Source organism: Pseudomonas sp. R3-41 (assembly GCF_054161485.1).
On record NZ_CP096421.1, the window covers coordinates 3676444 to 3733893 of the forward strand.

At 58.7% G+C, this 57450-nt stretch carries 53 protein-coding genes and 1 pseudogene (1 of these 54 only partly in view); 21 read left to right on the plus strand and 33 right to left on the minus strand.

Annotated elements, in window-relative coordinates:
• Positions 1-142: 142 nt before the first annotated feature.
• From M1D99_RS16225 to M1D99_RS16240, 4 genes are all read right to left on the minus strand, one after another.
• Entirely contained in the window at positions 143-1063 is a 921-nt protein-coding gene (locus M1D99_RS16225) for a LysR family transcriptional regulator (RefSeq protein ID WP_434570224.1), read from the minus strand.
• A gap of 136 nt (positions 1064-1199) precedes the next feature.
• Positions 1200-1739 carry a hypothetical protein gene (locus tag M1D99_RS16230; RefSeq protein ID WP_458130434.1) on the minus strand — a complete coding sequence of 180 codons (540 nt, stop codon included), beginning with the start codon at positions 1737-1739 and terminating at the stop codon, positions 1200-1202.
• A 30-nt stretch (positions 1740-1769) separates the two neighbouring features.
• Positions 1770-2561, minus strand: coding sequence for a putative hydro-lyase (locus tag M1D99_RS16235; RefSeq protein WP_434570227.1), 792 nt, complete (start codon positions 2559-2561; stop codon positions 1770-1772).
• A gap of 91 nt (positions 2562-2652) precedes the next feature.
• Positions 2653-3600, minus strand: a complete 948-nt coding sequence (locus tag M1D99_RS16240; RefSeq protein WP_434570229.1) for a LysR family transcriptional regulator — start codon at positions 3598-3600, stop codon at positions 2653-2655.
• Positions 3601-3840: 240 nt separating this feature from the next.
• Between M1D99_RS16240 and M1D99_RS16245 the strand changes: the two genes are divergently transcribed.
• Together M1D99_RS16245 and M1D99_RS16250 are read left to right on the plus strand one after the other, a co-directional pair.
• A complete protein-coding gene (locus M1D99_RS16245; protein ID WP_458130435.1) occupies positions 3841-5082 on the plus strand; it encodes an OprD family porin in 1242 nt (413 codons plus the stop codon).
• A 248-nt stretch (positions 5083-5330) separates the two neighbouring features.
• On the plus strand, positions 5331-5903 hold the full coding sequence (locus M1D99_RS16250) for a phosphoglycerate mutase family protein (RefSeq protein ID WP_458130436.1): 573 nt from the start codon (positions 5331-5333) through the stop codon (positions 5901-5903).
• On the opposite strand, the gene M1D99_RS16255 is transcribed toward M1D99_RS16250, so the two are convergent.
• From M1D99_RS16255 to M1D99_RS16265, 3 genes are all read right to left on the minus strand, one after another.
• A complete protein-coding gene (locus M1D99_RS16255; protein WP_458130437.1) occupies positions 5892-6572 on the minus strand; it encodes a class I SAM-dependent methyltransferase in 681 nt (226 codons plus the stop codon). The two genes, M1D99_RS16250 and M1D99_RS16255, sit on opposite strands and share 12 nt — an antisense overlap.
• Positions 6573-6628: 56 nt before the next feature.
• Positions 6629-7258, minus strand: a complete 630-nt coding sequence (locus M1D99_RS16260) for a LysE family translocator (protein WP_434570236.1) — start codon at positions 7256-7258, stop codon at positions 6629-6631.
• 135 nt (positions 7259-7393) lie between these two features.
• Positions 7394-7936 (minus strand): TetR/AcrR family transcriptional regulator, encoded by a 543-nt coding sequence (locus M1D99_RS16265; RefSeq protein ID WP_458130438.1) that lies wholly within the window; start codon positions 7934-7936, stop codon positions 7394-7396.
• A 185-nt stretch (positions 7937-8121) separates the two neighbouring features.
• Between M1D99_RS16265 and M1D99_RS16270 the strand changes: the two genes are divergently transcribed.
• Positions 8122-9120, plus strand: coding sequence for an NAD(P)-dependent oxidoreductase (locus M1D99_RS16270; RefSeq protein ID WP_458130439.1), 999 nt, complete (start codon positions 8122-8124; stop codon positions 9118-9120).
• Positions 9121-9169: 49 nt separating this feature from the next.
• On the opposite strand, the gene M1D99_RS16275 is transcribed toward M1D99_RS16270, so the two are convergent.
• Positions 9170-9928, minus strand: coding sequence for an SDR family oxidoreductase (locus M1D99_RS16275; protein WP_434570241.1), 759 nt, complete (start codon positions 9926-9928; stop codon positions 9170-9172).
• 121 nt (positions 9929-10049) lie between these two features.
• On the opposite strand from M1D99_RS16275, the gene M1D99_RS16280 reads away from it, so the two are divergent.
• From M1D99_RS16280 to M1D99_RS16305, 6 genes are all read left to right on the plus strand, one after another.
• Positions 10050-10628: a TetR/AcrR family transcriptional regulator gene (locus M1D99_RS16280; RefSeq protein WP_186705757.1), complete on the plus strand. Its 579-nt coding sequence runs from the start codon at positions 10050-10052 to the stop codon at positions 10626-10628.
• An 80-nt stretch (positions 10629-10708) separates the two neighbouring features.
• Positions 10709-11614, plus strand: a complete 906-nt coding sequence (gene gcvA, locus M1D99_RS16285) for a transcriptional regulator GcvA (protein WP_434570243.1) — start codon at positions 10709-10711, stop codon at positions 11612-11614.
• A 68-nt stretch (positions 11615-11682) separates the two neighbouring features.
• On the plus strand, positions 11683-12510 hold the full coding sequence (locus tag M1D99_RS16290) for an EamA family transporter (protein ID WP_434570245.1): 828 nt from the start codon (positions 11683-11685) through the stop codon (positions 12508-12510).
• A gap of 33 nt (positions 12511-12543) precedes the next feature.
• Positions 12544-13305 carry an SDR family oxidoreductase gene (locus M1D99_RS16295; protein ID WP_458130440.1) on the plus strand — a complete coding sequence of 254 codons (762 nt, stop codon included), beginning with the start codon at positions 12544-12546 and terminating at the stop codon, positions 13303-13305.
• 122 nt (positions 13306-13427) lie between these two features.
• The gene (locus tag M1D99_RS16300) at positions 13428-13916 is read left to right on the plus strand and encodes an AAA family ATPase (RefSeq protein ID WP_186705606.1); all 489 of its coding nucleotides are present in this window, start codon (positions 13428-13430) and stop codon (positions 13914-13916) included.
• The gene (locus M1D99_RS16305) at positions 13909-14334 is read left to right on the plus strand and encodes a MarR family winged helix-turn-helix transcriptional regulator (RefSeq protein ID WP_186705607.1); all 426 of its coding nucleotides are present in this window, start codon (positions 13909-13911) and stop codon (positions 14332-14334) included. Before M1D99_RS16300 ends, M1D99_RS16305 begins: the two co-directional genes overlap by 8 nt.
• On the opposite strand, the gene M1D99_RS16310 is transcribed toward M1D99_RS16305, so the two are convergent.
• On the minus strand, positions 14331-15446 hold the full coding sequence (locus M1D99_RS16310) for an NAD(P)/FAD-dependent oxidoreductase (protein ID WP_434576496.1): 1116 nt from the start codon (positions 15444-15446) through the stop codon (positions 14331-14333). The two genes, M1D99_RS16305 and M1D99_RS16310, sit on opposite strands and share 4 nt — an antisense overlap.
• A 256-nt stretch (positions 15447-15702) precedes the next feature.
• On the opposite strand from M1D99_RS16310, the gene M1D99_RS16315 reads away from it, so the two are divergent.
• From M1D99_RS16315 to M1D99_RS16330, 4 genes are all read left to right on the plus strand, one after another.
• Positions 15703-15948, plus strand: a complete 246-nt coding sequence (locus M1D99_RS16315; protein ID WP_434570251.1) for a hypothetical protein — start codon at positions 15703-15705, stop codon at positions 15946-15948.
• 95 nt (positions 15949-16043) lie between these two features.
• Complete coding sequence (locus M1D99_RS16320) at positions 16044-16628, plus strand: hypothetical protein (RefSeq protein ID WP_434570253.1); 585 nt, start codon at positions 16044-16046, stop codon at positions 16626-16628.
• Positions 16629-16944: 316 nt separating this feature from the next.
• Positions 16945-20364 (plus strand): patatin-like phospholipase family protein, encoded by a 3420-nt coding sequence (locus tag M1D99_RS16325; protein WP_458130441.1) that lies wholly within the window; start codon positions 16945-16947, stop codon positions 20362-20364.
• Between the two features lie 341 nt (positions 20365-20705).
• Positions 20706-21299 carry a hypothetical protein gene (locus M1D99_RS16330; protein ID WP_434570257.1) on the plus strand — a complete coding sequence of 198 codons (594 nt, stop codon included), beginning with the start codon at positions 20706-20708 and terminating at the stop codon, positions 21297-21299.
• Between the two features lie 264 nt (positions 21300-21563).
• Here M1D99_RS16330 and M1D99_RS16335 read toward each other — a convergent pair whose 3' ends face one another.
• From M1D99_RS16335 to pstS, 10 genes and pseudogenes are all read right to left on the minus strand, one after another.
• Positions 21564-22520: a cyclase family protein gene (locus tag M1D99_RS16335; protein ID WP_186728332.1), complete on the minus strand. Its 957-nt coding sequence runs from the start codon at positions 22518-22520 to the stop codon at positions 21564-21566.
• Positions 22521-22676: 156 nt separating this feature from the next.
• A pseudogene (locus M1D99_RS16340) lies at positions 22677-24120 on the minus strand (hypothetical protein).
• 71 nt (positions 24121-24191) lie between these two features.
• Positions 24192-25340: an iron-containing alcohol dehydrogenase gene (locus M1D99_RS16345; protein WP_434570374.1), complete on the minus strand. Its 1149-nt coding sequence runs from the start codon at positions 25338-25340 to the stop codon at positions 24192-24194.
• A 182-nt stretch (positions 25341-25522) separates the two neighbouring features.
• A complete protein-coding gene (locus tag M1D99_RS16350) occupies positions 25523-26896 on the minus strand; it encodes a sigma-54 interaction domain-containing protein (protein WP_434570376.1) in 1374 nt (457 codons plus the stop codon).
• 557 nt (positions 26897-27453) lie between these two features.
• The gene (locus M1D99_RS16355; RefSeq protein WP_434570378.1) at positions 27454-28080 is read right to left on the minus strand and encodes a hypothetical protein; all 627 of its coding nucleotides are present in this window, start codon (positions 28078-28080) and stop codon (positions 27454-27456) included.
• Positions 28080-28778 carry a hypothetical protein gene (locus M1D99_RS16360; RefSeq protein ID WP_434570380.1) on the minus strand — a complete coding sequence of 233 codons (699 nt, stop codon included), beginning with the start codon at positions 28776-28778 and terminating at the stop codon, positions 28080-28082. The genes M1D99_RS16355 and M1D99_RS16360 overlap by 1 nt, the downstream gene beginning before the upstream one ends.
• Before the next feature lie 93 nt (positions 28779-28871).
• The gene (pstB, locus tag M1D99_RS16365; protein ID WP_025214260.1) at positions 28872-29633 is read right to left on the minus strand and encodes a phosphate ABC transporter ATP-binding protein PstB; all 762 of its coding nucleotides are present in this window, start codon (positions 29631-29633) and stop codon (positions 28872-28874) included.
• A 75-nt stretch (positions 29634-29708) separates the two neighbouring features.
• Positions 29709-30620, minus strand: coding sequence for a phosphate ABC transporter permease PstA (pstA, locus tag M1D99_RS16370; RefSeq protein WP_186705613.1), 912 nt, complete (start codon positions 30618-30620; stop codon positions 29709-29711).
• Positions 30620-31585: a phosphate ABC transporter permease subunit PstC gene (pstC, locus tag M1D99_RS16375; protein ID WP_186705614.1), complete on the minus strand. Its 966-nt coding sequence runs from the start codon at positions 31583-31585 to the stop codon at positions 30620-30622. Before pstC ends, pstA begins: the two co-directional genes overlap by 1 nt.
• Before the next feature lie 72 nt (positions 31586-31657).
• A complete protein-coding gene (gene pstS / locus M1D99_RS16380) occupies positions 31658-32689 on the minus strand; it encodes a phosphate ABC transporter substrate-binding protein PstS (protein WP_434570382.1) in 1032 nt (343 codons plus the stop codon).
• A gap of 204 nt (positions 32690-32893) precedes the next feature.
• Between pstS and M1D99_RS16385 the strand changes: the two genes are divergently transcribed.
• Positions 32894-33769 carry a LysR family transcriptional regulator gene (locus tag M1D99_RS16385; RefSeq protein ID WP_434570384.1) on the plus strand — a complete coding sequence of 292 codons (876 nt, stop codon included), beginning with the start codon at positions 32894-32896 and terminating at the stop codon, positions 33767-33769.
• Between the two features lie 2 nt (positions 33770-33771).
• On the opposite strand, the gene M1D99_RS16390 is transcribed toward M1D99_RS16385, so the two are convergent.
• The 4 genes from M1D99_RS16390 to gabT form a co-directional block, all read right to left on the minus strand.
• Entirely contained in the window at positions 33772-34197 is a 426-nt protein-coding gene (locus M1D99_RS16390; protein ID WP_434570386.1) for a VOC family protein, read from the minus strand.
• Between the two features lie 188 nt (positions 34198-34385).
• Positions 34386-34874 carry an Lrp/AsnC family transcriptional regulator gene (locus tag M1D99_RS16395; protein WP_008146530.1) on the minus strand — a complete coding sequence of 163 codons (489 nt, stop codon included), beginning with the start codon at positions 34872-34874 and terminating at the stop codon, positions 34386-34388.
• Between the two features lie 46 nt (positions 34875-34920).
• Positions 34921-35577, minus strand: coding sequence for an HAD family hydrolase (locus tag M1D99_RS16400; RefSeq protein ID WP_434570388.1), 657 nt, complete (start codon positions 35575-35577; stop codon positions 34921-34923).
• An 89-nt stretch (positions 35578-35666) separates the two neighbouring features.
• Positions 35667-36959 (minus strand): 4-aminobutyrate--2-oxoglutarate transaminase, encoded by a 1293-nt coding sequence (gabT, locus tag M1D99_RS16405; RefSeq protein ID WP_434570390.1) that lies wholly within the window; start codon positions 36957-36959, stop codon positions 35667-35669.
• A gap of 286 nt (positions 36960-37245) precedes the next feature.
• Between gabT and M1D99_RS16410 the strand changes: the two genes are divergently transcribed.
• The 6 genes from M1D99_RS16410 (at position 37246) to M1D99_RS16435 (ending at position 42468) form a co-directional block, all read left to right on the plus strand.
• Positions 37246-38172: a 2-hydroxyacid dehydrogenase gene (locus tag M1D99_RS16410; RefSeq protein ID WP_434570392.1), complete on the plus strand. Its 927-nt coding sequence runs from the start codon at positions 37246-37248 to the stop codon at positions 38170-38172.
• A gap of 224 nt (positions 38173-38396) precedes the next feature.
• On the plus strand, positions 38397-39254 hold the full coding sequence (locus tag M1D99_RS16415; protein WP_434570394.1) for a GNAT family N-acetyltransferase: 858 nt from the start codon (positions 38397-38399) through the stop codon (positions 39252-39254).
• A gap of 49 nt (positions 39255-39303) precedes the next feature.
• A complete protein-coding gene (locus M1D99_RS16420; protein WP_434570396.1) occupies positions 39304-40011 on the plus strand; it encodes a cupin domain-containing protein in 708 nt (235 codons plus the stop codon).
• Between the two features lie 86 nt (positions 40012-40097).
• Positions 40098-40319: a twin-arginine translocase TatA/TatE family subunit gene (tatA, locus tag M1D99_RS16425; protein ID WP_411384662.1), complete on the plus strand. Its 222-nt coding sequence runs from the start codon at positions 40098-40100 to the stop codon at positions 40317-40319.
• 147 nt (positions 40320-40466) lie between these two features.
• Positions 40467-41456 (plus strand): ornithine cyclodeaminase family protein, encoded by a 990-nt coding sequence (locus M1D99_RS16430; RefSeq protein WP_434570398.1) that lies wholly within the window; start codon positions 40467-40469, stop codon positions 41454-41456.
• A gap of 40 nt (positions 41457-41496) precedes the next feature.
• The gene (locus M1D99_RS16435; protein ID WP_434570400.1) at positions 41497-42468 is read left to right on the plus strand and encodes a threonine/serine dehydratase; all 972 of its coding nucleotides are present in this window, start codon (positions 41497-41499) and stop codon (positions 42466-42468) included.
• A gap of 92 nt (positions 42469-42560) precedes the next feature.
• Here M1D99_RS16435 and M1D99_RS16440 read toward each other — a convergent pair whose 3' ends face one another.
• The 10 genes from M1D99_RS16440 to M1D99_RS16485 form a co-directional block, all read right to left on the minus strand.
• Entirely contained in the window at positions 42561-43640 is a 1080-nt protein-coding gene (locus tag M1D99_RS16440) for a tartrate dehydrogenase (protein WP_411384665.1), read from the minus strand.
• A 34-nt stretch (positions 43641-43674) separates the two neighbouring features.
• Positions 43675-45132 carry an NAD-dependent succinate-semialdehyde dehydrogenase gene (locus tag M1D99_RS16445; RefSeq protein WP_434570402.1) on the minus strand — a complete coding sequence of 486 codons (1458 nt, stop codon included), beginning with the start codon at positions 45130-45132 and terminating at the stop codon, positions 43675-43677.
• A gap of 131 nt (positions 45133-45263) precedes the next feature.
• On the minus strand, positions 45264-46421 hold the full coding sequence (gene argE / locus M1D99_RS16450) for an acetylornithine deacetylase (RefSeq protein ID WP_434570404.1): 1158 nt from the start codon (positions 46419-46421) through the stop codon (positions 45264-45266).
• On the minus strand, positions 46418-48259 hold the full coding sequence (locus M1D99_RS16455; protein WP_434570406.1) for an ABC transporter ATP-binding protein: 1842 nt from the start codon (positions 48257-48259) through the stop codon (positions 46418-46420). The genes argE and M1D99_RS16455 overlap by 4 nt, the downstream gene beginning before the upstream one ends.
• Before the next feature lies 1 nt (position 48260).
• On the minus strand, positions 48261-49136 hold the full coding sequence (locus tag M1D99_RS16460; protein WP_207965653.1) for an ABC transporter permease: 876 nt from the start codon (positions 49134-49136) through the stop codon (positions 48261-48263).
• The gene (locus tag M1D99_RS16465; RefSeq protein ID WP_186728398.1) at positions 49133-50089 is read right to left on the minus strand and encodes an ABC transporter permease; all 957 of its coding nucleotides are present in this window, start codon (positions 50087-50089) and stop codon (positions 49133-49135) included. The genes M1D99_RS16460 and M1D99_RS16465 overlap by 4 nt, the downstream gene beginning before the upstream one ends.
• A 40-nt stretch (positions 50090-50129) precedes the next feature.
• Positions 50130-51776, minus strand: a complete 1647-nt coding sequence (locus tag M1D99_RS16470; RefSeq protein WP_434570408.1) for an ABC transporter substrate-binding protein — start codon at positions 51774-51776, stop codon at positions 50130-50132.
• 83 nt (positions 51777-51859) lie between these two features.
• The gene (locus M1D99_RS16475) at positions 51860-53134 is read right to left on the minus strand and encodes an NAD(P)/FAD-dependent oxidoreductase (protein ID WP_411384670.1); all 1275 of its coding nucleotides are present in this window, start codon (positions 53132-53134) and stop codon (positions 51860-51862) included.
• Positions 53135-53170: 36 nt separating this feature from the next.
• Positions 53171-53839 (minus strand): haloacid dehalogenase type II, encoded by a 669-nt coding sequence (locus tag M1D99_RS16480; protein WP_250963811.1) that lies wholly within the window; start codon positions 53837-53839, stop codon positions 53171-53173.
• A 370-nt stretch (positions 53840-54209) separates the two neighbouring features.
• Positions 54210-55535, minus strand: coding sequence for an NAD(P)/FAD-dependent oxidoreductase (locus tag M1D99_RS16485; protein WP_434570410.1), 1326 nt, complete (start codon positions 55533-55535; stop codon positions 54210-54212).
• A 1110-nt stretch (positions 55536-56645) separates the two neighbouring features.
• On the opposite strand from M1D99_RS16485, the gene M1D99_RS16490 reads away from it, so the two are divergent.
• Positions 56646-57450, plus strand: partial view of an aldehyde dehydrogenase family protein gene (locus M1D99_RS16490; RefSeq protein WP_458130442.1) — the 5' portion only. The gene runs 674 nt beyond the window's last position; the window shows 805 of its 1479 coding nt (coding positions 1-805); the start codon lies at positions 56646-56648; its stop codon lies off the right edge, out of view.

Sequence of the window (57450 nt, forward strand, 5' to 3'; positions counted from 1 at the left end):
TTTTAATCGGTGCCTTGGGCGTTCTGTTTTTCAGGAATGCTTGCATCAGTTGGAGGGCTCACCGATTGAAGTGGACGGGGATCAATCGGTGCCCACGGTATGTCAGCGGTGTGAAAATCTGATGACGGAATGAATGCTCGGCTTAATTCATGTCGAGCCGATAGCCGGCCGGCAGTTGCGCGACGAACTCGCCAACCACTTCCCGGGTCAGGCTGACGATGTCTTCCACTCGCTCCATGCCGGCACCGGTTCGCCAACTGGCGACGATGTCCATGACCGAGGGCAGCGGCACGCCATCCACCAACGTCAAGGTGCCTTGGGCCAGTTCACCGACCACCAGCGCCGCGGGCATGGCGCCAATGCCGAAGCCGTCGCGAACCAGGCGGGTGATGGCCGATGCCGAGTTCACGCAGTTGATGCGTGGCGAGACGATGTTGGCCGAGTGCAGCAGGTTGAGGATGTCCTGGTGGGGCCGTGAGTTGCGCGAGAAGGTTACGATGCGTTCCTGGGACAAATCTTCCAGCGACCCATAGGCGCGGTCATAGGCGGAGCCGGTGCGTACCACCCAGTGCATCGGATAACGGGTCAGCAATGCGTTGCGCACGCTGTCCAGGCGCAGGATGTCGGTCTGGAAAATGATGTCCTGGTAGCCCTTTTCCAGTTGTGAGCAAAGGTTGCTCGCGGTGTCGGCCGACAGTTCGATTTCCAGGGCCGGGTAGCATTCCATCAGGCGAGTGACCAAGGGGCTGAGCCAGGTGTGGATCACCGTATCCATCGCACCGATGCGGATCCGGCCACGCACCTGGCGCGGATCCTTGATCGCGGCTTTCATGCTTTGCATGGTGTCCATGATGCGCTCGGCGTATTCCAGCACGCGCTGGCCTTCGGAGGTCAGCGACACCCCTTTGGAATCGCGCACGAACAGCCGCACACCCATTTCGTCCTCCAGGGCGGCGATCCGGCTTGAGATGGACGCCTGGGTGGTGAACAGCTTCTCCGCGGTGAGGCGAAAGCTCTTCAGGCGGGCCACCCAGACGAAGGTTTCGAGAAACTTGATGTTCACTTGGGGCGGTTCCTTGGCGCAGTCATGGAAAGCATGGAAACTGTGGCGAGAGGATTATCACCCACCCTCTGTGGGAGCAAGGCTTGCTCCCACAGAGAAATCCCCTCCCACAGTCGCTAGGCAGGTTTCATATTCTTCACTGCTCGGCATTAGCCATATACAAGACCACTTCTTGCAACTCATGCAGATCCGGCACGTTATCGACAGCCGCTTCCGGCAGGCACCACGGATAGTCCAGCCTCGATGCCCAGGCCATGATCTTCGGCAGATCGGTCGCCGGCAGGGTCTTCATGTGTTCAATGGTGATGGTCAATCCCTCGGCCAGTCGCGACTGCGGATCGAACTGCCAGTCATACAGGCCGCAACCGACCCGCGCCTCGCCGCTGCTCTTGTCCGACATCGCCACCAGCCATTTGCACTGGAACGCTTCGGTGTCTACTGGCGGCGGGGCGGCCAGGCAGAACGTGTAGACGTTTTCGAAGGTCTGGCCGAAGCGACTGACCAGCACATCGCCAATGGCGGTACGGCCTTCAACGTGGCCAGGAAACGTGATGGCGCCGGTGCGCACGACCATGTCCAGAATAGCAGTCGGCGTAAAGGCCTGGTCCAGCAGGTGCGGGCGGTTGCCGTCCTTGGCATTGATGTACTGTTGAATCGATTGCCGAGCCGTGTTCATCGTGTATCCCTTCAGATTGTCATTCGTGGCTTACAAATCACTGTTCCACAAGTCCGTCACCAGCATGCAGCCCGGGGCGTGGGTGATGCACAACGGTGGGCGCGAGGCCTGGACCACCGATTGAGGCGTCACGCCGCAGGCCCAGAAGACCGGGATTTCGTCGGCTTCCACAGGCACGGCGTCGCCGTAATCCGGCGTGTCCAGGGATTGAATGCCGATCAGTGACGGATCGCCGATATGCACTGGAGCACCGTGGACGTTGGGCATGCGTCCGGTGATCTGGATCGCCTGGATGGCCGCGGCGGCCTTCATCGGCCGCATGGTCACCACCATCTTGCCAGACAGTCGGGCGGTGGGGCGCGTGTCGATGTTGGTCTGGAACATCGACACATTGCGCCCCAGTTCAATGTGCCGCAAACGGATGCCGGCCTCCAGCAACGGTTGCTCGAAGGAGAATGAGCAACCGAGGGCGAAGGCCACCAGGTCGTCCTGCCACAAGTGTTCGATGTCCAGGGGCGATTCGTTCAACTCGCCGTTGCGGTAGACCCGGTATTGAGGCACTTCATGACGGATATCGATGGCGGCACCCAGGTTGCGAAAGAACGGGTCCCCTGGCTCGGTCACGTCCAGCACCGGGCAGGCCTGGCGGTTGAGGGTGCAGTAGCGCAGGAATTCATTGGCCCAGTCGCCGGGCAGAATCACGATATTGGCTTGCACGCGACCTTGGCCCAGGCCGCTGGTATGGCCTTGGTATTGGCCGGCGGCGATGCTTTGGCGCAGGGCAACGGGTGAGCATTGTTGTAATTGTTCGAAGGACGTCATCACGGGTTCTCCAAGTGGTCGTTCGCTACTTTGGGAACAGCGTGGCGATGACGTCCAACAAGGAATATTGGTACCCCGCGACAACTAAAAGTTATTCGAGAAGCGCTTGGCTGTTCAGCCCGGGGGCCGCCACCATGCGCAATGGCCCGACATCGACGGCGTACTGGCTGACCACCTGGCGGCTCATCTGGACGATATTTTCAATCAACTCCAGGCCGACGCCAGCGCGCCAGGACGCCACGACGTCCAGTTGGGGCAGGGCGGTGCCGGGGTCGAGTTGGATCAATTCGCCACTGGCCAGGGGCTTGGCCACCAGCGCGGCCGGCAAGGCGCCGATGCCGAAGCCGTCGCGAATCAGCCGGGTCATGGCCGAGACCGAATTGACGCAACTGACTCGCGGCGCACTCACCCCGTGGGCGTACAGCAGGTTGAGCACGTCCTGGTGCGGACGCGAATGCTTGACGAAGGTGATGATGCGCTCGCCGGCCATCTCCACCAGCGACGCATAGGGCCGGGCATAGATCGATTGGCTCGCGGCGATCCAGTGCATGGGGTAGTGGCCCAGTTCCAGGTTGCGCACGCTTTCGTGGCGGACCAGATCGGTCTGGAACACGATGTCCAGGTAGCCTTTCTGCAGTTGCTCACAGAGGTTGCGCGCGGCATCGGCGGTGATCTCGATTTCCACGGCGGGGAACGCCTGCATCAGCATCGACATCAGCGGGCTGAGCCAGGTGTGGATCACCGTATCCATCACCCCGATGCGCACCAGGCCTTGCTGCGGGCTGCTGGTGTCCAGTGACTGCTTCAACGCACGCTGGACGTCGAGCATCTGCTCGGCGTAATCGAGCACCTTGAGGCCTTCGGGCGTCAGCGAGACCCCACGGGAATCCCGCACGAACAGGCGCAGGCCCAACTCCTCTTCCAACGAGGCGATCCGGCTCGAGATCGCCGCCTGGGTGCTGAACATCTTCTCGGCGGTGAGGCTGAAGCTTTGCAGCCGGGCAACCCAGACGAAGGTTTCGAGGAATTTGAGGTTCATGGAGGCTCTCTGGGTGCGTGTGGTTCTTATGATTGCAATTGTTACTCCAGATCGGGCCATCGGGCGCATCAAATTTTCTTATGGCCGATCCGGCTTTTTCCCGTTTGACGCTGCGCCGATTCGACACAAAGAATCCGCTCCACGACGCAAGCCCACTGCGCCGGCATCCCCATGACAACAATAACGAGGCGTGCGCAGAGCCCCTGGAGGGTTCGCTCGCGCCCATAAAAGGAGCGCGCCATGCAACACGCCACATTCCCTCGATGGACCTGGACCTCGGCGGGCACCTTGCTCGGCCTGAGCCTGATCGGCGTGCCGAACGCCCAGGCCGATTTCATCGCCGACAGCAAAGGCAGCCTGGAGGCTCGCAACTTCTACTTCAACCGCGACTTCCGCCAGCACGGCGCACGGGACAAGGCCGAGGAATGGGCCCAGGGTTTCCTGCTGCGAATGGAATCGGGATACACCGCCGGAACCGTCGGTTTCGGCCTCGATGCCTTGGGCATGGCCGGCTTCAAACTGGACTCCGGCGGCGGCACGGCAGGCACCAATCTGTTGCCGGCGGATCTGTCGGGCGGTTCCCAGGACCGTTATGGCGAACTGGGCCTGACCGCCAAGGTGCGCCTGTCCAAGAGCACCTTGAAGCTGGGCACGTTGCAGATCAAGGACCCGGCGGTGAGTTCCAACGACACGCGCCTGTTGCCGGGCACGTTCAAGGGCGGCTTGCTGAGCGTGCAGGAAATCGATCGCTTGAAGCTGACCGCCGGGCAACTCACCCAGATCAACTTTGTCGACTCCACCGACTACCAGGACATGACCGCCAACCGGATGGGCGGCAGCAGCGACAGGTTTCAGTTCGCCGGGGCGGACTATCAGTTCCTGCCGAACCTCACGGCGCAATACCGCTATAGCCAGTTGGAAGACATTTACCAGCAAAATTATCTCGGGTTCGTCCACACCCTGGACCTGGGCGCAGGGCAGTCATTCAAGAGTGACGTGCGTTATTCGCGCAGTACCGAAGACGGCAGTTTCCGCGAACTCGACAACCAGGCTTTCGGCGCCTTGTTCACCTACAGCCTGGCGGGTCATGCGTTGGGCCTGGGTTATCAGCGCATGAGCGGTGACGATCCGTTCCCCTACATCGGTCGCAGTGATCCGTACCTGGTCAACTTCGTGCAGATCGGCGATTTCGCCAACATCGACGAGCGTTCCTGGCAAGCGCGTTATGACTACAACTTTGCCGCCATTGGCGTACCCGGGTTGACCTTCATGACCCGCTACATCACTGGCGACAACGTCCAGCGCAGCGCCCCGGGCGAAGGCAAGGAGTGGGAGCGCAACACCGATATTGCCTATGTGGTGCAAGACGGCAGGTTGAAAGGGCTGGGCTTGAAATGGCGCAACGCGACGGTGCGCTCGAATTTTGGCAATAACCTGGATGAGAATCGGTTGATCGTTAGCTACACCGTGGCGCTTTGGTAAGACCTCAACCTGTGGCGAGGGAGCTTGCTCCCGCTCGGCGGCGCAGCCGTCGTAACAACCCGCCAACCGTATTTTCCTGATGCATTGGGTTGAATGGGTTTGGGGCTGCTGCGCAGCCCAGCGGGAGCAAGCTCCCTTGCCACAGATGTAGCCCCTGAATAAGCTGCATGGCACTCGCTGAATGGCGTCTTTGCCTGTAGACAGGTGCGCTTCGAAAGGGATTTGCCGGGAAACAAGGAGCTGTTGCCGTGATTTACCTGATACGCCATGCCACGCCGTTGATCGATTACAAACCCTGCAATGCCCGTTCGGCCAAGCTTCGGCTGGATGAATACAACCAGACATCATCCATCGATGAGGCTGAAATTGCAGCCTTCCTGAGCCAGCCAAACGTACCTCAAATGCTCCTCGCGAGCGAAGCCAACATCATGTCCTCGCCCGTCAACAGGGCCTACGCGACGGCCTGCCGGTTGTTCGACGTGGCGCGTATCCAACAGGATGCTCGTTTACGTGAGTTTGACCTGCGGTTAAGCAGCATTCCCGTCCTGAAGATGGGCTTGAGGCATTGGTTCGCGTTGCACAGGATCCTTTGGTTGTTGGGAATTTCACTGGGGGCCGCCAGCCGAAAAGCCGAACACCAGCGGGCGCTCGGTGTGGCCGCTGAGCTTTACAGAGTCGGCGGCGAAGCTGGGAAGACCACAATCATCGTCTCCCACGGCATGTTTCTCAGAGCCGTCAGGAAAGCCCTGCAAAAGCGCGGCATGCAGGCGCACAGGGTTTATCGCTCGGGCTGTTTTACCGTCGAGTCGCTAACGCCATGAGGGGGATTGCTCGGCCACCAGCAATAACGACTGCGGCACCGGGCTTTGCGGGTGCTGTGGCTCCTGCAGGCTTACCAGTCGGAAACCCGCCATCTCCAAGGCGTTGAGCCAACTGGACAAAGTGCGCAAGTACCATGGCATGGGCTGCCATTGGCCTTTGAACCCATCGAAGGTTTCTTCGCGCCAGCCGTCCTGATAATTGCCCGCCGCCACGGTCCAGGGATGCAGCGTCTGGAGCACCAGCGCGCCGCCTGGGCTGAGCAAGGCGTTCATCGCGGCGAGCAACGGGATGATGTCCTGGTGCAACAGGGCGAAGTTGGCGCAGATCAGGTCGTAGCCGCTGCCGACGTCCACCGTCGTCTCCACCAGTGCTTCATAACTTGCCAGATGCACCGGCGAGGAACCTGACGCACGGGCCGCTTCGACCAGCGTCGCGTCGCCATCCACACCCGCCGCTTCGATGCCCCGTTCAGCCAGCGCCCGCAACAACCAACCTTCACCGCAGCCCAGATCCAGCACGCGTTCGGGCCGGCGGCTCTGCACTGCCAGCAGCATGGCCTGGTCGGTGACTGTCCGACGGCTGTCGATGGCACCGCTGCGGATGGCTTCGATCCAGGCCTGGGCATTGTGGTGCCAACTTTGGAGGAGTTTGGTTTCGGGTGACGACATTAATCCGGCTTCGCAGTGGATGAGGTAAGCATAGGACAGCCCTGAGGCGTCGCGGGTCAAAGTGGTCGATCAAGAAACAACAGGCGTGCCGCCAGCGCTGCCATGACACCGGCAAAACCATACGTGCCCAGGCGTCTTGAAAACCCACCGTTGCCCAGTTTCGCCTTGAGCTGTGCGGCGCAAACACCCAGCAGGGTATGGAAGACGAGGGCAATCAGTGCCAGCAACGCTCCCAGGAAGATCAATTGCAGGCTCACGCCGCCAGCCTTGACGTCAACGAACTGAGGCAGGAACACCATGAAGAACAGCAGCGCCTTGGGATTCAAAAGGCTGTTGAGGGCGCCTCGGCAGAAGATTTTCCACAGCGAAGCTGCCTGCAGTTGGCTGTCCTGAGTCGCGGTCGGCGTTCTCACTGCTTGCCAGGCCAGCCAGAGCAGATAACCGGCCCCGGCCAGACGCAGCACGTCGAACGCCGGCGCCCAGCTCATCACCAGCGCGCCAATGCCAGCGCTGACCATCATCGTCATCAGCAGGTCCGAAAAGGAAATGCCGAGGGCCGCAGCGACGCCGGCACGCCAACCGTGGGCCAACGCATGGCTGGTGACAAAGGCCATGTTGGGCCCCGGAACGATCAGCAGAAGCACGACAGCAACCACGAACAGGTAGAGATTGGCGGTGTCCGGCATGGGGATCACTCCGAGGGATGAGCCTCGACAGTAAGCGAAGGACGAGGAGGGCGTCAGTTACAGTCCGGGCCTATCTGATAACAACAGTCGTCCGCACATGTAAGCATCCCGGGGCCGTTACCGCAGCGCCTAAAGCTACGCCACCGTCGGCTTTACGACGCTGCGAATCAGGGAAGCGAATGTGCCAATGACCTTGTCCTCGTCGTGCCGCCCCCGCACCAACGCGCCGGACAGGGCTTCTCCCGCGCCGATGAGGCCAATGCAGCATCGCTCAAGTTCGTCAGTCGACCACATTGTGTGAGGCTCGAGCACGGCCATGAACATCTGCACACAGTTGTCCAGAAGCTCTTGGAACACCGCCGCCTTTTCTTCGCTGCCTGCCAGGGCTGAGCCCACTGCATGGAATTCGTCGGTGTTATCGGCCGCGCAATGAATGTAGGCGCTGGCCAGGACGAGGGCCGTTTCCTCCAGGCTCCGCGCAGTTTTGGACATGGCGTCACGAAAAGCGGTGACCCGCTCGGTATCGATCCACTTGTAGAGTTCGATCAACAGACCCGAGCGAGTGCCGAAATGATCGTAGACAACCGGTTTGGACACGCCAGCGCGAGCAGCCAAATGCCCCAAGGTCAACCGATCGGCATCTTCTTCACGCACGATCAATAGCGCGGTATCCAGCAATTGCCGCCGCCGTTCGGCTTTCGCAAGCCGGCGGGGTGGGGCGCCGAGAGGGCAATGCTCAGTGTTTTTCTGCACGTTTTCGTTCCTGGCCGATAAAAACCTACCAATGGTAGGTTTAAGTGCGTGATGGTGTGTTAGCTTACCTACTGAAAGTAGGTTTTAACCAGAGACAAGGAGAAAACACCATGTCACTTGATCCTATCTTGCTAATGGGCGGTTCCGGCGCTATTGGCCATCACACCGCCCGGGCGCTACGAGCCGCCCATCCCGAGGTGCCCCTGCTGATCGGTGGCCGCGACCTTGCCAAGGCTCAGCAGGCCGCAGAGCAAATGGGCGGGGCGCAGGGCGTGGTGATTGACGCCGACGCCGACGACCTGGGGCTCGGCGATCGTCCAATCAGCGCCGTGGTGGTCTTTTACATGGACCACGCCCTTGCCGGATTACGTTTTGCGCAAAAGCGCGGCGTGCCGCACCTCAGCATCTCCTCCGGCGTTTTCGAGATCGCGCCGGAAATCGCAACGTACATGCACACGCCTGATGCTTCGCCGATTGTCCTCGGTTACGAATGGATGGCCGGCGCGACGACCGTGTCGACGCTGAGCATTGCCCGAGCCTTCGGCCGAGTCCAGGACATCCGTGTCAACGCCCTGGTCGATGAGCAGGATACTGGCGGTCCGACCGTCGCCACCGACTTTGAACATTTGAACAAGATGCTGCCCGCCGCGCTGACACGGCGCGACGGTGTGTTCGTCTGGCGCGAAGGAGAGGACTCCAAGGCAGGATTCCACGCGGTGGATGGTACGAAGATCGAGGCCACCGGCTTCTCGTCCATTGATGTCGTTGGCCTGGCGGCTGCGACGGGCGCGCCGAATGTCCAGTTCAACCTGGCCACCGCAGTAAGCTCAACCCGCCGCCAGGGCAGGCCGATGTCCACCGAGATCATCATCGAACTCGTTGGCGAAGACAGCCAGGGCGAGCCGCTGCAGACACGTCATGCGCTCATCCATCCGGCAGGCGCGGCCCCCTTGACTGGCCTCAGCGTCGCGATGACTCTTGAACGTTTGATCGGGTTGGACGGCCAGCCACCGACTCCGCCGGGGCTGTACTTTCCTTATCAATTGCTGGATGCCACTGCGTATCTGGAGCGTCTGAAGCAGGAGGGTGGCGAGTTGCGCAAGCTATAGGGGCCTCGCTGCAGGCTCTTTCCGGACTGCAGCGATGGCATGGTCAATATCACTCTGTCGGTGGTTTGTAGCCCGCAAGCATGTTCAATATCTCATCGTGCGAGCCGCTCGCCTCAGCAAACCGCAAGGGTTTTGCGCGCTCGACGATAAGCTCTTGTGGGGTTGGAGATATCTCGAACAGCTCGAAGATTTCATTCAAGAACTCATCCAAAGGCATGGCGTGTTCGTCATTTTCCTGCCCAAGCAACGTGGTGCGCACACCTGGCGGTGCAAGCTCGATCACCTCGACGGGCGAGGCTTCCAGTTGCACGCGAAGACTTTGAGTGAACGAATGAACGGCCGCTTTGGTTGCGCTGTAGGTCGGTGTCGCAGGCAGCGGGACGAATGCCAAAGCCGAACTGACGTTGATGATTGTCGCACTGGGCTGCTTGATCAGTTGGGGGATGAATGCGTACACCATGCGAATCGTGCCGAGCAGGTTCGTTGTCACGATATTTTCGGCGATGCTCAGGTCTTGCGCAGCGGTCAGATCCTCCCAGTGCATGATGCCGGCGTTGTTGATGAGAACGTTCAGATTCGGGTGACTGATCGCCAGCGTTTCGCAAGTGCGCTGGATGGATTGCGGATCAGAGACGTCCAGTAATACCGATTCAATACCTGGATGTTCTGACACGATCTTGTCGAGCAGAGCCTTGCGACGTCCCGCGATGATGACGGTATTCCCCGCCTCGTGCAGCCTGAGCGCCAACCCAAGGCCTATGCCTGAGGTGCTGCCGGTAACCAGGATCGTGTTGCCCGTGCTGTTCATAGTAAACTCCGGTAAGGGTATGCAAGCGGACAACTGTCCACTTGTCGAAAAAACTACCGGACAACTGTCCGCTTTGCAATACAACGAAGGAAAAACTTTGCCCAAGAATGATGAATTGGCGATGCGTTCTGACGCCAAGAAAAATCGAGAACGAATTCTGAAGGTCGCTGTGGCAGAGCTGACACTCGATCCTGCGGTCCCGCTGAGCGCGCTTGCGAAGAAAGCCGGCGTGGGGCAGGGCACGTTCTATCGCCATTTCGCCAATCGGGAGGAGCTGGTATTCGAGGTTTATCAATTCGAAATGCAGCAAGTGGCCTCGTTGGCGCAAGAGCTGCTCGCGACAAAACCCCCAAAGCAAGCCCTCCGGGAATGGATGGACTGCCTCGCAGAATATGCAATGACCAAGGCTGGGCTTGCGACCGCGATACGACAAGCCGCCTCCACTTACGAGTTCCCAGGGAAGTCGGGATACGCACCCGTCCAGGCCGCGGCCGAGTCGCTTTTGAGGGCCAATGAAAAGGCCGGAACGATTCGTAGCGGGGTTACCCACGATGACTTTTTCCTAGCCACTGCCGGAATTTGGCAAATCGATTCCCAGAGCGATTGGCGCTCGCGCCTCGCCAGATTGATGGACCTGGTCATGGATGGTCTCTGCGCTGGCAGTCCCGAAAGCCGGAAGGATCAACCGTCCGACACCTGACTCGGTGGCCGGCGAACAGCTGGCTATAATGAGCGATGCAAAGGCGCTAGCATGAAGGTTTACTCATAGAGGGGACCTTCATGCGAAACCTCCCGCCTTCTTCGAGCCTGCGAGCCTTTGAAGCCGCCACGCGGCACGCCACCTTTACCGCGGCAGCAGAGGAACTGCATGTCACACAAAGCGCAGTGAGCCACCAACTCAAGCATCTGGAGCAGCTCTGGGGATTGCAGTTGTTTCATCGCGGTAACGCGCTGCACCTGACTTCGGCCGGTGCAGCACTCGCGCCCATCGTGCGGGAGTTCTTCATGAAGCTCGAGGCCACCCTGGCCGATTTGCGCGAGCAAAACGGGCGGCAGCGGTTGAGCGTCAGCACGACCTATTCCTTCGCCTTGAAGTGGTTGCTGCCCAGGCTTGCGGATCTGGCGCAAGCCCATCCGGAAATCCTGCTGACCCTGGACAGTACCGACAACCCCATTAACTTCTCGACGGCAGACCCAGACGTTGCTATCCGCCTGGGCAACGGTCATTTCCCTTCGCTGTTCTCCGAGTTTCTGTTCCGCGAGCAGATTTTTCCTGTCGCCAGCCCAGTGTTGCTCGCACGTTTTGGCACACCTCAAACGGCAGCCGAATTGCTGCGCTATCCGCTGCTGACGCGCGATGGCGCAGCGCTGGTGCCGAAATGGGAGCAGTGGTTTGCCCAGGTGGGTGTCGAGGTCACGACCTTGAAGGAAAGCATTCGCTACGCCGACACCAACATGACCATCGAGGCGGCGCTGTTGGGGCAGGGCATCGCCCTGGCACGCAGCGGGCATGTCGAAGCCGAGCTCAATGACGGCCGCCTCGAAAGGCTTTTCAACCTGCCGTTCGCATCGCCCTTGGCGTATTACTTTGTCTGTCCCAAAGGGATCGAGACCCAACCGCACATTGCCAGCTTTCGTCGTTGGCTGGTGACCCAGGCAGTTGGCGCTCAGCAGGCTTATGCATGAGCTTTTCATCATGCGCGGATGAAGAGACTTTGCTTCTATAGCGCTACTTTAGCGGTCTAGGATGATGCATGCCCTTACACATCATCTGCCTCGTCTTGTTCGCCGCGCTGCTGCACGCCAGCTGGAATGCCATGCTGCGCGGGGGCACCGACCGTTTGTGGTCCATGACCATCATGTGCATGGCGATCGCCGTGGCGAGCGCCATCGTGGCGACGCTACTGGCGCCGCCCGCCCGTGCAAGTTGGTTTTACGCCGGCCTTTCCACGGTATTGCACGTGGGCTACAACCTGTTCCTGGTGCGCAGTTACAAGTCCGGGGATCTCGGCCAAACCTATCCCATCGCCCGCGGTGTCTCTCCGATCCTGATTGTCCTGGCCGCTTCGCTGTTCGCCGGTGAGCGGGTGGCGCCGAGTGGACTGCTGGGGATTACGTTGGTGTCGACTGGAATCCTATCGCTGGCCTTTACCAGGCGTCGGCGGACGTTGCCCAACTTGCCCTACGCACTGGGAACCGGTTTTTTCATCGCCGCCTACAGCGTTGTCGATGGCATTGGTGTTCGCCTCTCCGAGGCGCCGATGGCCTACACCGCCTGGATGTGCCTGTTGTGGGGCGTGATGATGCCCATGGTTTATATCGGGCTGCGAGACACTCAAAGCCTCTTTGCCCTGCGCCCAGGGTTCGCTGTGGCCGTCGCTGGCGGGCTGGTTTCGTTATTGGCCTACGGGGTTGTGATCTACGCCATGGCTCATGCACCGATGGGCGCGGTGTCTGCGTTGCGAGAAACCAGCGTCATGTTCGCCGCGTTGATCGGGTACGTCTTTCTTGGCGAGGCATTGACCTTGCGCAAGCTGCTGGCCTGTGCCGTCATTGCCCTCGGTACGCTGGTCATCGGCTGACGTTGTTTTTTCATCCAGTCGTGAGGATTGACCATGAATGAACGTTCGCAAAAACCCGTGATCCTGATCACCGGAGGCGGGCGCGGGATCGGGGCGGCGACGGCCATACTGGCTGCTGAGCAAGGTTACGACGTCGCGCTGACCTATATCGCCGATGAAGCGTCGGCGTTGGCGGTGGCCGCGAAGGTCGAGGCCAAGGGCGCCCGTGCCTTGGCAGTACGTGCCGATAACGCCGATCCAGCACAGGTCGCCGAACTGTTCGCCACCCTTGATTTGCACTTCGGGCGAATCGATGTGCTGGTCAACAACGCCTCGATACTCGCCCAGCAGTCTCGCTTGGAGGATCTTGGCTTCGAGCGCATGCAGCGAATATTCGCGGTGAACACCTTGGGCCCGATGCTTTGCGCGCAGCAGGCTACCCGGCGCATGGCCTATCGTTATGGCGGGCGTGGCGGTGCCGTCGTCAATGTCTCCTCGGCGTCAGCCCGTCTCGGTAGCCCGAATGAATATGTGGACTACGCAGCCTCCAAGGGCGCGGTCGAAACGTTCACGACCGGTTATGCCAAGGAAGTGGCCCGGGAAGGTATTCGGGTCAATTGCGTTCGACCCGGGCATATCTATACCGAAATGCATGCGAGCGGGGGAGAGCCGGGCAGAGTCGATCGGGTGAAGGATACGATTCCCATGGGGCGCGGTGGCCAGCCGGAGGAGGCCGCGCGGGCCATTCTCTGGTTGGCGGGGGAGCAGGCTTCGTTTGTGACGGGAACCTTCCTGGATGTGACTGGAGGAAAGTAGGCTGAGGGGATATCGGCTGCCTCATTTCATGTTCGGGTAACTTCGGCCGTTCGTCGACCACAGGTTACGTCAGTCTTATTTCTCGATACTGTAGCGTTCAAGTATCTAGAAAGTAGAAAATCATGCAATCAGTCCATATGGTTTTTGGCCCTTTGGGGGCAGGGAAGTCGACGTTCGCCAGGCAGCTGAATGCCGAAGTGACCGGCGTACGCTTCTCCATCGATGAGTGGATGAACGAGCTTTATGGCCCGGACTTGCCGAAGCCCATGAACCTGGCGTGGATCATGGCCCGTGTACAACGCTGTGAAGCCCATATATGGAAGACGGCTCTACAAGTTCTGGGAGCAGGGCGCGACGTCGTGCTTGATCAAGGCTTCATGACTGAAGCTGATCGCACACGCATTCGTTTGTTGGCCGGACAAGCTGGCTATCAGGTGTCCAGCTATTTCATCGATGCTACACCCCAACTGCGGCGTGAGCGGGTCATGCAAAGGAATAGTGAAAAAGGCGAGACCTACGCTTTCGAGGTAACGGGGCCCATGTTTGATTTCATGGATTCCCGATTTGAACGTCCTTCTCCACAAGAATTGGAGCAATGCTGCAATGTCTGACAACGAATCTACCGCACCTGCCGCGAACGGCTCGATACTCGACCGCTGTGTTCGTTTCTCACGCGCCTACACCTCAGCCGCACGGCGAGTGGATGCCAAGCTCTCTGCCGTGCACGGCCTGAGCTTCAGCGATTTCATGATCCTGTACCACTTGAAACATGCACACAATGCTCGGCTGCGGCGAGCGGACCTGGCTGATCACATGGGGCTGACGGCATCGGCGGTCACCAAATCCCTGCTGCCGCTTGAAAAAATAGGCTTGGTGTCTCGCCAAAGTGACCCACGGGATGCGCGTGTAGGCTACGCCTGCCTCACGTCAGCAGGCGATCAGGTTTTTGCCGATGCGAAGGTTTCGGCGGAGTTCGCTTGCCGAGAGGTTTATGAGGCAATGGTGGGGGAGTGGAGCAAGCCTGGTTAAGCGTGACGCCGTTCAATCAGCTCACGTACGTGCTTGGCAATGGCCAGGCATGACGTCAGTCCGGGAGACTCTATGCCAAACAAATTGATCAGCCCCGGGACGTCATGCTCGCGCTGGCTGCTGATCATAAAATCGCGGGCTGGCTCGCCAGGCGCCGAGATCTTCGGGCGAATCCCGCTATAGCCCGGTTGCAGGCTACCGTCCGGCAAGTCGGGCCAGTAGCTGCGAATGGCCGCATAGAAACTGTCTGCGCGAGCCGGATTGACTTGGTAGTCCTCGGTTTCGACCCATTCGGTATCTGGACCAAAGCGTGCTTGTCCGCCCAAGTCGAGGGTCATGTGCACCCCGAGACCATCGGCTTCCGGCGCCGGGTAAATCAGATGGGTGAAGGGCGCGCGTCTGGACACGTTGAAGTAACTGCCCTTGCACAAATAGTCACGGGGCACCGCGTCAGACGGCAATCCGTCTATTCGCCGTGCCAATGCCGGCGCATGAAGGCCCGCGGCATTGATTAGCCGGCGGCATGCAAGCTCCATGGGAGCTTCCCCACCCACATGAAGGAGAAAACCGTCCGCGGTCACCTTTGCACCGAGGAACGGGGCATGGAACGCGATGCTGGTGCCGGCTGCCTCGGCGTCCCCTTGCAACGCCAACATCAGCGCATGGGAGTCGACGATGCCGGTCGAAGGTGAATACAACGCAGCGATGCATTCAAGCGCAGGCTCCAGCGCCATGGCTTGATTACGATCAAGCAGACATAGATCATCCACACCGTTTTCATGCCCTCGCTTGAGCAAGAACCGAAGCTGATCTACCTGCGCGTCAGTGTTGGCGACGATCAGCTTTCCAATTCTGCGCGTACTGACACCGTGGCTATCGCAATACTCGTAAAGTGCCTGTCTGCCCTCGACGCACAGCCGGGCTTTCAAGCTTCCGGGCGGGTAATAAATCCCCGCGTGGATGACCTCCGAATTACGCGAGCTTATGCCAATACCGATTGCCGCCCCACTTTCAATCACCAGGACTTCGTGACCTGCCAAGGCCATTTCCCGCGCGATGGCAAGCCCGACGACACCCGCACCCACGACTACGCAATCGATATCGACACTCACCGTCACGGCTCCTTTCAAATCGTTAGATGTCATCGAGAAGGTACCTTCAAGGCCGGGAGTCCGCCACCCGCTGTGACCTGTATCGCGGTTTGTCAGCGGCTTGCTCGCGACCATCAGTTCGATGAGTGTGGGCACAACTGGCATTGGCTTGACTTTGCTATTGAGAAGGGTAACGCTCATACTAGGTAGCGATGTGCCATCTATTACAAGCGCCACCTCTGTGTTGGCTAACGATAATTTAGAATAGGATATTCAGATGAAAGACTTTTTCGAAGCCAGTAGTAAACCCCTTGCTCTTGTGAGCGCAATAGTCGCAGTCATCGCGGCGTTGGTTTGGCATCTTTCTGCCAATGCGCAGGAGGCCCTGAATCTAGCTACTAATACAAACTCCGAGGCTTTCAAGACGGCCCTGAGCATGTCTTTGAAATTAAACTCGCAAGCGGCGATTCTCTCTGCTGTGTCTGCAGCGTTAGCCGCACTCTCGGTGTTAGCAAGTAAATAATTCGCTGCTACTGCCGGACCGTCTGCCTTTTTTTCGCATAATCTTGCCCTTGGCTGGGCTACCGAACAGATCAATTTCACTGTAGGAGAACTTACATGGATCCATTCTCATCATTGCTCTGGGACATCTTTAAGAATGTCCTCGGCAATCGAGTTGACGCTCTTATTTTCGGCAAGCAGGAAAATGAACCGCAGCCAGGCGCGTTGGGGCAGACAACTGAGCGCAAGGAGATCGTTGAGGCCCCTCTGGTCAAACCGCGTAGATTCAAAACGTTTGACGCCGTCTATGATCTTGAAAAGCTCTTGGCTTACGTCGACAACCCAATCGTCTATCTGTTGGTCGAAGACAGTCCAAGCTCTGCCTACAACCTTCCAAGTTACGTACTCGAATCCGGAAATACAGGAGAGTGGTTCGTCTTTACTCGGGGACGTCTTGCACTCCAAGGTAGCGGGGGCGGTCATAAAAATACCAAAGGTGTTTTCGAAGTCCTGTTGCAGAAAAAAACTAAAATTGGGGCTTGGGTAGTTGAAAAGAAACTACTTGACCAGCTCGATAATGGCCAAGCTTTATGGCCTGAAGTGAAACAGCTTTCGGTTCCGTTGTTAGCAGTCCTATCGGAAGAGTATTCATGGTCTGAAATCCAACGCCAGTTTGAAGCCCTCAGTGCAAATAAAACTTGATAGGGCTGGCACATTGATTTTCTGAGGTGGCGAAGGGTGGAGAGGCGCCAGTTATTAACAGACGTGGGATCGACTCGATTTTGATTGATACCCGAACGTCTGGCCTCAGCCATTCGCTCCCGCCATGGAACTGCAAGGTACTTATCCAACATCGCTGGCGAAGGTCATCAGGGCTGTCTACAGTCTCTTCAGTTACCGCTACACCATCGGCCTCGTCTTTGTTCAGGTTGTCGTGCGAATTGTCGCTCAGGAAGTCAAAACTCGGATGAGTTAGAACCACGCTTTGCGTGCGATTGATTTCTTGAGGAGAGACGCCATGACGGTCGAGCAGGAAAACCCGCCACCCGAAAATACCCAACCCTCCAGCGAGGCGCTGAAGTTGCAGGCGGCACTCGATGCCGAGGCCGCTGCTTTATCCCGCCATCCCCGATCGGCCTTTTATACCAAAGGTGGGCAAACGGATGGGCAAACCTTGCGTAAAACCCGGGAGTCCATCGGCCTGGCTTTTTCTGGCGGCGGTATCCGCAGCGCTACGTTCTGTCTCGGCGTGCTTCAGGCATTGGCCGGCAGAAAAAGACTGGCCTCGTTCGACTATTTGTCTACGGTCTCGGGCGGCGGCTATATCGGTAGCTGGCTGAGTGCCTGGATTTATCGCAAAGGCTTGGCCGATGTTCAGAAGAGCTTGGCCAAGGCGGACAACGTCAACACCGAAAAAGCCCCAGCATCCTCGGAGCCTGCGGAGATCGTCTGGCTCAGGCGTTACAGCAACTACCTCACCCCCCGGGTCGGTATGCTATCGATGGACACACTGACCTTGCTCGCCACTTGGTTGCGCAATGTCATGCTCAATCTGGTCATCCTTCTTGGTTTCTTCGCTTTATTGTTCTCCTTGCCATATGCATTACTCCGAGCCTACGACTTCGCAACTCCATACGCTAATGTCTTCGGCTTCGCGGCGGCCTGGGGTGGATTGTTTTTTGTCTTCTGCATCGGCTACAACCTCTGGCACCAGGGATTGCCGATCAATCGCCGGCGTAACTGGTTGATCTCCATACCGGGAGTGGTACTGACTGTTATTGTCCCAGGGACAGTGTCGTCAGTTTTTGCGGTCGTCTGGTGGACCAGTATTGATCCCGTTTGGAATACCGCCTTGTCTGCCGGGCGCTATTTAGCCGGTTTGCTATTGGCGTTGTTGTTGACCTGGATGTTGGCCGAGCTGGCCGAGGGCAAGCCATTGCGACTGCTGCTGCGCGATGCCGCGGTGCTGTGTATGGCCGGCGGCGTGGGGTTGGTTTCGGGCATACTGGTACTGGCCGCTGCCAGTCACTTGTTGGCGCTGGGAGAACCGGTGACGGTCGGGCACAAAATCGTTTTGCTGTGTTTGGGCGTGCCGATTTTTCTTGCTGCCCTGGGCGTCACCACTTCCATCTATACCGGAATGGTCGGCCGCGCCTTCTTCGAGCGCAGTCGTGAGTGGTGGAGCCGTCTCAACGCCTGGCTAATGATGATAGCCTTCGGCTGGGCGATTTGGTGCCTGCTGACGTTCTTTTCATTACCGCTGCTGGAATGGCTGCAGAGCCGCATGGGTGACTGGATTGGCCTGTTAGGCACAGGCTGGATCGGTACTTTATTGGTGTCGATATTCTTACGCCGACCCGAGTCGGCCTCGATGAAGAAACAGCTGAGAGTCGACCGTCTCCTGAACGTCGCCTCAACGACCTTTGTCGTGGGGCTGGTTTTTTTTGCAGCAGCGGCTACCCAGAAAGTCTTGTTTGCAATTGTCGCCAGCTCGAGTCAAGCGCCTGCGGAGGAGCAGAAACTTCCGGGCATCTGGACGTTGTTCCAAAACAATGTGCCCGCCATTGAGTCGTTGACAGGGAACAATCCGACGACAGCTGGCATCCCCATCTTCGTACTGGCCATTGGTATCTTGCTCTTCGTGACGCTGTTGTTCGCCTGGCGGGTCGATATCAATAAATTCTCCTTGCACAACATGTACAAGAACCGTCTGGTCAGGTGCTATCTCGGGGCGAGTAACCAGAACCTGCGTAATGAACAGCCTTTCGTTGGTCTGGATGATGACGATGATCTCTCCTTGCATGTGCTGAGCAGGGGCACCAACGGCAAGAAGATCGCGCCTCAACTTCCCCTGCATATCATCAACACCACCCTGAATATCACCCAGGGGGCGGACCTGGCCTGGCAGGAACGCAAAGCAGCTTCGTTCGTATTTACACCATTGTTTTGCGGTTATTCATTGGAACGGACTCAGGGCGACACGACCTCGCTGCACCGCGATGGCGCCGCAGATCCGGCCTACCGTCCCACTGAAGCCTATGCCGCAAGGGATCAGGAAGAGAAAGGTTTCACCCTGGGCATGGCTCTGGCCACGTCAGGCGCGGCCGTCAGCCCGAACATGGGTCGCGCCAGTCTACCGATGCTGGCATTCGTCCTGACTCTGTTCAACATCCGGCTGGGACGCTGGAGCCCCAATCCGGCGCAGTCACGCTGGTATTCACCCAGCCCGCGGCTGGGGCTGCTCGCCCTATTATATGAACTGCTCGGCATGAGCGATGAGCGCAGCCGTTACGTTTATCTGTCCGATGGCGGCCATTTCGACAATCTGGGCATTTACGAACTGGTGCGCCGGCGCTGCTCCGTTATCTTTGCCGTCGATGCTAGCGCGGATGAGCAGCGTGAGATGACCGATCTGGCCGACACCATTCGCAAATGTCGAGTCGATCTGGGGGTTGATATCAGCTTCAGCCAGCTCAACGATTTTCGCGGGGATGCCAAAACCTTATGCACCCAAGGGTTCATTACCGGCACTATTCATTACGATGCGCAGAAAAATGGCACCCTGGTGCTAATCAAACCCAGTCTGGCCGCGCTGCGCGATGAACCGGCGGATGTACTGAACTACGCCATCCAGAACTCGACTTTCCCGCACCAGACAACGGTCGATCAGTTTTTTGACGAGAGTCAGTTTGAAAGCTTCCGGCGCCTGGGCAAGCTAATTGGCGATCGTTGCCTGGATGACCCCAATGTACAACGACTGCTACCCATCCGCCGGCCCGCCAGGTTTCCGATTCGCAGGAGGCAGGGAGAGGAGGGGCGAGGGCACTTCACCGACTTTATCGGCTGGTTGCGCCATATCCCGGCCAGTCAGCGTCCGGGACGCAATGATTCGCTGATCGATCTGTTCCTGGAAATGTTGCTGGCCACAACACTTGTCGGAGTGACCCTGATGCTTCTGGACCGGACGGTGTTTAACGCCTCCAATCAATTCTGCTGGAATTTGGCAAGTTGCGTGAACCTTATCAAGCCACTTCTAAGCAACGTGACACCCTCAGGACCATGGGGATCTTTAGCGATATGGCGCATCGTGTTGGATAACTTCTTCGTATTGCTATACGTAATTACCTTGCTGCTCGGCTACAAAGTCGGGTGCGCGAAACGTTGGTGGATCTGGGTGTTGATTGTTGTCCCGCTGGTCACCGGATTGAGCGACTATGCTGAAAACTTCACGTTATTGTCGGTGCTCGATGGCCATAGCGTCACTAACATGAGCGGCATGCTGGGGCTGTTTACGCTGATGAAGTTTTGGGGATTCGCGCTCAGTGTTGTGGTACTGGCGGGGCTGGCACCGAGTATCAAGCGTGCTTTTGTCACACGCTGGAATTTGTTGCCTGCGGAGGACCAAACAAATAATCCTATAAATATTGCCCGGGAGTAAGGTGGCCACAGCAGCGTATCAATTGCGTTGTTTGTCAGCTTTGCTTTGGCTCCTTGATCAATCTTGGTCGAACCGGATTTTAGGACCGGGTCGCTTGCATGCATTCGATTAGGAACCCTGGCTGATGTTAGCAGGTGTTGCTGGCTTCAAATCCGCTGGATAACCGGGCAGAAACTGAAATACCTAGTTACGTGTAATGTATATTATGTTAAACAGGATGTTTATGATAATGAGCTGGCTGCCATCACCCCACAAACTTCCTCTTTCCGCCCGGCTGTCACCCGTAGTAGCCTCGGGCACCAGCCGTGCAGCAACCTTAAGCCAGATGAATGGAATAGATAATGGAATATACTTTTGCAGCGCTATCCATACATCTTGGTCAGGATGATGAAGAAGAACTGCTTTCCCCACTGGCAAACCTATCAGGTGCTGACGCTAAAACGCTGATAGAAGAACTGACTAGGCAACGTCCAGGTCGGGAGAATCAGAGCCTCGGAATTCTTGGCTACTTAAGACCGAAGCTTCATTGCCTGATTGATATCTGGACCGGCGGGGATTACATGGATATCCGTGAAGGACAAGAAAATAACACGCTGGACGAGGGAGCTCGGCAAAAAATCAGTGATTTCTTTACCGATTGGGACCTGTTACCTCTCCCAGATCGGGATTTCATTCATTACTCCAAGGACGACAGCTGGGATAACCTCAAGGTCGGCGAAATCATCGAGCTAAAGAGTTTTATGGGCTGTGCCCCTGATGGCTGGGAGCATCGCAGCAATGGCCGCGCTCGACTCCTGTTTCGACCAACATCACAAGCACGATACCTCGGCGCTCTCACAAGGGAGCAGGCAGAACGAGAGGTGCTTATCCGGCCGGGTTCCCAGTTCATAGTAGAGGCTATCAACGATGGGGTAACCAATTTGCGCGAAACTTGACTCACCTCTAACAGAGCACCGCGATTGAGGACGTGTGCTTACCAGCCCTTGGATCAGCACAATTAAGTTTATGTATATAAAAACGCGAAGACGTGGAACTTCAGCAATCGAAGAGACTTATGAACTGTCGTATGAAAATCAGTTGTGCCTCGTCGGAGCTACCCTCCTCCCCGCCTATACTGCGATACCCCTTGACGTAAATGGCTTTAAGCAATGTGCTTGATTTATGCTAAGGCAGGAGTAAGCCTGCCCCAGCACACATGACTATTTAATCACTACCGGATTGACCGGTGACCCGGTAGCGCGATGCACTTTAAGCGGTGCCGCCACATAAAGAAACGTATATTGCCTATCATCAGCGCAACTTTTAGCCAGCTTCTCCAAATCGCAGATCTCTGTAAAGGCGATACCGAGATTACGCATCAAGGCGCAGTGCAGAGGCAACGCCACTCCTGATACTGGGTCTATCGTTACTTCATTGGCGATGGTGTCAGTGACAAGATTTGGAATTTCCTTATCATGGAACCATTGAACAAGTTCCTGCGAATACGTAAGGCCTGGCTCGCAGAAACCGTCATAAAACCCCTCGCCCTGTTCATAGAACGCTTGAAGAAAGTTAGTCCTGATAATCAGGATATCGTGAGGCTCGATCGTATGGCCCTGAGCCTCTGCGCACGCCTCAAGCTCTATATGAGTGAATGTCTCGCCTTTATCCAGCATGCGCTTGCCGCGATGCCGAGCCATATCCAGTAACACTCCGCGCCCTACTACTCCTTTTTCGCCGATCGGTGCAACACTGGCCTTGTCGAGGCCGCCCACAGTTGTTCGCGCGTCGTACCCGTTCCATATTTTTCCACCGTACCAGAGGTGGCCAAGCGCATCATATTGCGTGGATCCTTGCAGGAACGCGTCGATCTTGTCATCGGCGTAGTGCAAGCCGCCCGGATAACAAGGGCCATGATCAGTGTCCCAACTTGACTCATCGAGCACCATGGTGCGTTCTGCTGGAGTACGGCCTGGCCAAACTGGATCGCCAGCAGGATTGCCAATCATACGTTGTAAAGTAAATATGCTTCCGGTCTTAATGTGGGCAACCCCGCGCATGACTTCTTGCGCCGTCAGGTAATTCAGAGCGCCCACTTCGTCCTCCGCTCCCCATCTGCCCCAATTAGAAGGAGCGTCCTTCAATAAGTCTTCCATTGTAGGAATTGGAGTCGTCATCTTTTGTCCTTTTAGTTGCAGTGGTGATAAAAAACGCACAATAAAGCGCCTTTTGTCCATACCCGTCAGGGCATATGAAATATCGAATAAAGTGCTCGCTTAATCGCAAAGTGTCTTGAGCGGATATTCATGCGACTGAGCGACTAGGCCTGCCTATCACTCAGCCATAGCGCCTTCTACTCCCCGCTTTAGGGCCGTGGTCGACTCACCACCTTTAGCAGGCTTGGCAGGCGCAACCTTCAAATCCTTGGCAAACGTCCCATCCACCTCGCCCTTGAAGAAATTCTTACCGTAGATCAGCAAGCACAACACAACGCCAATCCCGAAGGCCCAGCTCGCGCCTTTGATGGCCAGTACCGCGCCAATCACCCCCGCGATACCCAAGTCGCGCTGGCTACGCGCCTCAAGGATGCCCAAACGCACACTGACATAACCCTGGATCAGCAAGGTCAACGACAGCGCAACACCGAGAATCGGCTGCACCAGGGTCACGACCGGCAACAACAGCAGACCGCTGTTGGTCCCCCAACGGAACGACCCGACACCGCCGATGATCGATTTCATCGCCTTCGGCCCACCTTTGAAACGTTCGATCACCACCACCAGCATCGCCGCCCATTTCGGGCCGCACATGGCGACATCTGGGCCAAAGATGCTCATGAACGCATTACGCGCGCCGAAAATCAGGTGAGCACGGTCGGCGTTGTAATCGACGACTTCATCCGTGCGGACGGTTCCTGCCTCATCGAGGAGCGATTTCGCACTGAGCACGTCGCCGAAGACGATGATGTACGCCGCTAGCATTGTGGGCAGCGCGGAGATGAACATGGACAGTGGCGGCATGCCCAGGCCGAAAACGGTGTAGTCGTTCCAAAGGCCGGCAAAATCCGGCTTGCTGATCCCCCACTGAATCGTTGGCCAAGACGCCTCACCAAACAAGGGTGCAATCACCACGGCCAGCAGAACGATCGGCAAGATGCCGAGCTTGGCGAAGTTCCACCAGAAACGGTTGCGCTGCTTGAGCTCGTTGAAATGCTGGGAAAAGATCAAATAGAAGGCAATGCCGACTGCAATGGAAATGGTCCAGGGCAGCACATTGAATTTACCGCCCACCTGGAACACCGCGATCACCGCACTCAAGCCGGCACCGACGATAATCCCGGACTTGATCGCCGAGGGCACATACTCCACCACCTTCTTCGCCATTCCGGTCGCCCCCAGGGCAATTGAAAAAAAACCCTAGCATCAACTGGAAGGCAATCAAGGCGTGGACACGCTCCGGGCCCATTGGGAATTGAGCGCAGTAAGCCATCAACAGAGGCACCGCCGGGGTAATCCAGCCAGGTACGGTAGGGTCACCGAGTAAATGGTGCGCCAGGTACAGCAAGCCATTGAGCATCACGACGGCAAGTGCGACCTCGAATGGCATGCCGAGCAGTTCGGTCATCAGAGGAATTGCGGCCAGATCCACGGCGCACATCAGCAAGCCCTGGAGGTAATCCGGGAGCTCGATCTTGTAGTGAATAAACGGCAACCGGACCTTGAAAGGACCCAGCGGGATGTACGGGCTTTCGCTCCGCTGCGCAGGAGTGTCAGACATTGAGTTCACCTGTTTTATTGGTTTTGTACGGGCGCACGCTCCGGTACTACCGGAGTCGTGAGTGACGCAGATCAATAGGCAGCGCGATAGATCTTCTCGATATCGGCGGCAGTCAGCTTGCGCGGGTTGTTGCGCATCAGCCGGTCGATCTTGCTGGCTTCCTCGGCCATTGCGGGGATGGCATCCTCCGGCACGTTGAAACTGCGCAGCCCGGATGGGATATCCACGGCGGCGCATAGATCGACAATGGCGCTGACAGCATGGTCCGCGGCATCCTTGTCGCTCAGGTTTGCAACGCGCAGGCCCATGGCTTCGGCAATATCACGAAAGCGTTCGACGCAGGCCGTCTTGTTCCACGCCATCACGTACGGCAGCAGCAAGGCGTTGCTGACGCCGTGGGCGATGTTGAAACGCCCGCCCAATGGGTATGCCAACGCGTGCACCGCCCCTACTCCGGCGTTACCAAATGCCATGCCGGCCATCAAGCTGCCGGTGGCCATGTCCTCCCGCGCTTGCAGGTTGGATGGGTTGGCGTAGGCCTTCGGCAGCGCCTTGGCGATCAGCTTGATAGCGCCCAGCGCGATGGCATCGGTGATCGGCGAAGCGTTTACCGAAATATAAGACTCGACCGCATGCACCAGCGCATCGACACCACTGGCCGCCGTCACACTGCGTGGGCAGGTCAATGTCATGGTCGGACAAACCAACGCCAGATCAGGTAGTAGGTAGTCGCTGACAATGCCTTTCTTCAACTGCGCTTGCTTGTCAGAAAAAATCGCTACGTTGGTAACCTCCGAACCCGTGCCAGCGGTGGTAGGAATCGCAATCAACGCAGGGCCTCTACGCTTAACCAGATCAACACCGAACAGTTCACTCAGCGGACCGTCATGCTCGGCATACGCCGCGACACCCTTGGCGATATCGATGGCACTGCCGCCACCCACGGCAATCAAGCCGTCATGGTTGCCCTTGCGATAGGCGCGGGTGCAGTCCTCTACGATGGCGATCTCCGGCTCTGGTTTGACCTCATCGAAAATGCCGAAGTGGCGGCCGCCCAGTTGCGCCAGCGCCAAATCAACGGTGCCGGACTTCAGCAGAATGGCGTCGGTGACAATCAGCGGGTTCTGGACATCGAGGCGAGTCAGTTCAGCCGACAGCTGCTCGATAGCACCTTGTCCAGTGATCAATTTGTTCGCGATTTTAAAAGCAGAGATGTTCATCAGGCTCGTCCAGTTGATGTTGTTTTATTGGAAGACGTGCCATACGAGTTAGCGAAAGACGTGCCAATGCCCGCAAAGGCCCGTGGCGTGGGCCTTCGCGCAATTCTCAGGGTAATAGGAGAGGATTTAGCGGTCAGTCCTGATTAGTTTTCTGATCGATTCAATCGAGGCTGATCAGAATCCTAATCAGAATGTTCCCAGCGCTTCATTTTCTGCACCACGGTTGCCTGACTCACGCCTAATGCCTTGGCTGCAAGGCGCGTGGTCTTGTGCGTGCGCAGCGCCGCACGAATCGCATTGCGCTCGGCATTTTCCAATACCTTGCGCAGGGGCAAGCCGGTGTCATTGCTATTGCACGGATTGAGGTCGAGGATCTCCTCGGGCATGTCGAGCGCCTCGATAGTCCCGGTCTGATTGGTCACCACCAGCCGTTCGACGATGTTGATCAACTCGCGGATATTGCCGGGCCAAGCGTACTCGCACATCAGATCGAGGGCTTCGAGACTCCATTGAACCTGACGTTCGTAGCGGACATTGAAGCTATCAAGGTAGTAATGCAAGAGCGGCGGGATTTCCTCTCTCCGCTCGCGCAATGCCGGAATGTGGATCGGCACCACATTGAGCCGGTAATACAAGTCGGCCCGAAAACGACCTTCTGCCACCCGCTGCTTGAGGTGATGGTGGCTGGCGCTAATGATGCGTACATCGACCTCCTTCAGCTCCAGGCCACCGACGGGAATGAAGCGGTTCTCTTCGATAACCTTGAGTAACTTGACCTGCACCGGCAGTGGCAAATCACCAATTTCATCGAGAAACAATGTTCCGTGGTGCGCCAGCTCCAGCAGGCCTCGCTTGCCTTTAGGACCCGCACCCGTGAACGCTCCAGGCGCATAGCCAAACAGCTCGGCTTCGATCAGATTCTCAGGCAGCGCACCGCAGTTGAGTGCGAGAAATGGCTCACTGGCGCGCGGACTGGCGTTGTGGATGAACTGCGCTACGAGGGTTTTTCCGACGCCGGTTTCGCCCTGAAGCAAAACCTTTACCGAACTGTTGGCTACCTGCCGGGCCAGCGAGAAGATGCGTCCGGAAACCTCCTGATCAGCCATAAGCGGAGAATTCAGGAGATTGTCTCGTCGGCCAGCATGAAGTTTGGCGGTGCTGTTGCGCAGTTGCTTGAGCTGTTGCAACTCATCGCGCTCGTGTTTCATGCGCAGCAGTTCAGTCATGTCACGCACGGTACTGACAACATATGAAACCCGGTTTTCAGCGTCGAGAATCGCCGTGGCGCTGACCAGCAGCTTCTTGCCCTGACTCAGGCTTTGCATCACCGACACCGGCCGACCTTCACGCAACACCCGCAGCGTGGCCGACTGTGAGATGACACCCTCCTTCACCAGTTCCTGCATGGAACGGCCTATGAGATCGGCACCACTGAGTCCAGTCAGACGTTCATAGGCTTGATTGACTTTCAGCGTCCTGCCGTCGCCATCGGTAATGTAGACGCCGTCATGCAACGCGTTGAGCAACTCTTCGAAACTGGCGTCGTTGACGTTCACAGGAGGCGGTCCTTCGAGGGTTCGGAGCGGTTGAGTTTAAACGTTGCGCTGGGAGATGGAGAGTGACGTTTGTTTGCTTCGCAGTAAAATCACGCTCCCTTGATCACAAGATTGAGCAAGGCGCACCTCGACATCGAGGAACGGGCCGTACGAAGCACCTGCCCTCCTCCCTGGGTGCCGTCGATCAGAATCAGGTCCTGGTCCATCACGTCACCTCTTCATGCATACGACTTGGCGCAAGGTATGAACCACTTCGACCAGGTCGCGTTGGGAGCCGAACATCGATTTTGAACTGCAGCGCTATGCCCGGGATCACGGAGAGCAGGTCTTGAGATCGATCTGTTCGATCGCCTTCAACTGGAGTCGGTCTTGAAGGTGTGCAGCACAGCGACAAGTCAGGCGGACGCCGGTCGCAAGCTCTTTTCACAGAGCCGATCAGCCAAGGCATCGCCTAATGATTCCGATCGTATCCGTAAGTTTCTGGGTCGATTCAACATCCCATGGAGCCAAGTCAGCAAGCTTGTATAGACGGCACGCGGTACGGAATCACTCACTGGCTAAATAGTCGGCACCCGGCGCAACGAAGCTCGCTGCACAGGCCTCTGCTGCCAAGCCAGCTGCGCTTGGACAACGGCGACCGCATCCAGCACTTTATGCGTCCAACCCTCATCCTCCGGATGCACCACGACTACCCGAAAGCCATGGTCATCACCTTCAATCTGCACCCCTTCGGAATCATCGACGTGCAAGTCGATATCGAACGCTGGCGGATATTTCGAGGGCGTATTCGACAGCCCATGGACCGCCAGCGCGCGGTTGTGCAGCACGCTGTTGACCACGCCGTCGACGCGGATGCCGTACAGCAACAACCAACGCCGGATGTAGGACGGCGTGCGACCGGACGACGTATAGACCCAGATGCTGCAATCCTGGCGGCGCAGCTCTCGGATCAAGGAACGTGTGCCCCTGCGCAACGGTTCACCCAACCAACGATGGACACTGGCCGGCAGCCTGCTGTGTTCAACTTCGCAGTGGTGGAGTTGGCAGGCGAGCGTGTCATCGATATCAAACGAAATGCGGATGCGTTGGCGCCTGGACATTTGCAGCGGGACAGCACTGCGGATGGCCTGCCCTACCCGGCTACCGACGGTTTTGCATTTGGCGAGCGCCATATACCTGCCCATCAATGGCCACCTAGAGAGAAGGACGACGGCTTGCCCTTGAGAAAGAACTTCATCGGGTCAGGCGCCTGCTCTTCCAGGAAAGCTGCGTATTTTTTCTTGATCTTGGGCAATTCGTACAACGCCTTGACTCCATGTTTGGCAGAGTTGCGTATGACTGATGAGGGGTTGAAGTAGCCCTCGGCGTTTTCCAGCGTCAACACGAAAGGCGGCAACCCCGCGCGCATGAGCAGGTAGCTGACGATGAGCGACCCGCTGCGGTTGTTGCCTTCAATGAACAACTGCGGCTTGCTGAGAATGCGCACATAGACGCCAGCCGCACGCTTCCAGACGGATTCGCTGCGGTACGCACAATACCAGTTGTACAAGTCCTTGATGCCTCCCTCAACGTTGTTGAAGAAATGCGCCTCGGTCGCGGCCAGGTGCTGGGCGTACTCCAAGCGGCGCGCCGGGTCTCGGCCACAGAGCACCGTGGCGTTGATCTCGAGCATCAGGTTCAGTTGCTGGAGGTCGAACAGATCAACGCCGCGGGCAACATAGTCGTCAACCAGCGCATAACCTTCAAGCACATTGTGCAGCACCTCGTCGGTCAAGGGATCGCGCGGCTCCGTGAAGTGCTGGCTCAGCGCGGCGAAGCGCTCTTGCACTTCCCGCAGTGCACGTTCAATCGCAGGCAAATCAAGGCGGTGCGTAGCAGGCATTGGTGCTCCTTGGAAACGCTTGGTAAATGTCTACCGGATGCCCGCCAAATCCATTTGGCTTCTGCAGGTATACGGCCTTGACCGGAAGTGGACTCAGCTGAACTTGCCGCTGATGTAGTCGCCGGTCATCTGTTCACGAGGGTTGTCGAAAATCTGCGTCGTCGGGCCCATTTCGACCAGGTAGCCGGTGCGCGTGCCCTGGGAAATATCCACCGAGAAGAACGCCGTGGTATCAGCGACGCGGATGGCTTGCTGCATGTTGTGGGTGACCAGCGCGATGGTGTAGTCCTTCTTCAACTCGACCATCAACTCTTCGACCCGCCGGGTAGCGATCGGGTCGAGCGCCGAACACGGCTCATCCAGCAGCAGGACTTCCGGCTCGGTGGCGATGGCGCGGGCAATGCACAGTCGTTGTTGCTGGCCGCCGGACAGCGACAGGCCGCTGACCTTGAGCTTGTCCTTGACCTCATCCCACAGCGCGGCGCCTTGCAGGGCATGTTTGACCCGATCGCCGATATCGCCCTTGTAGCGATTGAGGCGCAGGCCAAACGCGACGTTGTCGAAGATGCTCATCGAAAATGGGTTGGGCTGTTGAAACACCATGCCGATGTAGCGGCGCACGACCACCGGATCGACGCCCTTGCCATAGACGTCCTGGCCAAGGAAGTGCACGTGGCCCTCGAAACGGAAACCTTTCACCAGATCGTTCATTCGGTTGAGGCTGCGCAGCACGGTGCTCTTGCCACAGCCGGAAGGCCCAATGAAGCCGGTGATCTTGTTTTTTTCGATCGGCACATGGCTGTCACGTACCGCCATGAAGTTACCGTAGAAAATCTTGTCCAGTTTGCAGTCCATGACGACAGGGGCCTGGGTGACAAACGGAGCGGCTATTTGCGCAGTGGATACGTTCACGATCAGATGCTCCCGTTCTTAATACTTGGGCTTGCCGAAAATACGGCTGATGATGTTCACGACCAACACGATCATCACCAGCACCAGGGAGGCCGCCCATGCGAGCTCAAGCTGGTTGTCAAACGGCATGCCGGAGAAGTTGTAGATCAGTACTGCCAGCGATGCCGTCGGGTTCATGACCTCGAGGCTGCCCTGGTGGTAGATCCAGTAGTTGCTGAACAGCGCGGTAAACAACAACGGCGCTGTCTCGCCCGCGGCACGGGCCACGGCCAGCATGACGCCGGTCAGGATCGCTGGCATGCCGGTGGGCAAGATGATTTTCCAGATGACCTGCGAGCGGGTGCAGCCCATGCCATAGGCGGCATCCTTCATGATCTTGGGCACCATCCGCATCGACTCTTCCGCCGTCAGCACGACGATAGGCAGCATCAGTACCGCCAGCGCGACGCCGCCCGCCGGTGCCGAATAAGTACCGGTGGTCATCACCACCAAGGCGTAGGCAAACACCCCGGCCAGGATCGACGGCAGCCCCGTGAGCATCTTGGCCGCAAAGCGCGCGGCATTCGCCAGCTTGCTGTCCGGCCCCAGTTCAGCCAGGAAAATCGCCGCCATGATGCCGACCGGCACCGCGATTGCCGCCGCGATGCCCACCATCACGAACGTACCGGCCAGCGCGTTGCCGAAGCCCCCGCCCATCTCGAAACCGGTCGGCGGCAGTTCGGTAAAGACTTCCAGGTTCAGGCGCGCGCCGCCGCGGGTGATCAGCATGTAGAGCACGGAAATCAACGGCACGCTGGCCAGCAGCGCCCCGCTCCAGACCAGTGTGGTCAAGATCAGGCTGCGCAGGGCACGGCCCTCGAACTTGCGCTGCAGGCTGGGCATCGCGCCTGCTGGAGCCGTCAAGTCTGTTGCAGCAGTGAGATCGGTCATCACTTATTACCCCGTTGGGCATACATCATGATCAAGGAGCCGAAGACGTTCACGATCAACGTGATGAACATCAGCACCAGCGCGGCATACATCAGGACTTCAATCTCGTTCGGTCCGGCCTCGGGGAAGTTCAACGCCAGCAAGGCCGCCAAGGTGTTGGCCGGGGCGAACAGCGAAAGGGAAATGTTGTTCGCGTTGCCGACCAGCATGGCCAGTGCCATGGTTTCACCCAGCGCACGCCCCAGGCCCAGCACCAGGGAGCCGAAGATGCCGGTGGCGGCGGACGGCACCATGACCTTGAGAATCGCTTCCCAATGGGTGGTGCCCATGCCGTAGGCAGCCTGCTTGGTTTTCATCGGTACGGCCGTGAGCGCATCCTGCGAAACAGCGGCAATGGTCGGCAGGATCATGATGGCAAGCACCAACGCCGCGGGAAGCAGCCCCGGCCCGCTCAAGGACGTGCCGAAGAACGGTATCCAGCCCAACTCACTGTTCAACCAGGTGGTCAGCGGCCGAATCGCCGGGATCACCACGTAGATCCCCCACAGGCCGTAGACGACGCTGGGGATGGCCGCGAGCAATTCGACGATGGTGCGAAAAATGGCGGCGAGCTTGGGGGGGAGGAAATCCTGGGTCAGGAAAATCGCCATGCTGACGCCGAAGAACCCGGCGATCAGCAACGCGATAAAGGCGCTGTAGAGCGTGCCCCAGATAGCCGGCAGGATGCCGTATTTACCCTGGTTAACGTCCCAGACAGTGCCGAGCAGCACATCAAACCCGTGCTTTTCCATGCCGGGAAGCGCCTTGCGTCCGACCTCGAACACGAGGGCAAACACCAGCGCCAGAACCAGGACCACCCCTATGCGAGCAATCGCACGAAAGGTGCGATCCACCAGGAAGTCCTTCGCGGACGGTGGCTGGCAGGCAGAATCTGGATTAACCGGTACGACAAAGGGAGTGTTCATTGGCTAATTCCGGAACAGGGGGAAAGCTCTCCCAGCCTGGCTGACATGCCACACCGGGAGAGGCCTCAGGCGTTACTGAATGTTGGCGGAAGCTTTGCGAACCTGATCGACAACCGATGCCGGCAACGGGATGTACCCCATCGAGTCGGCAATTTTCTGGCCTTCGGTCAGGCTGTATTCGACCATTTCACGCATGGCCTTCGCCTTGGCCGGATTGCCGTTGTCCTTGCGGAAAATCATCCAGGTGTAGGACGTGATCGGGTACGACTTGGCGCCGTCTGGATCAGGCAACCAGGACACCAGGCTTTCTGGCATCTTCACCGCCGCCAGGGCCTCGGCACCACTCTCGGCGTTTGGCACGACGTATTGGCCGGCCTTGTTCTGCAACTGGGCGAAGTCAACCTTGGCGAGCTTGGCGAAGCCGTATTCGATGTAGCCAATCGCGCCCGGGGTCTGGCGCACGGTAGCGGTCACACCATCGTTCTTCGGCGACTTGATGAACTTGTCACTGGCCGGCCAGTTGACGGTGTTGCCCTCCCCCAGCGCCTGTTTGAAGTCTGGGTTGATGGTCGCCAGGTGTTTGGTGAATACCGCGGTGGTGCCGCTGGAATCAGCACGCACGACAACCGTGATCGGCGTATCGGACAGTTTCAGGTCCGGGTTGGCCGCCACGATTTGCGGATCGTTCCAGCGAGTGATCTTGCCGAGGAAGATGTTGGAATACACATCCCGTGGCAACTTCAGGCCCTTGGGATTGCCCGGCAGGTTATAGGCCAGGACGATTTCCCCAGCGGTCATCGGCAGCAACTGCACGCCTTCGGCGACCTTGGCGATGTCTTCGTCTTTCATCGCCGAATCGCTGGCGGCGAAATCAACGGTTTTATTCAAAAAGTCCTGGACGCCCGCACCGCTGCCCTTGGACTGGTAATCCACGGTGACGCCGTCGGATTTCTTGCTGAAATCCTTGAACCAGGTCAGGTAGATCGGCGCTGGGAAGCTCGCGCCGGAACCCGTCAGACGGACGTTCTCTGCAGCGAAGGTCGCCGAAGTGGCACAAAGAGAAAGCGTAACGGCGAGCGCAGCAGACTTCATCAAACTTTTCATTGAAAGAAATTCCTTGTGATGACGGGCCGGAGAACTCTGCAACAGTTGTGTTACGTTTTTATGAAAATCGAATGGCAAAGGGAGCAAATGCTCCCTTTTGTGCAGCCGCACCGATGGGCGCAGCTGAAATGGCCCACCATCGGACGTATGGCTGCTACAAAAAAATAAATATGTCTCCCATCGAAACAACATTATTATTTTTGAATGATCAAAGAACTGAAAACACTTATAGCGGTGGCAAGAGAAGGCACCTTTGCTGCGGCGGGCAACAAGATTGGGCTTACCCAAGCCGCTGTCAGCGCGCAGATGCAACGGCTTGAAGCGGAGCTCGGAGTTGAATTGTTCGACCGTAAGGGACGCTCCGCCCAGCTGAACCGCATGGGGCATCAAGTTCTGTTGCAGGGCCAGGAATTGGTGCGCCAGTTCCAGAGCCTGGGGACAACATCGGTGGGCCTTCCGGCCGATGTGTTGATCACCCTGGGTGCGATTGCCTCCGTTCAACGCTCCTTCTTGCCGCAAGCGCTCGCGCAATTCCACCAACGCTCCCCGCAGTGCAGGACGCGAGTGGTCCCCGGTCTTTCGATGGAACTGGTGAACCAGGTCGATTCAGGTGAAATCGACATGGCCGCGATCATCCGCCCGCCTTTCTCACTGCAGAGTGATCTGCGCTGGACAACATTGGCCCGTGAACCGTACCGCTTGATCGTGCCTGCCGATATGCCGGGGGACGACTGGGCGGAGTTGTTATCAAGCCAGTCCTTCATTCGGTACGACCGTTCATCTTTCGGCGGGCGCCAAGTTGATCGCTTTTTGCGAGAAACCCATATTCCATTGCATGAAGTCTGCGAGCTCGATGAGCTGGATGCGATCATCAAGCTCGTGGCAAACGGAGTCGGCGTGGCCTTGGTGCCGGAAACCACACCCCACCATGAATGGCCTGCCGGGGTGCGCCCCATCGACCTGAATCAGCGCACCTTTCATCGCGATATTGGCCTGGTTCATCGTGCACGCCGTAGCCTCACCGAGCCGGTAAAGTTATTGATTCGGCTGATTACCGAGCAGGTTCTGAAAAAGCCGTAGATTTATTTTGCGAAGAGCTGACTCATGTCCTTGAAGGCTTTGAATTCAAGTGCATTACCACAGGGGTCGAACAAGAACATGGTGGCCTGTTCCCCCACCTGCCCTTTGAATCGAATGTAGGGTTCAATGACGAACTTGGTGTCGAAGGCTCTCAAGCGCTCGGCCAGCGCTTCCCATTGTGCCCATTCCAGAATGATCCCGAAATGAGGCACCGGTACGTCGTGACCGTCTACGGGGTTGCTATGGACGCTTTCTTGAGAAACGGTTTTAGGGTGCTCATGAATGACCAATTGATGGCCGTAGAAATCGAAGTCGACCCACTGGGTGCTGGAGCGCCCTTCGGAAAGACCAAACACTTCACCGTAGAATGTGCGTGCGGCGGCCAGGTCATACACAGGGATTGCGAGGTGGAAAGGAGAAAGACTCATCGGGACTCCGGGCTGCAATTTTTATTGATTTCCAAACGGACAACGGGTTCGCTGTCTGCCGGGCTTCTTAGGCCATATTCATGCTAAAGCCGCATACACCTAAAAAAAATCAATATAAATTTTCTACAAGCACAAATTTTTTTGTTGCTTGTGAGCAGTCCAAAAGCTCGGTTTGCCGCCAGGATGTATCAGTGACGCAACAACCTACGCAACGGCACCCCATCCTTTAGCACCGGGGACTTGATGACGATGTAGCTGAAGTACTTGGAAATGCCGATGTTCTTGTCCAGCAACCCTTCGATGACTTCCTGATAATGCTGGATGCTGCAGGTCATGAAACGCACGAGGTAGTCGTAGCCGCCGCTGATCAAATGGCACTCCAGTACCTCATCGACCAAGCGGATATTGGATTCGAACTTGGCGAAGTCCTCGCGCTTGTGGTCGCTCAGCGTGATTTCAGTGAAGACCGTGACCGAGTCAGTGATCTTGGCCAGGTTGAGATGAGCCCTGTAGCCGGAAATATAACCCGCCGACTCAAGCCGCTTGACGCGCTGCAGGCATGGGCTGGATGACAGCCCCACGGCATCGGCGAGACTGACGTTGGTCATTCGACCGTCCTTTTGAAGTTCAACAAGGATACTGATATCAATTCGGTCTAGTTTTATTAAACCTTCCATCGTGTACCCCTCGGTTGTCTTCAGGTTGACAGTGGTTTTAGCAAATTCAACGGCGCAAAGATAGCTGATGCTGAGCGACCAGGTCGGCCATGCTGGTGATGTAGAAATCGGCAGAATATTCTTGATTATCAGGCTCATGGCCACGGCGGATCAGGCACAGGCCCGCTGACTTTGGCGCTTGTGCAGGTGGCCTGGACACTTGCATGATGTTTTCTGGCTTGAGCGCGTTCGCCTGCAGCCATGCCTCATCTTCCAAAGGATTGTTCGCTCGGGAATGCAAGTCCTCGGGAGGAATTCCCAAACGCTCGCAAAGGGGCTCGCGATCCTCGGCATCGCGGTCGCAGTACACCAGCAACCGATAGAATTTGCGCAGGTACAACATCGCGCCGGGCGCGTCCTCGAACAGCGGCCAGTTGCCTGCAGAACGGGCAAAGCTCATGCCCTCCTCCCAACTGACCTTGAGCCCCAGGCGCTCTGCCAGTTGACGATGGGCAAAGCACAACAAACCACTGAAGCCGAGTTCGGAGAAACGCGGATAAAGCCCGCGCACCGCCGCGTCGAATTCCGCCAACACCGCGTCCCTGTCTGGCGTGCCCGGGTGGTTGTCGAGCAAGGGTTGCAGGGCCGTCCAGACACCGGAGTCCCTATCGACCAGGACTTCGTCGCAATCGATCAGCAGCGCGCGATATTCAGTCAGGTGCATGTGTCGCCTCCCATGATGCATTCATCAATCCATCTGCGCTAAATGCCCTCGGTCAGCACCTCGTTACAGGTGCCGACCGAGACCTGAGATTAATCCAACACGCGTAGCAAAGCTGCTTCAAGAATGTTCAGTGCTTCGTCGATCTGGCTTTCTTCGGTGACCAAGGGAGCCAAGAAGCGCAGGACATTGCGGTACACCCCGCATTTGATCACCAACAGCCCGCCTACCCTTGCCTGGTCGATCAGTTGCTGGGTGAGTTCGGCGTCGGGGCTGCGGGCCTCATCGTCCTTGATCAATTCGATGGCGAGCATGAAGCCGGTGCCGCGTACGTCGCCGATACGTGGGTGACGTGCCTGCAAGCGCAGCAGGCCCTGACGCAGCCGCTCGCCCAATGCCTTGCCGCGCTCGAGTAGCTGCTCCTGTTCGTAAGCTTCGATCACTGCCAACGCCGCCGCACACGCCAAGGCGTTACCGCCATAGGTACCACCGAGGCCACCGGGCAAGGGCGCGTCCATGATGTGCGCACGCCCCACTACGCCGGAGATGGGCAAACCACCTGCCAGGCTCTTGGCGACGGTGACCAGGTCCGGCTGAATCCCGGCGTGCTGGAAACCGAACCATTTGCCGGTACGGCCGAAGCCGGTCTGGATTTCATCAAGGATGAGCACGATGCCGTGTTGCTCGGTCAGGGCCCGCAGCGCCTGGAGAAACTCTGGCGGCGCGGACAGGAAGCCGCCGTCGCCCTGCACCGGCTCGATGATGATCGCTGCAACGCGATCCGGAGCGACTTGGGTCGCCAGCAATTCGTTGAGGGCCTGCAACGCCATTTCGCTGCTGAAACCGCGGTAGGCATTCGGGTACGGAGTATGGAAGACCTCAGGCGCGAGGGGACCGAAATTCTGCTTGTAGGGCTGGCTCATGCCCGTCAGCGTCGTACCCAGCAAGGTACGCCCATGGAAACCGCCACGGAAGGAAATGATGGCGGGACGATTGGTGTGGGCGCGGGCGATCTTCACCGCGTTCTCCACCGCCTCCGCGCCGGACGTGAACAGCGCCGCCTTGTAGGCTTGCTCGCCACCCACCAGCTCGCACAGGCGCTTGACCAGGTCGAGGTAGGGTTTGTAGGCCACGACCTGGAAGCAAGCATGGCTGACCTTCTGCAGTTGGGCCTGCACCGCCGCGACCACCTTCGGGTGATTGTGGCCAATGTTCAAGACGCCAATGCCGCCGACGAAGTCCAGATAGCGCGCCCCGTCCACGTCCCACAGCTCGGCACCCTGGGCCCGGTCGATGACCAGCGGATGCGCGGTGACCAGACCCCGTGGCACGAATTGATCGCGTTGACGGAGCAAGCTTGGGGTTTCTTCGACTTTACTGTTCATGGCATCTCCCACAGTGAACCAGGCAACCGGGAAACGGTTGCGATGTGTTCCACAGGTTAAGCGTTCGACGCAATTGTCTAAGCCGAACTTGGCCTCTGGGAAATTCGGATCGACTGTTTTCACCCTGGCAAACAGCAGATTCCTTCAGCCGCCTCCAGCCCCATGGAATCTGCCGGCAAACGCCCCATACAACGCAGTGTCGCCGGATTACGCAGGCTCTTTTGATACATCCTGCTTTACCACTCGGGCATGCTGGATGTTCCCTATCCTTTACGAGAAGTGACCCATGGCCCTGCTTTATAAAGCCGACCCGGTACGCGGCGAACAATGGAAGCGTCTGTTCGCCGAGCACGCGCCGGATATCGAATGGCGTGCCTGGCCGGACATCGGCGATCCGAAGGACATTCGCTACCTCGCCGCTTGGCAGGCGCCGGATGACCTCGAAGCACTGTTGCCGAACCTTGAAGTGCTGTTCGCGTTGTCGGCCGGGGTCGACCAACTCGACCTTGATCGCCTGCCGATGTCCCTGCCGGTGGTGCGTCTACTCGATCCTGGTATCACCCGGGGCATGTGCGAGTACGCCAGTTTCGCCGTGCTCAGCCTGCACCGGGATATGCTCCGTTATCGCCAGCAACAGCTCGCCCGATGCTGGCAGGCGCACTTGCTGCAACCGGCGGCCCAGCGTCGGGTCGGTGTCATGGGGCTTGGCATGCAGGCCCAGCAGATCCTGGCCACCTTGCAGACCTTTGGTTTCGCCTTATCCGGCTGGGCACGCAGCGAACACACTATCGTTGGCGTGGATTGCTTTGCCGGTAACGAACAACTCCCGGCGTTCCTCGGCCAATGCGACATCGTGATCTGTGTCTTGCCATTGACCGAGCAGACCCAAGGGATTCTCAACCGTCAATTGTTCAGACACCTGCCCCAGGGCGCGGCCCTGGTCAACATGGGCCGCGGTGGGCACCTGATAGAAGCGGACCTGCTCGAGGCTTTGGCCAGCGGTCAACTCAGTGCCGCGGTGCTCGACGTCCTGCAACAGGAGCCGGCCGCACCGGATCACCCGTTCTGGCAACATCCTCAGATAGTGCTGACGCCGCATATCGCGGCGATGACCCAACCCGAAAGCGCCTTTGGCGTGCTGCTGGAAAATATCCGTCGGCATCAACGCGGCGAATCGATGCTCGGCCAGATTGATCGCCAGCGACGTTATTGACCCGCGCAGCCCATGCGTCTGCATAAGCACCGACAAAAAAGACGCTGATATTTGCTGCTGGGCCGGCTGCGGATTTGAGCAATAACTGCGGCGCGTGAAGCCGCAACTTATGCAATCTACCGAATCAATGCCGGCCTCTTGTCAGGCCTGGCGGCAGGTGAGATACCCATACTTTCAGCGGAGAAATCCGACCGGTCACGCTCCCTTGTCCATGGAGATCTGTCATGTCCAACTCGCAACGCCCTGTCTATGCCTACCGCCCCATGACCGCTGCCGATGTGGCGGCGGCCCATGCCTTGTCCGTGCAGTTGAAATGGCCCCACCGTCTGGAAGACTGGGCCATGCTGCAGCGTGTCTCCCAAGGCTTTGTCGTAGAGGACGAAGGGCGTCTGATCGGTACCGCGTTCACTTGCCCGCAGGGTGATTACGCCACGATTGGCCTGGTGATCGTCAGCGATGAGTACCAGGGCCAGGGCATCGGGCGCAGATTGATGGAACTGGCGCTCGAAGCGTGCGGTTCGCGGACCGCGGTGCTCAATGCGACGTTGGCCGGCGCGCCCCTTTATGCCAGCCAGGGATTCGTTGACTTTGGGCATATCCAGCAGCATCAGGGCAACGTATTGCCCCCTGCCTCCACGGACCTGCCATCCGGTGAGCGCCTGCGCCGCCTGGCCGACACCGATCGAAACGAGGTGATCGAACTCGCCAATGCCGGCAGCGGCCTGGACAGGCATACCGTGCTCAACGATCTGTTCGACAGTGTCGACGACGTCGTGGGCATCGAGCGCGATGGACAACTGCGCGGATTCGCCATTCTGCGTCCCTTCGGCCGCGGTCGTTACATCGGCCCGGTCGTGGCAGAAAATCCAGGGCAGGCCAGGTACTTGATCGCCGTGTTATTGGCGCAAGTACCGGACGCTTTCGTGCGCATGGATGTACTGCCCGACAGCGGCTTGGGTGCCTGGCTGGAAGAAGCCGGGTTGAAACAGGTCGACACCGTCGCCCAAATGGTCCGCGGGACCCCGCCCCAGGCCAGCGGCGGCGTACATCAATTTGCGCTGGTGACCCAGGCCATCGGCTGACGCCCCTCCATCACCGCTATACCATCCACTCTCCTGGAGAAACACCCTCATGCTAGAACCCACTGCCGTGCTGCTGGCCCATGCCAACGGCACTCCCGCGTCCACGGCATTCACCCGCGGCTCATTGGGCGCCAACGATCCTTTCGACCGGCAGATCGCTTATGTCGGGACCGATGACATTGCTGCCGGCATCGTCCAAGCGAGCGGGCAATTCAGCACCGATGACCACCCCTACAGCGAAACGATTGTTGTCCACGCGGGACACGTCACCCTGCAGAGCCAGGAGCACTCGCTCGAACTCAATCCGGGTGACAGCGCCGTGATTGCCCGCGGCACATCGGTTCGGATCGAGGCGCAACCGGGTTCGCTCTGGGCATTCTGTGCCGATATCCAACCGGTTGAAGCCGGCAACATAGGGCTGACCGCTCTCCCCCCGCACACCCTGCTCTCCCCTTCGACGCCTCCGAGTGAAGAGTTCCTGCTGAGCCCGACGCCACAATGTCGCTCGAACAACTTGTTCGTCGAGGACGCGACCAACCTGCGCATCGGCATTTGGGATTCGACCCCTTATACCCGCAAGGCGCGGCCACATACGATGCATGAATTGATGCACCTGATCGAGGGCTGCATCATTCTCCAGATCGCCGGCGGGACCCAACTGGCGGTCAACATGGGCGATACGGTGTTCGTACCGCTAGGCGCTCCCTGCGCCTGGAAGAGCAGCGTCTATGTGCGCAAGTTCTACGTCTGCAAGTAACCCGAAGCGTATCAGCGCCGGCAGATGAGTTGTCCTCTGCCGGCGCCCACCCCAATACCGATCACATCACTCGCGGAGTAAAGACAATGGGATTAGGTGGCTTCAGTATCGGAAAATTGCTGATTATCCTGGCGATCCTGGTCCTGCTGTTCGGCACCAAGCGCCTGAAAGGCCTGGGGACGGATCTTGGGGACACGATCAGGGGATTTCGCAAATCCATGGACGAGGATAAGCACGGTCCCGAAGCCCCCGGGGACTCGATTGACGCTCAGGCGCGCACGCTCGAAGCGTCGGCCAAAAAATCATAAGTTTTTATTCAAATCCGCTTTAGCGGAATCTCTTCCTCAAGGTCGCCTGGATCCCTTCCCAGAGCTGAAAACCTTCTTTCTCCCGCCAGCGTGATTAGGCCCGTATAGCGTATGCCCGTGATTTAAAGCACAGCGAGGTAACGTAAATTGAAAACACTGTTGCTGACAAAAGAAGAAGTTGCCAGTTTGATATCGATGAAGGAAGTCATAGACGCTGTGGCGCAGGCATACAAAGCGTTCAACAGCGAGCAAGTTGTACAGCCCGACTATATCGGGATTCACCTCCCGCCGCCTCGTGGGGAAATCGATTTCAAGATTGGTTATTGTAAAACCAATGAACTGATCTCCATGAAGGCCTCTTCAGGAGGATTCATAGACAATCCGGCAACTCACGACGTACCTAACAGCATGGGGACTGTTCTCCTGTTTGACGCGAGGAGCTGTGCGTTGATTTGCGTCATGGATGGGAGTTTACTCACCCACCTCAGAACCGGAGCCTCCGGAGCCATTTCGGTACAAGTACTGGCAAGAAAGAACTCGAGGAAAATTACAACCATAGGCACCGGAAACCAGGCCCGAATGCAAATCCGGGCAATCCGCGAGGTTATGGACATTGAAGAAATCCACGCGTGGAGCAGAAATCCGGATGCCCTTTGCCGATATAAAGTGGATATCGAGCGTGAGTTTGGCATTCCCGTGATCGTGGCGAACTCGAAGAAAGAAGCTGTCGAGCAAGCTGACATCTTGATTACCACGACCCGTGGAACAGGATCGCTTGTCGAAGCGGGCTGGATAAGACCGGGTACACATATCATCGCTATTGGTACGGATCAAAAAGGTAAACAAGAGCTGGATCCCGCGATATTCAGGCATGCAAAAATCGTGAATGACTCGATTTCGCAATGCATCGAAAAAGGTGAAACGTGGCATCCGTTAAATAAGGGAATCATTGTCAAGTCCGATATCCATGGAGAGATCGGCGAGATATTGCTGGGCATAAAGCCCGGAAGGGAAAGTGATGAGGAAATCACTGTTTTCGATTCTACGGGCATGGCCATACAGGACAACACGAGCTCCGAAAAAATCTACCGAAACGCGTTAGAGAACAACGTCGGGACTTTTTTTGGTTTTCTTTGAACTCAGTCATTCAACACTAAGATCTGGAAAGGTAATTACTATGCGTGACTATCCAACGATCAACGATATAAAAGAAGCCCAGGAACGGCTGAGACCTCACATCAGGCATACACCGCTATTACGTGCAGAAAAAATAGAGATTGCCGTGGGTTGCCAGCTCTATCTGAAACCGGAAACATTGCAGATTACCGGGGCTTTTAAAATTCGAGGTGCTCTGAACAAGACACTTTCGTTACCCAGGGATGAGATCGCCAATGGCATTATTGCCACCTCGTCGGGCAACCATGCCCAAGGGCTTGCCTACGCGGCCCGAATGCTGGGGGTGAAAGCGATATTGGTGCTACCGGTTACCACTCCAAAAATCAAAATTGCCAATACCATGGCGCTTGGAGCGCAAGTGATTCTTTTCGATGGCGACACGGCTGCCAGATGGAAAAGAGTGTATGAAATCGCCGAAGAAAATAACTATGCAGTCGTTCACGCGTTTGAAGATCCTTTGGTGATGGCCGGTCAGGGGACAATCGGCTGCGAAATACTGGAGGATCTGCAAGATGTCGATACGGTCATCATCCCCATGGGCGGCGGTGGCCTTATTTCGGGCATTGCCACGGCCATCAAGGAAACCAGGCCATCGGTGCGCGTAGTCGGCGTAGAGCCTGCCTTAACGCCAAAGTACTACCAGAGCAGGATAAACAAAGAACGTACGACGCTACCGCTGAAAAATACCATCGCGGATGGGTTGAGAATCAGCGTCCCGGGGCAGAATCCATACCCGATTATCGAGCGGTACGTGGATGAGATCATTCTGGTTGAGGAAGAGCACATCATTGAAGGTATGCGTGTCCTGGCCAAGGATGCAAAATTGATAGCCGAGCCCGCCGCAGCGATTGGTATCGGGGCTTTGTTGGCGGGTGCAATCAACGTCAAGCCGGATGAAAAGGTTTGTGTGGTGTTGACGGGCGGAAATTGGGACCTGTGCGACCTGGCCGAAATATACAAGGCTGTCGAGTAGTTTGCGTCCTGGGACGCGCCCCAAAAAAAAGCCCGCAGTGAGACGGGCTAAAGAGTGACACAACAAGAATCAATACCGGGCGTTGCCTCGGCTCAAAGCGCCGCGGCGATCGCCGCTCCAACCTCCTGGGTCGAACCTTGCCCGCCCAGGTCAGGCGTAATCGGCCCCTCTGCGATGACCTGCTCGATGGCCCTGAGAATACCGTCATGAGCCGCACGATAACGCTCATCGCCGTTGCCAAGGAAATCCAGCATCAAGGCCCCAGACCAAATCATCGCAATCGGATTAGCGATGTTCCGTCCATAGATATCCGGCGCCGAACCATGAACCGGTTCAAACAGCGAGGGAAAACGTCGCTCCGGGTCGAGATTGGCCGACGGCGCGATGCCGATGGTGCCAGCGCAGGCCGGCCCGAGGTCGGACAGGATGTCGCCGAACAGGTTCGACGCCACGACCACATCGAAACGATCAGGCTGAAGCACGAAGCGCGCACACAGAATGTCGATGTGTTGCTTGTCCCAAGTGACGTCCGGGTACTGCTGCGCCATGAGGGCCGTGCGTTCGTCCCAGTACGGCATGCTGATGGAAATGCCGTTGGACTTGGTCGCCGCGGTCAGGCGCTTGCGCGGCCGGGTCTGGGCCAGGTCGAAGGCGAACTTGAGGATCCGGTCCACGCCACGGCGGGTGAACACCGACTCCTGCAGCACGAACTCGTGCTCGGTGCCTTCGAACATCTTGCCGCCAATCGAAGAATATTCGCCCTCGGTGTTTTCGCGAATCACCACGAAATCGATGTCCCCGGCTTCGCGCCCTGCCAACGGGCACGGCACACCGGGAAACAACCGCACCGGACGGATATTCACGTACTGGTCGAAGTCCCGACGAAACTTCAACAGCGAACCCCACAGGGAAATATGATCCGGCACCTTGTCCGGCCAGCCCACGGCGCCAAAATAAATCGCGTCGAAGTCCTTGAGCTGCTCGAACCAGTCGTCGGGCATCATCTGCCCGTGCTCCAGGTAATAATCGCAGTTGGCCCAGTCGAGCACTTCAATGCTCAAATCCAATTGCCATTTCTTTGCGGCCTGCTCCAATACCCGCAACCCTTGCGGCAAGACTTCCTTGCCAATGCCGTCGCCGGCAATCGCGGCGATTCTGAATGGTTTGCTCATCAACCGTGCCTCCTCTCTTCAAACGCTGACCGGATCACAACCCACCCATGTGGAAGGCTTTGACTTCAAGGAATTCGTCCAGGCCGTACTTGCTGCCTTCACGCCCCAGGCCCGATTGCTTGATCCCGCCAAAGGGCGCGACGTCCATGGAAATGAGCCCGGTATTGAGACCGATCATGCCGAACTCCAGCGCCTCGCCGAACCGCCACGAGCGGCGCAGGTCCTGGGTGAAGAAATACGCGGCCAAGCCATAAGGCGTTGCGTTGGCCGAGGCCAGCGCCTCTTCTTCAGTGCCAAAGCGCATCAGCGGCGCCACTGGGCCGAAGGTTTCTTCGTTGGCCAGCAGCATCCCGGCATGGGTTTCGCCGAGCACCGTCGGCTGGACGAACTGGCTGTCGCCCTGGGGAATCTCACCACAGAGTAGACGAGCGCCCTGGCTCAAGGCCTCGTCGATGTGTCGAGCGACCTTACTGACCGCCGCCGCATTGATCAGGGGACCTATGTTTACGCCGTCATCCTGGCCATCGCCGACCTTGAGCTTGCCCACCTCCTCCACCAGGCGCTGGGCGAAGCGCTCATAGATCCCATCCTGCACCAGGATTCGGTTGGCGCAGACGCAGGTCTGTCCCGCGTTGCGGAATTTGCTGAGCATGATGCCGGCCACCGCCTGTTCCAAGTCGGCGTCGTCGAACACGATGAACGGCGCGTTCCCCCCCAGCTCCAGGCTCAAGCGCTTGATGTGCTCCGAACTCTGGCGCATCAGCAGCCGACCGACCGCGGTGGAACCGGTAAAGGAAAGCTTACGCACCGTTGGGTTGCCGGTCAGCTCTTCACCAATGCCGACAGGCATGCCAGTGACGACATTGAACACCCCGGCGGGAATGCCGACCCGCTCGGCCAGCACGGCCAGGGCCAAGGCCGACAGTGGGGTCAGGTCCGACGGCTTGACCACGATCGTGCAACCGGCGGCCAAGGCCGGCGCGCACTTGCGGGTGATCATCGCGTTGGGGAAGTTCCACGGGGTGATCGCGGCGCAAACGCCGACCGGTTGCTTGAGGGTCAGCAAGCGGCGGTCACCGCTGGGGGCCTGGATGGTTTCGCCGTAGACCCGTCGGGCTTCTTCGGCAAACCATTTGACGAAGCTGGCACCGTAGCGAATCTCGCCCTGGGCTTCCGTCAGCGGCTTGCCCTGTTCGCAGGTCAGGATCAACGCCAGGTCGTCGAGGTTGTCGATCATGGCCTGATACCAACGATCCAGCAGCGCCGCCCGTTCTGCCGCCGGACGTGCACGCCAGGCCGGCCAGGCACGGTCGGCGGCTTCGACGGCGCGCCGGGTTTCGCTGCCTTGTATCGCCGGCACCTTGGCGAGCACTTCGCCAGTGGCCGGATTGATGACGTCCAGGGTCTCGGCGTTGTCGGCGCCGACCCATTGACCGTCGATGTAAGCGAGTTCTACCAGCAGGCTGGGGTCTTTCAGGCGATTCTTGAGCATGGCGTGGAGTCCTGTTCTGAGACAGTCTCCAGTCTATTGAGTCGCCATGGATGAGGATGCTGAAAACGCCGGTCCTACAGCCGTCGAATGCTGAAAATCAGCATTCGACGGCAGGCTTTACCGTGGCACGATTAGATGCGCATCGAGCCCAACAGCCCCTGCAGAAAACGCTCGCCTGCGACCAGTTGGCTGATCTCGATGAACTCGTCAGGCTTGTGCGCCTGTTCTATCGAGCCTGGGCCACAGACCACCACCGGCACGTCCAGGCGTTGCTTGAACAACCCGCCCTCGGTGCCGAAGGAGACTTTGGCGGTGCCGGTGTCCGGGGCGGCAAAGTTTTTCAGGAAACGCACCGCGTCGACGCTCGGATGGGTATCGAGGCCCGGGTAGACATTCAAGGTCTCGATTTCGATCGCGGCCACGCTGGAGAGCTTCTTGGCTTCGCGCACGATCAGTTCGGCCCGCTCGCGCATCTGTTCGAGGAACCCGTCCAGGTCGTCCGCTGGCAAGTTGCGCACTTCGAAATCCAGGGTGCACAGGTTGGGCACGATGTTCAGCGCCTTGCCGCCGACAATCTGGCCGACATGCACGGTGCTGTAGGGCACATCGTAATCGGTATCCCGTGCCCCCTGCTCTTGCAACTGCTGCTGGCTCTGGCGCAGCGCGGCGATGAAATCGCAGGCCACGTGAATCGCATTGACCGAACGCGGTGCGAGTGAGGAATGCGCTTCCAGGCCGCGACAGTAGGTGCGGTAGGAACCCTTGCCCTTGTGCCCGAGCACGAACTGCATATTGGTCGGCTCGCCGATGACGCACAGAAACGGCCGAACCGGTGCCAGGTGCAGCACATCGAGCAAACGACGCACCCCCACGCACCCGATCTCTTCGTCATGGGACAACGCCAGTTGCAATGGCCGGCTCAATGGCTGTTCGCTGGCATCGAGCATGGCGTCGATGGCCAGTGCGATAAAACCCTTCATGTCGCAACTGCCCCGACCATAGATCCGCCCTTCCCGCACCGTCGCCTCAAACGCCGGGACAGTCCAGGCCTGCCCCGCCGCCGGCACCACGTCGGTATGACCGGACAGGAGGACCCCCGGCACGTCCCGGGGTCCGGTGCTGGCAAACAGATTGGCTTTCTGGCCGCTTTCATCCTGGACGATCAGCGACTCGATGCCCTTGGTCAGCAGCAGATCGCGTACGTACTCGATCAAGGCCATGTTCGATTCCGAAGAGACGGTATCGAAGGCCATCAGCCGCTTGAGAATCTCCAATACACGGGGTTTCATGCGTACGCCGCCACGGTCAGATTGTTCGATTGCTGGGTTTTCATCAGTTCGGCGCTGTCGTGATGGCAGAGGATTTCGCTGCCGCCGACAATCATCCGCCGCTGCGGCGCGACGCAATTGCACAGCCCGTCTACCCGCACCGGGCAGCGACTGAGGAAGGTACACAGCCCGGGCACGCTGGCTTTCGGGCCAACGGGCGGCAGCGTCTGGCAAGTCGTTGCGCCGCAGGTTTCCAGCCAGCCCTGGCGCAGCTCCGGTACGGAATGGATCAATAGGTCGGTATATGGATGGAACGGCGCCTCGGCATAGGATTGGCGGCTACCGGCCTGGACCTTGTGCCCGCTGTACATCACCACGATGTCGTCGCACAAGGCGCGCACGGTGGAAATGTCGTGGCTGATGAACAGATAGGACACTCCCAGTTGCTGGCGCAGATCGCGCAGCAGTTCGAGAATCGCCGCGCCGACCACGGTGTCCAGCGCCGAGGTCACTTCGTCGCAGAGGATCAGGTCCGGCTTGGCCGCCAAGGCCCGGGCCAGGTTGACCCGTTGCTTCTGGCCGCCGGACAGTTCGTTCGGCCGCCGGTCCGCCATTGTGCGCGGCAAACGCACCAGGTCCAGCAATTCGCCGATACGCTCGCGCAACGCCGCGCCCTTGAGGCCGAAGTACATCTTCAGCGGACGGCTCAGGATCGTGCTGATGCTGTGCATCGGGTTGAGGGCAGTGTCGGCATTCTGAAAGACCATTTGAATGCGTCGGAACTGCTCATTCGTGCGCGACGACAGGCTGCCCCCCAGGGGCTGGCCATCGAAGGTCAGCCCGCCAAGGGCCGGCACCAGCAATCCGGCCACGACCCGTGCCAGGGTCGATTTGCCAGAACCCGACTCGCCAATGACGCCAATGGCCTGGCCTCGGCGAACCGTCAGGTCGATGTCTTCCAACACCCGAATCGCTGGCATGCCCTGGGCGTTCTTGTTGCCGTAGCCGGCGGTCAGCCCTTGGATAGTCAGCAGTGGCGTGTCCTGGGCGATGTCGCTCGGCGGACGGATCGTCGTGTCCGGCCGCGCCGCTGCCAACAAGCTGCGGGTGTATTCGTGGGCCGGAGCCTTGAGCAAAGGCGCCGTGGCGCTGTGTTCGAAGATTTCGCCGCCATTGAGCACGACGATCTGGTCAGCCATCTGCGCCACGACGGCGAGGTCGTGGGACACATAGACGGCCGTGGCCCCCCGTTCACGCACCACCCGTTTAAAGGCCCGCAGCACATCGATCTGGGTCGTCACATCCAGGGCCGTGGTCGGCTCGTCGAGCACCACCAGCAACGGATCGCTGATCAGCGCCATGGCCGCCATCACCCGTTGCAATTGTCCGCCGGACACCTGGTGGGGATAGCGCTGGCCGATGCGCTCAGGGTCTGGCAAGGCCAGGTCGCGGAACAACTCGATGGCCTTGGCCTCAAGCACGGCCCGGCTACCCAAGTCATGGATCAGCGCGCCCTCCACCACTTGATCGATCAGTTTTTTCGCCGGGTTGAACGCCGCGGCGGCGCTCTGGGCGATATAGGAGACCCGATTGCCGCGCAACTTCTGCAACTGGCTTTCGCCCAACGCCAGCATGTCATGCTCGCCGATTTGCACGACGCCGCCCGCCAGCCGACACCCGCGCCGGGCATAACCGAGCAGCGCCAGGGCGATGGTGGTCTTGCCGGAACCGGACTCGCCGATCAACGCCAACACTTCACCCTTTTGCAGGGAGAAGCTGACGCCCTTGACGATGTCCACCTCACCACGCTCGCCACAGGCGACCACGCGCAGGTCCTGTACTCGAATCAACTCGCTCATTTCAATGACCTCCCGAACGTCGGCTACGTCGCGACGACAACCGGTCGATGAACAGATTCACGCCGATGGTCAGGGTGCCGATGGCCAGTGCTGGAATCACGATGGCCGGTGCCCCTTGATTGAGCCCACCGATGTTCTCGCGCACCAGCGAGCCCAGGTCGGCATCTGGCGGTTGCACGCCCAGCCCCAGGAAACTCATGCCACTGAGCAGCAGCACGATGAAACCAAAGCGCAGGCCCAGGTCCGCCAGCACCGGGTTGAGGATGTTCGGCAGGATTTCCACGCAAGCGATGTACAGGCGACGCTCGCCCCGGGTACGGGCCACTTGCACGTATTCCAGGGCCTCGATATTCACCGCCATGCTGCGGGCGATGCGGAAGGCGCCGGGGGTGTAGCTCAACACCGCCGTGCAGATCAGCAAGGTGACCGAAGAGCCGAAGGCCGAGACCATGATCAGCGCGAGCATCTTGCTGGGGATCGAAATGAACGCGTCCATCAGGCGACTGATCAACTCATCCAGCCACTTGGGCGACACCACCGACAGCAATGCCAGACTGGTTCCCAGGGTGCTGGACAACACCGCGGCCACCAACGCCAGGCCGACGGTGAAGCGCGCGCCGACGAGGATCCGGCTGAGCATGTCGCGGCCCAGGTAATCGGTGCCTAACGGATACGTGGCGCTGAGGCTGTCGAACACGTTGTCGGAGACCACCTCCCCCACCGGATGTGGCGCCAGCCACGGGCCGAAGATGGCCACCAGCAACCAGATCACACACATCGCAGCACCGACCAGGCCCAGCCAGGACTTGGCGTGGGCGTCTTTGCCCAACCCCAGCGCAACGGCCGCCGTCGGGGACTTCACAATGAGGTTGTTCATTGGTTTCTCAGCCTCGGATTGGACAGTATCGCGCACAGGTCGGCAATCAAGACCAACGCCAGGTACGCCGTACAAAACAACATGGTGCAGGCCTGGACCAGAGCCATGTCGCGGTTGGTCACGGCATCGACCATCAGGCTGGCGATGCCGGGATAATTGAAGATCGTTTCGACGATCACCACCCCGCCCAACAAGTAGGACAGGCTCAGGGCGATGGCATTGGCGATGGGGCCGATGGCATTGGGCAAGGCATGCCGAAGTACGATGCGGATATTGCTCACGCCTTTGAGCCGGGCCATTTCCACGTAAGGGCTGTCGAGCTGATCGATCACCGCCGCCCGGGTCATGCGCGACATTTGCGCGACAATCACGCAACACAGCGTCATGACCGGCAATGCGTAGGTGCGCATGAATTGCCAGGGTGAGGTGATGTCACTGGCGTAGGACAGCGCCGACAACCAGCCCAGGTTCACCGCGAAGATCAGCACCGCCAAGGTGGCGACCAGGAATTCCGGCACCGCCACCATGGTCAAGGTGAAAAAACTCAGGAAGCTGTCGATGCGCCCGCCCCGGCCCATGGCCGAACCGATGCCCAGGGCCAAGGCCACAGGCACCGACACCAACGCGGTGGCAGCCGCCAGCATCAACGTGTTGGGGACCCGGCCGGCCATCAGATCGATGACCGGCATGGCGTTGGACATCGACATGCCCAGGTCACCGCTGAGCAGGCTCGTCAGCCAGTGCAGGTATCGCAACACACCGGGCTGGTCCAAACCCATTTTCGTCCGCAGGGCCGCCACCTGTTCTGGCGTGGCGAACTGCCCCAGCGCCTGTTGCGCCGCGTCTCCCGGCAGTACCGCCGTGATGGCGAAGACCACCATGGAGACAATCAACAAGGTCACGACCGCCGCCCCCAGGCGGCGGCCAATCAACCAGAGTGTGTTGCTATTCATCATCCGACCCTCATGCAATATGGCCCAAACCCGACGTTCATCAGGCGTCCAGCCAGACTTGCTCGGCAAACATGTAGCCCATGAAACCGCCCAGGGGATTGGCGCCATAACCCTTGACCCGCTGATCGGCGCCATCGATGTTGCTGATGAACACCGGTACGCCAATACCGCAGTGCTCATGCACCAGCACTTGCATGTCGCCGTACATCTTGCCGCGCTTGGCCTCGTCGGTTTCACCGCGGGCCTGGATCAACAGTTGGTCGAACTGTTCGTTTTTCCAGCCGGATTCATTCCACGGTGCACTCGACTGGAAGAACTGCGAGAACAGCATGTCGGCATTCGGCCGTGGGTTGATGTTGCCAAAGCTCAGCGGGTGCTTGGCCCAGTGGTTGGACCAATAGCCATCGCTCGGCAGGCGGTTGACGTTGAGCTTGAGCCCGGCCTCCTTGGCGGACTGCTGCAGCAACACCGCGACGTCCACCGAGCCGGTCGCCGCTGGCGAGCACATCAGCGGCATGCTGATGTCTGCCATGCCGGCCTTCTTGAGCAGGAACTTGGCCTGTTCCGGATCGTAGGCCCGTTGTGGCAACTCGGCGTTGTAAAAGCGTGCGCCGGGGGCGATCGGGTGGTCGTTGCCGACCCTGGCGTAACCCCGGAAGATCGCTGACTTGATCTGTTCCCGATCCAGCAGCAGCTTCATGGCCTGGGTGAATTCCGGGCTTTTGCCAGGCATCTGGTCCTGACGAATGATCAAGTCAGTGTAGTTGCCCGACGGTGAGTCAATGACCTGGTGCTTGGCGCTGGCCTTGATGCGAGTGGTCGAACGCGGGTTGACCTCGTTGACGATGTGCACGTCCCCCGACAACAGGGCGTTGATCCGCGACGATTCGTCGGCGATGCCGATGAATTCGATTTCGTCCAGGTACGGCAAGCCGGGTTTCCAGTAATTGGTATTGCGAACGCCAATGGAACGCACCCCAGGCTTGAACTCCTTGACCTTGAACGGACCGGTACCGACGCCCTGGCTGAAATCGCTGGTGCCTTCGGGAACGATCAGCATGTGAGAAACGGCCAGCACCGACGGCAATTCAGCGTTGGGGCCGGTCAACTGTATCTGCACTTCATGGGTGCCGACGGCTTTGACGTCGGCGAACTGCGACGCCAGCGGCAAGACCTTGGAGCCGGTGATCGGGTCCTTGTGCCGCAACAACGAAAACACCACGTCGGCGGCGGTCAGTGCCTTGCCATTGTGGAAGGTCACTTCCTTGCGCAGGCTGATCACCCAGAGCGTGGCGTCGGTGGTTTCGATACGCTCGGCCAGTTCCAGTTGCGGCACCATGTGGCTGTCGAAACGCGTCAGCCCGTTATAGAACATGTAATGGCGCACATAGTCGGTGGACGACGAACCTTTGGCCGGGTCCAAGGTGTCGGCGGTGGAGCTGGTCGAGCCTGCGACACGGATGCGACCGCCAGGCTTGCCTTTGCCAGGGGTTGCGGCCTGCTCATCGGCGAACAACTTGCCGGCGGCGCCGAACAGGCTACCCGCGCCCGCCACCGTCACCCCGGCCAATCCGAGCATTTGCAAAGCATTGCGGCGCGACATGCCGCGATTGAGCCCTTCGAAGATGCGCAGACTTTCCGTACCTGTTATCAGCTGGGTGTCGATACTGTTTTTCTTGTCAGTCATGTCAGTTCTACCTTTCGGAAGTGATAAGGCTCGATGGCTCGCGATTAACGCAATGTGTTGAAACGTGAAGCGTCCCCCGCAACTCAATGCAAATAGTCTTGAAGGCGGTAATACGCACCGACCAGGGGCAGGAACCAGGGCTTGCCGAAATGTCCGGGGATGGCTGGCCAATCGAGCTCGCGCCAAGGGTTGGCCTCGACCTTGCCTGCCATGACGTCGGCCATGACTTGGCCCATGTGCACCGACATCTGCACGCCATGGCCGCTGTAGCCCATGGAGTGATAAATGCCGCCGTGCTGGCCGGCCCGGGGCAGCCGATCGGAGGTCATGTCCACCAGTCCACCCCAGCAATAATCGACCTTCACGTGAGCCAACTGCGGGAACATCTGCACCATCGCCGCATGCAGGACTTTGCCGCTCTTGGCATCCGACACGCTGTCAGACATGGCGAACCGCGCACGCCCACCAAACAGCAGGCGGTTGTCCGGCGTCAGGCGAAAGTAGTTGCCGATCATGCGGCTGGTGACATAGGAGCGATGGGCCGGCAGCAAGCTGTCGATCAGCGCCTGGGGCAACACCTCGGTGGCGATCACGAAACTGCCCACGGGTACGATCCGCCGCCGATACCAGCCCAACCCACCCTGCTGAGAGGTGCCGGTGGCCAGCAGGACCTGCGTGGCCTGGAGCGAACCCTTGGTGGTATTGACCCGATAGCCACCGGCGCTGGCTTTCCAGTCCGTGACGGATACACCCTGGAAGATCAACGCGCCATGACGGGCTGCGGCTTCGGCCAACCCGACTCCGAAGCGCCCGACATGCATCTGCACGCCGTTGCGCTGCAGCAAGCCGCCATGGAACTGGGCCGAATTGACTTCAGCGCGGGTTTCCTGGGCAGACAGCAACTCGACCTCGGCATCGACCTCCCGCCGGATCAATTCGCAGGTGCGCGCCAAGCCTTCGTAATGCAGGGGCTTGGCCGCCAGCTTGAGCTTGCCATTGCGCTTGAGGTCGCAGGCAATCTGCTCCTGCTCCACCAGCGAGACAACGCTTTGCACGGCGCTTTCATAGGCCAGGTAATAGGCGCGCGCTTTATCGGCGCCGAGGCTGGCGCTCAGTGCCGCGTAGTCCTGGGCAACGCCGGTATTGCATTGGCCGCCATTGCGTCCCGACGCTTCGCCAATGACCCGCCCGCCTTCCAGCACCACCACATTGGCGCCCTTCAAGGCCAGGGCCCGGGCCGCGGCCAGGCCAGTGAAACCACCCCCGACGATGGCCACGTCGACCTGCCCGGGCAACGCACCGAGCTGGGCACCGGTGAATGCCGGTGCGGTATCGAGCCAGTAAGACTCACTGCCCATGTCTAACCCCTTATGCCTTGAAGAGTGCCAAGAGACTCAGAGACCGACCAGACCGGCCAATCCGCCGATGTCCGGGATCTGGTGGTAGCTGTAGCCCACGTTCCCAGGCAGTTCATGACCGCGAGCCACGAACGCTTTGTTTTTGATCTTCATGTCGTCGGCCGGCATCAGGTCATAACGGAAGCTCGAGGACACGTGCAGGACATCTTCCGGCCCGCAGCCGAGGTTATCGAGCATGAACTCGAAGGCGGCCAGGCGCGGCTTGTAGGCTTGGGCTTGTTGAGCCGTGAAGACTTTATGGAAAGGCGCGCCGAGCTTGTCGACGTTGGACATGATCTGCTCGTCCATCGCGTTGGAGAAAATCACCAGGGGGATCTTGTCGGCGATTTTCGACAGGCCTGCCGGTACATCAGCATGGGGGCCCCAGGTCGGTACGGCATCGTAGTAGAGCTGGCCTTCGCCTTTGTATTCGACGCCCCAGCGTTTGCAGACACGGGACAAGGCAGTCTTGAGGATTTCATCATATGGCCGCCAGTCACCCATCACCTGGTCCAGGCGATAGGCCGAGAAATCCTTGACGAACTGGTCCATCTGCTCGGCAGGGACCCGATCGGCGAACAGCTCGCGCGTCATGGTGCCCATCTGGAAGTTGGTCAACGTGCCGTAGCAGTCAAAGGTAATGAACTTGGGGCGAAGGAAGCTCATGAGTGCAGTCCTGAGTGATGGTTGAGGTCATGAGGGGCAAGCAGTTGCGCCGTTCTGGAAGCCTGGGTGCAACGCTGCATCACGGATTTATTACAGCATCATGAGACCGTGCATAAACCGTTAAAAGTATAGGTCGCTTGGCACAAACCACCGTTTTTCGGGGCCTGCTCAGCAGACTGTGCGGGATGCGCCAAGCGCGGGCATTTGCGCCGTTTTCAAGGGATTTACGGGCGCAAATGGTGCGCAAAAAAACACGTGAACCGCTGTGTGCGGCAGAATCTACGCCCGCACTGCCCCTGCAAGAACGAGAACGGGCGCATCCCTTTCAGGAGGCGCCCGTTCATGGTGTCGTGGCTTGGAGATCCTTTGCTCAGAACTCCGCCACCTTGCCCCAGGACGAAGATTGGAAACGGTCCGGGTGATAAGGCCGCGGATCGACCAGTGGGGTCATGTCACAGATGATGTCGGCGATCAAGTGGCCCGCCCCCGGGCCGATGCCGAAGCCATGACCACTGAACCCCGCCGCCAGCACCAGGCCAGGGAGGCTGGCCATCTCGCCGATGCCGGGGACGCCATCCGGCGTGCTGTCCACATAGCCTGCCCAGGCTGCGGTGACCGACGACGCCTTCAGCGCCGGGATCAGGTCTACCGCGCGCTTGTAAGTCAACTCAACCGTCGAGGCGTCTGCTTTCGGATCCAGGATTCGCATGCGCTCCATCGGCGTTGGCTGGTCCAACCGCCAGCGACCCAAGCCTTCGTGTCCCGACTGGAAACCCTCGAGGCCACCGGGAGCCAGCTTGCGCCACCTGCGCTGGAACATTGGCAGGAACTGCGGGGCGAAACGCAGCAGTTGCAAAGTCGGATCCACGCGCCCTCTGCCACTGATGGCCAACGTCATCCCGCCATCGGCGCGACGGGTCATGGAGATTTCATCCGTATGGAGCGCATCCGGTATTTCTTTGGGGCCCTTGGACACCGACAGGATCGTTTGACGAATGGACGCCTGGGGAAAGCGAATGCCGTATTGACGGCAGAACGAGGACGCCCAAGCGCCACCGGCGAGCACTGCGAGCTGAGTGCGAATGGTGCCCTTCTCGGTGACGACTGCGGATAACCGCCCGCCTTCAGTCTCGAGGCCACGGGCGGCGCAGCCCTGGTGCACGGTGCTGCCCAGCTTGATGATGGCCCGTGCCACCGCCGGCGCGGCACGGGATGGATCTGCGGTGCCGTCGGTCGGTGAAAAGACCCCGCCTTTCCATGGCTTGCCGGTCACCCGACCCTGTTCGGCGGCCTGCTCCGCCGTCAGCATGTGGGTTTGCACATTGACGGTACGGGCGAACTCACCCCATTTTGCCCAACCGGCCAGCTCTTTCTCGTTGTTGCTCAGATAGAGCAGGCCACATCTCCTGAATCCGGTGTCTTCCCCAGTCTCTGCGGCGAACTGCTCCCACAGATCCAGGCTCTTGGTCGACAGCGGCAACTCGCGGGCGTCTCGGTTCTGCTGGCGGCACCAGCCCCAGTTGCGACTCGATTGCTCTGCCCCTACGCGGCCTTTTTCCACCAGTGCGACCTTCATGCCGCGCTTGGCCAGGTAATAGGCCGTGAAGGTCCCGATAATGCCGCCGCCGATCACGACAACGTCAGCGTGTGTCGGAAGTTCAGAATGCGTCTCTACGGAGATTAACGGTGCTGGCATTTTCAGGATGTCCATTGAGGGCCGGGGGCGTTTAAAAAAGCATCTTCTTCAGCCGGTCGGGTGCATCGGGCTTGCACTGAGGATGTATGACCAGGGCAAGCCGCTACTCCGTTCTGGAAGCATCGGTGCCATGCTGAATCTGGTGTTTATTACAACACCAAGAAACCGTGCATAAACGGTTAAAAGTATAGGTCGGCTGGTACAAAGCACCGTTTTGCGGGATGTGTTCAGCAGACTTTGCGGGGGCTTTGGTATTTGCTCCTGGGACGGGGAGTTGTGTGTATATCCGTTTCTTCCCCCCACGATGGGACCAGCTGTGAACACAAGACTCATGAACACCCAGGATTCCCTGTGGGAGCGAGCCTGCTCGCGAAGAGGGCGGCACCTCCAACATCTCCGCAAATTGACACACCGCCTTCGCGAGCAGGCTCACTCCCACAATGGGACTTGCTGTGAATACAAGACTCATGAACACCCCAAGATTCCCTGTGGGAGCGAGCCTGCTCGCGAAGAGGCCGGCACACCCAACATCTCCGCAAATTGACACACCGCCTTCGCGAGCAAGCCCGCTCCCACAATGGGACTTGCTGTGAATACAAGACTCATGAACACCCCAAGATTCCCTGTGGGAGCGAGCCTGCTCGCGAAGAGGCCGGCACACCCAACATCTCCGCAAATTGACACACCGCCTTCGCGAGCAAGCCCGCTCCCACAATGGGACTTGCTGTGAATACAAGACTCATGAACACCCAGGATTTCCTGTGGGAGCGAGCCTGCTCGCGAAGAGGCCGGCACACCCAACATCACCGCAAACTGACACACCGCCTTCGCGAGCAAGCCCGCTCCCACAGGAGGAACGCGGTCCCACCAAGGATCAGGTCGGCTATCAGCCCGCCTCGCATGGCTGGCGTTCCAGTGCGAAGCGCTCACAAAGAAGGGTCTGCTGCGCAGCCCAGCGGGAGCAAGCTCCCTCGCCACACGGTAATGACCAGTTAAACAGGCAGATACGGCAGATTCTCCTTTGCGCCCTTGAACAACGGCATATTTTCCCTGGGCTGCTTTGTTAGCTTATTGAGCAGACTCGCATACGGCTCGAAAGGAACGCCCTGGATGACTACCCAATCTTCAAATCGCTACAGCGTTGATCCGCAAACCGCCCATCTGTTCTACATCAATGGCGGTTGGTCGGCGCCGGTCAGCCCGGCCAGTCTGCCGGTGGTCAATCCGGCAACCGAGGAAATCGTTGCACAGGTCGCCAGCGGGTCTGCCGAGGATGTCGATCGGGCGGTCGCGGCGGCGCGTGCCGCGTTTGCCGATTGGTCTGTCACTTCCACAGCGGTGCGTGCGCGGGTGCTGGACAAGATCCATGAGCTTATCCTCGAGCGCAAAGAGGCGTTTGCCCAGGCGATCTCCCTGGAGATGGGCGCCGCCATCGGCTCAGCACGGGCGATGCAAGTGCCCCTGGCGGCTGAACACGTTCGGGTCGCCCGCGACTTGCTGGCCACGTATCGTTTCCAGACCGTCGAGAACGGCACCGCGATCCAACGCGAGCCTATCGGCGTCTGCGGCCTCATCACGCCGTGGAACTGGCCGCTTTATCAGATCACCGCAAAAGTCGCCGCGGCGCTGGCGGCCGGCTGTACGGTGGTACTCAAGCCCAGTGAACTGTCGCCGCTCAGCGCCCTATTGTTCGCACAGGTGGTCCATGACGCGGGCCTTCCACCGGGCGTCTTCAACCTGGTGAACGGCAGCGGCCAGGTGGTCGGCGCGGCGATGGCCGCACACCCGAGTGTCGACATGATTTCCATTACCGGCTCGAACCGCGCAGGTGCGCTGGTGGCCCAGGCGGCCGCGCCGACGGCGAAGCGGGTCGGGCAGGAATTGGGCGGCAAATCCCCGAATATCCTGCTGCCCG

Excerpts from the sequence above, each read along its gene's own strand:
- M1D99_RS16230 (WP_458130434.1), bottom strand. The coding sequence starts at position 1,739 with ATGAACACGGCTCGGCAATCGATTCAACAGTACATCAATGCCAAGGAC.
- M1D99_RS16235 (WP_434570227.1), bottom strand. The coding sequence starts at position 2,561 with ATGACGTCCTTCGAACAATTACAACAATGCTCACCCGTTGCCCTGCGC.
- M1D99_RS16240 (WP_434570229.1), bottom strand. The coding sequence starts at position 3,600 with ATGAACCTCAAATTCCTCGAAACCTTCGTCTGGGTTGCCCGGCTGCAA.
- M1D99_RS16245 (WP_458130435.1), top strand. The coding sequence starts at position 3,841 with ATGCAACACGCCACATTCCCTCGATGGACCTGGACCTCGGCGGGCACC.
- M1D99_RS16255 (WP_458130437.1), bottom strand. The coding sequence starts at position 6,572 with ATGTCGTCACCCGAAACCAAACTCCTCCAAAGTTGGCACCACAATGCC.
- M1D99_RS16260 (WP_434570236.1), bottom strand. The coding sequence starts at position 7,258 with ATGCCGGACACCGCCAATCTCTACCTGTTCGTGGTTGCTGTCGTGCTT.
- M1D99_RS16270 (WP_458130439.1), top strand. The coding sequence starts at position 8,122 with ATGTCACTTGATCCTATCTTGCTAATGGGCGGTTCCGGCGCTATTGGC.
- M1D99_RS16275 (WP_434570241.1), bottom strand. The coding sequence starts at position 9,928 with ATGAACAGCACGGGCAACACGATCCTGGTTACCGGCAGCACCTCAGGC.
- M1D99_RS16280 (WP_186705757.1), top strand. The coding sequence starts at position 10,050 with ATGCGTTCTGACGCCAAGAAAAATCGAGAACGAATTCTGAAGGTCGCT.
- gcvA (WP_434570243.1), top strand. The coding sequence starts at position 10,709 with ATGCGAAACCTCCCGCCTTCTTCGAGCCTGCGAGCCTTTGAAGCCGCC.
- M1D99_RS16290 (WP_434570245.1), top strand. The coding sequence starts at position 11,683 with ATGCCCTTACACATCATCTGCCTCGTCTTGTTCGCCGCGCTGCTGCAC.
- M1D99_RS16295 (WP_458130440.1), top strand. The coding sequence starts at position 12,544 with ATGAATGAACGTTCGCAAAAACCCGTGATCCTGATCACCGGAGGCGGG.
- M1D99_RS16300 (WP_186705606.1), top strand. The coding sequence starts at position 13,428 with ATGCAATCAGTCCATATGGTTTTTGGCCCTTTGGGGGCAGGGAAGTCG.
- M1D99_RS16305 (WP_186705607.1), top strand. The coding sequence starts at position 13,909 with ATGTCTGACAACGAATCTACCGCACCTGCCGCGAACGGCTCGATACTC.
- M1D99_RS16315 (WP_434570251.1), top strand. The coding sequence starts at position 15,703 with ATGAAAGACTTTTTCGAAGCCAGTAGTAAACCCCTTGCTCTTGTGAGC.
- M1D99_RS16320 (WP_434570253.1), top strand. The coding sequence starts at position 16,044 with ATGGATCCATTCTCATCATTGCTCTGGGACATCTTTAAGAATGTCCTC.
- M1D99_RS16325 (WP_458130441.1), top strand. The coding sequence starts at position 16,945 with ATGACGGTCGAGCAGGAAAACCCGCCACCCGAAAATACCCAACCCTCC.
- M1D99_RS16330 (WP_434570257.1), top strand. The coding sequence starts at position 20,706 with ATGGAATATACTTTTGCAGCGCTATCCATACATCTTGGTCAGGATGAT.
- M1D99_RS16335 (WP_186728332.1), bottom strand. The coding sequence starts at position 22,520 with ATGACGACTCCAATTCCTACAATGGAAGACTTATTGAAGGACGCTCCT.
- M1D99_RS16345 (WP_434570374.1), bottom strand. The coding sequence starts at position 25,340 with ATGAACATCTCTGCTTTTAAAATCGCGAACAAATTGATCACTGGACAA.
- M1D99_RS16355 (WP_434570378.1), bottom strand. The coding sequence starts at position 28,080 with ATGGGCAGGTATATGGCGCTCGCCAAATGCAAAACCGTCGGTAGCCGG.
- M1D99_RS16360 (WP_434570380.1), bottom strand. The coding sequence starts at position 28,778 with ATGCCTGCTACGCACCGCCTTGATTTGCCTGCGATTGAACGTGCACTG.
- pstB (WP_025214260.1), bottom strand. The coding sequence starts at position 29,633 with ATGGACTGCAAACTGGACAAGATTTTCTACGGTAACTTCATGGCGGTA.
- pstA (WP_186705613.1), bottom strand. The coding sequence starts at position 30,620 with ATGACCGATCTCACTGCTGCAACAGACTTGACGGCTCCAGCAGGCGCG.
- pstC (WP_186705614.1), bottom strand. The coding sequence starts at position 31,585 with ATGAACACTCCCTTTGTCGTACCGGTTAATCCAGATTCTGCCTGCCAG.
- pstS (WP_434570382.1), bottom strand. The coding sequence starts at position 32,689 with ATGAAAAGTTTGATGAAGTCTGCTGCGCTCGCCGTTACGCTTTCTCTT.
- M1D99_RS16385 (WP_434570384.1), top strand. The coding sequence starts at position 32,894 with ATGATCAAAGAACTGAAAACACTTATAGCGGTGGCAAGAGAAGGCACC.
- M1D99_RS16390 (WP_434570386.1), bottom strand. The coding sequence starts at position 34,197 with ATGAGTCTTTCTCCTTTCCACCTCGCAATCCCTGTGTATGACCTGGCC.
- M1D99_RS16395 (WP_008146530.1), bottom strand. The coding sequence starts at position 34,874 with ATGGAAGGTTTAATAAAACTAGACCGAATTGATATCAGTATCCTTGTT.
- M1D99_RS16400 (WP_434570388.1), bottom strand. The coding sequence starts at position 35,577 with ATGCACCTGACTGAATATCGCGCGCTGCTGATCGATTGCGACGAAGTC.
- gabT (WP_434570390.1), bottom strand. The coding sequence starts at position 36,959 with ATGAACAGTAAAGTCGAAGAAACCCCAAGCTTGCTCCGTCAACGCGAT.
- M1D99_RS16410 (WP_434570392.1), top strand. The coding sequence starts at position 37,246 with ATGGCCCTGCTTTATAAAGCCGACCCGGTACGCGGCGAACAATGGAAG.
- M1D99_RS16415 (WP_434570394.1), top strand. The coding sequence starts at position 38,397 with ATGTCCAACTCGCAACGCCCTGTCTATGCCTACCGCCCCATGACCGCT.
- M1D99_RS16420 (WP_434570396.1), top strand. The coding sequence starts at position 39,304 with ATGCTAGAACCCACTGCCGTGCTGCTGGCCCATGCCAACGGCACTCCC.
- tatA (WP_411384662.1), top strand. The coding sequence starts at position 40,098 with ATGGGATTAGGTGGCTTCAGTATCGGAAAATTGCTGATTATCCTGGCG.
- M1D99_RS16435 (WP_434570400.1), top strand. The coding sequence starts at position 41,497 with ATGCGTGACTATCCAACGATCAACGATATAAAAGAAGCCCAGGAACGG.
- M1D99_RS16440 (WP_411384665.1), bottom strand. The coding sequence starts at position 43,640 with ATGAGCAAACCATTCAGAATCGCCGCGATTGCCGGCGACGGCATTGGC.
- M1D99_RS16445 (WP_434570402.1), bottom strand. The coding sequence starts at position 45,132 with ATGCTCAAGAATCGCCTGAAAGACCCCAGCCTGCTGGTAGAACTCGCT.
- argE (WP_434570404.1), bottom strand. The coding sequence starts at position 46,421 with ATGAAACCCCGTGTATTGGAGATTCTCAAGCGGCTGATGGCCTTCGAT.
- M1D99_RS16455 (WP_434570406.1), bottom strand. The coding sequence starts at position 48,259 with ATGAGCGAGTTGATTCGAGTACAGGACCTGCGCGTGGTCGCCTGTGGC.
- M1D99_RS16460 (WP_207965653.1), bottom strand. The coding sequence starts at position 49,136 with ATGAACAACCTCATTGTGAAGTCCCCGACGGCGGCCGTTGCGCTGGGG.
- M1D99_RS16465 (WP_186728398.1), bottom strand. The coding sequence starts at position 50,089 with ATGAATAGCAACACACTCTGGTTGATTGGCCGCCGCCTGGGGGCGGCG.
- M1D99_RS16470 (WP_434570408.1), bottom strand. The coding sequence starts at position 51,776 with ATGACTGACAAGAAAAACAGTATCGACACCCAGCTGATAACAGGTACG.
- M1D99_RS16475 (WP_411384670.1), bottom strand. The coding sequence starts at position 53,134 with ATGGGCAGTGAGTCTTACTGGCTCGATACCGCACCGGCATTCACCGGT.
- M1D99_RS16480 (WP_250963811.1), bottom strand. The coding sequence starts at position 53,839 with ATGAGCTTCCTTCGCCCCAAGTTCATTACCTTTGACTGCTACGGCACG.
- M1D99_RS16485 (WP_434570410.1), bottom strand. The coding sequence starts at position 55,535 with ATGCCAGCACCGTTAATCTCCGTAGAGACGCATTCTGAACTTCCGACA.